This is a genomic window from Clostridium bornimense (genome assembly GCF_018917145.1).
GTDB classification, from domain to species: Bacteria; Bacillota; Clostridia; order Clostridiales; family Clostridiaceae; genus Clostridium_AN; species Clostridium_AN bornimense_A.
Genome location: NZ_JAHLOD010000006.1, coordinates 1 through 57,671 on the forward strand (window position 1 = coordinate 1; position 57,671 = coordinate 57,671).

The 57,671-nt window shown below is 28.4% G+C and carries 61 protein-coding genes and 2 riboswitches (1 of these 63 running past the window's edge); of the genes, 8 read left to right on the forward strand and 53 right to left on the reverse strand.

The genetic code is table 11. The features are described 5' to 3' along the window. Positions 1–150: 150 nt before the first annotated feature. From KQI30_RS03185 to KQI30_RS03195, 3 genes are all read right to left on the reverse strand, one after another. A complete protein-coding gene (locus KQI30_RS03185; RefSeq protein WP_216461737.1) occupies positions 151–366 on the reverse strand; it encodes a DUF350 domain-containing protein in 216 nt (71 codons plus the stop codon). Between the two features lie 23 nt (positions 367–389). Beyond that, positions 390–755 (reverse strand): hypothetical protein, encoded by a 366-nt coding sequence (locus tag KQI30_RS03190; RefSeq protein ID WP_216461738.1) that lies wholly within the window; start codon positions 753–755, stop codon positions 390–392. 84 nt (positions 756–839) lie between these two features. Next, complete coding sequence (locus KQI30_RS03195) at positions 840–1,802, reverse strand: asparagine synthetase A (RefSeq protein WP_216461740.1); 963 nt, start codon at positions 1,800–1,802, stop codon at positions 840–842. A 319-nt stretch (positions 1,803–2,121) separates the two neighbouring features. On the opposite strand from KQI30_RS03195, the gene KQI30_RS03200 reads away from it, so the two are divergent. Further along, a complete protein-coding gene (locus KQI30_RS03200) occupies positions 2,122–2,586 on the forward strand; it encodes an Lrp/AsnC ligand binding domain-containing protein (RefSeq protein WP_216461741.1) in 465 nt (154 codons plus the stop codon). Between the two features lie 66 nt (positions 2,587–2,652). Then, the gene (locus KQI30_RS03205; RefSeq protein WP_216461742.1) at positions 2,653–2,853 is read left to right on the forward strand and encodes a DUF378 domain-containing protein; all 201 of its coding nucleotides are present in this window, start codon (positions 2,653–2,655) and stop codon (positions 2,851–2,853) included. A gap of 24 nt (positions 2,854–2,877) precedes the next feature. On the opposite strand, the gene KQI30_RS03210 is transcribed toward KQI30_RS03205, so the two are convergent. The 7 genes from KQI30_RS03210 to trmB form a co-directional block, all read right to left on the reverse strand. Next, positions 2,878–4,611 carry a phosphoenolpyruvate carboxykinase gene (locus KQI30_RS03210; RefSeq protein WP_216461743.1) on the reverse strand — a complete coding sequence of 578 codons (1,734 nt, stop codon included), beginning with the start codon at positions 4,609–4,611 and terminating at the stop codon, positions 2,878–2,880. A 161-nt stretch (positions 4,612–4,772) separates the two neighbouring features. Then, positions 4,773–6,086, reverse strand: coding sequence for an argininosuccinate lyase (gene argH, locus KQI30_RS03215; protein ID WP_216461744.1), 1,314 nt, complete (start codon positions 6,084–6,086; stop codon positions 4,773–4,775). Positions 6,087–6,088: 2 nt separating this feature from the next. Continuing rightward, positions 6,089–7,285, reverse strand: coding sequence for an argininosuccinate synthase (locus KQI30_RS03220; RefSeq protein WP_216461745.1), 1,197 nt, complete (start codon positions 7,283–7,285; stop codon positions 6,089–6,091). Positions 7,286–7,571: 286 nt separating this feature from the next. Further along, positions 7,572–9,500, reverse strand: a complete 1,929-nt coding sequence (locus KQI30_RS03225) for an aconitate hydratase (RefSeq protein WP_216461747.1) — start codon at positions 9,498–9,500, stop codon at positions 7,572–7,574. Between the two features lie 188 nt (positions 9,501–9,688). Beyond that, positions 9,689–9,886, reverse strand: coding sequence for a ferredoxin (locus KQI30_RS03230; RefSeq protein WP_216461748.1), 198 nt, complete (start codon positions 9,884–9,886; stop codon positions 9,689–9,691). 86 nt (positions 9,887–9,972) lie between these two features. Continuing rightward, positions 9,973–10,707: a glucose 1-dehydrogenase gene (locus tag KQI30_RS03235; RefSeq protein WP_216461749.1), complete on the reverse strand. Its 735-nt coding sequence runs from the start codon at positions 10,705–10,707 to the stop codon at positions 9,973–9,975. A 51-nt stretch (positions 10,708–10,758) separates the two neighbouring features. After that, positions 10,759–11,409, reverse strand: a complete 651-nt coding sequence (gene trmB, locus KQI30_RS03240; protein WP_216461750.1) for a tRNA (guanosine(46)-N7)-methyltransferase TrmB — start codon at positions 11,407–11,409, stop codon at positions 10,759–10,761. 166 nt (positions 11,410–11,575) lie between these two features. On the opposite strand from trmB, the gene KQI30_RS03245 reads away from it, so the two are divergent. Further along, positions 11,576–11,842, forward strand: a complete 267-nt coding sequence (locus KQI30_RS03245; RefSeq protein WP_216461751.1) for an ATP cone domain-containing protein — start codon at positions 11,576–11,578, stop codon at positions 11,840–11,842. Positions 11,843–12,069: 227 nt separating this feature from the next. Here the strand turns inward: KQI30_RS03245 and KQI30_RS03250 are convergent, their stop codons facing one another. The 6 genes from KQI30_RS03250 to KQI30_RS03275 form a co-directional block, all read right to left on the reverse strand. Then, on the reverse strand, positions 12,070–12,918 hold the full coding sequence (locus KQI30_RS03250) for a 3-hydroxybutyryl-CoA dehydrogenase (protein WP_216461752.1): 849 nt from the start codon (positions 12,916–12,918) through the stop codon (positions 12,070–12,072). Positions 12,919–13,009: 91 nt separating this feature from the next. Beyond that, positions 13,010–14,020, reverse strand: coding sequence for an electron transfer flavoprotein subunit alpha/FixB family protein (locus KQI30_RS03255; protein ID WP_216461850.1), 1,011 nt, complete (start codon positions 14,018–14,020; stop codon positions 13,010–13,012). A 20-nt stretch (positions 14,021–14,040) separates the two neighbouring features. After that, positions 14,041–14,820 carry an electron transfer flavoprotein subunit beta/FixA family protein gene (locus tag KQI30_RS03260; RefSeq protein ID WP_216461754.1) on the reverse strand — a complete coding sequence of 260 codons (780 nt, stop codon included), beginning with the start codon at positions 14,818–14,820 and terminating at the stop codon, positions 14,041–14,043. Between the two features lie 15 nt (positions 14,821–14,835). Continuing rightward, positions 14,836–15,975 (reverse strand): acyl-CoA dehydrogenase, encoded by a 1,140-nt coding sequence (locus KQI30_RS03265; RefSeq protein ID WP_216461755.1) that lies wholly within the window; start codon positions 15,973–15,975, stop codon positions 14,836–14,838. Between the two features lie 18 nt (positions 15,976–15,993). After that, a complete protein-coding gene (locus KQI30_RS03270; RefSeq protein WP_216461756.1) occupies positions 15,994–16,779 on the reverse strand; it encodes a short-chain-enoyl-CoA hydratase in 786 nt (261 codons plus the stop codon). Between the two features lie 127 nt (positions 16,780–16,906). Continuing rightward, positions 16,907–17,533, reverse strand: a complete 627-nt coding sequence (locus KQI30_RS03275; protein WP_216461757.1) for a redox-sensing transcriptional repressor Rex — start codon at positions 17,531–17,533, stop codon at positions 16,907–16,909. Between the two features lie 163 nt (positions 17,534–17,696). Between KQI30_RS03275 and KQI30_RS03280 the strand changes: the two genes are divergently transcribed. Together KQI30_RS03280 and KQI30_RS03285 are read left to right on the forward strand one after the other, a co-directional pair. Beyond that, positions 17,697–19,613 (forward strand): ABC-F family ATP-binding cassette domain-containing protein, encoded by a 1,917-nt coding sequence (locus KQI30_RS03280; protein WP_216461758.1) that lies wholly within the window; start codon positions 17,697–17,699, stop codon positions 19,611–19,613. A gap of 13 nt (positions 19,614–19,626) precedes the next feature. Next, complete coding sequence (locus KQI30_RS03285) at positions 19,627–20,481, forward strand: polysaccharide deacetylase family protein (RefSeq protein WP_216461759.1); 855 nt, start codon at positions 19,627–19,629, stop codon at positions 20,479–20,481. A 180-nt stretch (positions 20,482–20,661) separates the two neighbouring features. On the opposite strand, the gene KQI30_RS03290 is transcribed toward KQI30_RS03285, so the two are convergent. Next, positions 20,662–22,017 (reverse strand): alanine/glycine:cation symporter family protein, encoded by a 1,356-nt coding sequence (locus KQI30_RS03290; RefSeq protein ID WP_216461760.1) that lies wholly within the window; start codon positions 22,015–22,017, stop codon positions 20,662–20,664. Positions 22,018–22,074: 57 nt separating this feature from the next. Then, positions 22,075–22,177: riboswitch (glycine riboswitch) on the reverse strand. Positions 22,178–22,454: 277 nt separating this feature from the next. Here KQI30_RS03290 and KQI30_RS03295 point away from each other — a divergent pair. Next, entirely contained in the window at positions 22,455–23,417 is a 963-nt protein-coding gene (locus KQI30_RS03295; protein WP_216461762.1) for a DHH family phosphoesterase, read from the forward strand. 33 nt (positions 23,418–23,450) lie between these two features. Here the strand turns inward: KQI30_RS03295 and KQI30_RS03300 are convergent, their stop codons facing one another. The 34 genes from KQI30_RS03300 to KQI30_RS03465 all read right to left on the reverse strand — a co-directional run bounded on the left by KQI30_RS03300 (position 23,451) and on the right by KQI30_RS03465 (position 52,727). After that, positions 23,451–24,356 (reverse strand): radical SAM protein, encoded by a 906-nt coding sequence (locus KQI30_RS03300; RefSeq protein ID WP_216461763.1) that lies wholly within the window; start codon positions 24,354–24,356, stop codon positions 23,451–23,453. Continuing rightward, positions 24,356–24,898 (reverse strand): nitroreductase family protein, encoded by a 543-nt coding sequence (locus KQI30_RS03305; protein ID WP_216461764.1) that lies wholly within the window; start codon positions 24,896–24,898, stop codon positions 24,356–24,358. Before KQI30_RS03305 ends, KQI30_RS03300 begins: the two co-directional genes overlap by 1 nt. A 107-nt stretch (positions 24,899–25,005) precedes the next feature. Then, positions 25,006–26,196, reverse strand: a complete 1,191-nt coding sequence (locus KQI30_RS03310; protein WP_216461765.1) for a pentapeptide repeat-containing protein — start codon at positions 26,194–26,196, stop codon at positions 25,006–25,008. Positions 26,197–26,281: 85 nt separating this feature from the next. After that, entirely contained in the window at positions 26,282–27,778 is a 1,497-nt protein-coding gene (locus tag KQI30_RS03315) for a cobyric acid synthase (protein ID WP_216461766.1), read from the reverse strand. Between the two features lie 3 nt (positions 27,779–27,781). Beyond that, positions 27,782–28,435, reverse strand: coding sequence for a diphthine--ammonia ligase (locus KQI30_RS03320; protein ID WP_216461767.1), 654 nt, complete (start codon positions 28,433–28,435; stop codon positions 27,782–27,784). Further along, positions 28,432–29,196 (reverse strand): ABC transporter ATP-binding protein, encoded by a 765-nt coding sequence (locus KQI30_RS03325; protein ID WP_216461768.1) that lies wholly within the window; start codon positions 29,194–29,196, stop codon positions 28,432–28,434. The genes KQI30_RS03320 and KQI30_RS03325 overlap by 4 nt, the downstream gene beginning before the upstream one ends. 8 nt (positions 29,197–29,204) lie before the next feature. Then, positions 29,205–30,206, reverse strand: coding sequence for a FecCD family ABC transporter permease (locus KQI30_RS03330; protein ID WP_253287365.1), 1,002 nt, complete (start codon positions 30,204–30,206; stop codon positions 29,205–29,207). A gap of 10 nt (positions 30,207–30,216) precedes the next feature. Beyond that, positions 30,217–31,125 (reverse strand): ABC transporter substrate-binding protein, encoded by a 909-nt coding sequence (locus KQI30_RS03335; RefSeq protein ID WP_216461771.1) that lies wholly within the window; start codon positions 31,123–31,125, stop codon positions 30,217–30,219. Positions 31,126–31,267: 142 nt separating this feature from the next. Continuing rightward, positions 31,268–31,441: riboswitch (cobalamin riboswitch) on the reverse strand. A gap of 49 nt (positions 31,442–31,490) precedes the next feature. Next, a complete protein-coding gene (locus tag KQI30_RS03340) occupies positions 31,491–32,510 on the reverse strand; it encodes a hypothetical protein (protein WP_216461773.1) in 1,020 nt (339 codons plus the stop codon). Further along, positions 32,503–33,579, reverse strand: coding sequence for a threonine-phosphate decarboxylase CobD (gene cobD / locus KQI30_RS03345; RefSeq protein ID WP_216461775.1), 1,077 nt, complete (start codon positions 33,577–33,579; stop codon positions 32,503–32,505). Before cobD ends, KQI30_RS03340 begins: the two co-directional genes overlap by 8 nt. Before the next feature lie 6 nt (positions 33,580–33,585). Continuing rightward, positions 33,586–34,527 carry an adenosylcobinamide-phosphate synthase CbiB gene (cbiB, locus tag KQI30_RS03350; RefSeq protein WP_216461777.1) on the reverse strand — a complete coding sequence of 314 codons (942 nt, stop codon included), beginning with the start codon at positions 34,525–34,527 and terminating at the stop codon, positions 33,586–33,588. Positions 34,528–34,530: 3 nt separating this feature from the next. Then, a complete protein-coding gene (locus tag KQI30_RS03355; protein ID WP_216461779.1) occupies positions 34,531–35,139 on the reverse strand; it encodes a histidine phosphatase family protein in 609 nt (202 codons plus the stop codon). Beyond that, on the reverse strand, positions 35,126–35,512 hold the full coding sequence (locus KQI30_RS03360; RefSeq protein ID WP_216461780.1) for a bifunctional adenosylcobinamide kinase/adenosylcobinamide-phosphate guanylyltransferase: 387 nt from the start codon (positions 35,510–35,512) through the stop codon (positions 35,126–35,128). Before KQI30_RS03360 ends, KQI30_RS03355 begins: the two co-directional genes overlap by 14 nt. Before the next feature lie 10 nt (positions 35,513–35,522). Further along, entirely contained in the window at positions 35,523–36,278 is a 756-nt protein-coding gene (locus KQI30_RS03365) for an adenosylcobinamide-GDP ribazoletransferase (protein ID WP_216461781.1), read from the reverse strand. Beyond that, a complete protein-coding gene (locus tag KQI30_RS03370; RefSeq protein WP_216461782.1) occupies positions 36,275–36,814 on the reverse strand; it encodes a bifunctional adenosylcobinamide kinase/adenosylcobinamide-phosphate guanylyltransferase in 540 nt (179 codons plus the stop codon). The genes KQI30_RS03365 and KQI30_RS03370 overlap by 4 nt, the downstream gene beginning before the upstream one ends. Continuing rightward, on the reverse strand, positions 36,811–37,341 hold the full coding sequence (locus tag KQI30_RS03375; protein WP_216461783.1) for a cob(I)yrinic acid a,c-diamide adenosyltransferase: 531 nt from the start codon (positions 37,339–37,341) through the stop codon (positions 36,811–36,813). Before KQI30_RS03375 ends, KQI30_RS03370 begins: the two co-directional genes overlap by 4 nt. A 17-nt stretch (positions 37,342–37,358) precedes the next feature. Next, positions 37,359–38,459 carry a nicotinate-nucleotide--dimethylbenzimidazole phosphoribosyltransferase gene (gene cobT / locus KQI30_RS03380; RefSeq protein ID WP_216461784.1) on the reverse strand — a complete coding sequence of 367 codons (1,101 nt, stop codon included), beginning with the start codon at positions 38,457–38,459 and terminating at the stop codon, positions 37,359–37,361. A 164-nt stretch (positions 38,460–38,623) separates the two neighbouring features. Next, entirely contained in the window at positions 38,624–39,232 is a 609-nt protein-coding gene (locus tag KQI30_RS03385) for a hypothetical protein (RefSeq protein WP_216461785.1), read from the reverse strand. 131 nt (positions 39,233–39,363) lie between these two features. After that, positions 39,364–40,668 carry an FHA domain-containing protein gene (locus KQI30_RS03390; protein WP_216461786.1) on the reverse strand — a complete coding sequence of 435 codons (1,305 nt, stop codon included), beginning with the start codon at positions 40,666–40,668 and terminating at the stop codon, positions 39,364–39,366. Between the two features lie 11 nt (positions 40,669–40,679). Then, the gene (locus KQI30_RS03395; protein WP_216461787.1) at positions 40,680–41,480 is read right to left on the reverse strand and encodes a PP2C family protein-serine/threonine phosphatase; all 801 of its coding nucleotides are present in this window, start codon (positions 41,478–41,480) and stop codon (positions 40,680–40,682) included. Positions 41,481–41,709: 229 nt separating this feature from the next. Beyond that, entirely contained in the window at positions 41,710–42,498 is a 789-nt protein-coding gene (locus KQI30_RS03400) for a hypothetical protein (protein WP_216461788.1), read from the reverse strand. Next, positions 42,482–42,778, reverse strand: a complete 297-nt coding sequence (locus KQI30_RS03405; RefSeq protein ID WP_216461789.1) for a WXG100 family type VII secretion target — start codon at positions 42,776–42,778, stop codon at positions 42,482–42,484. Before KQI30_RS03405 ends, KQI30_RS03400 begins: the two co-directional genes overlap by 17 nt. Positions 42,779–42,783: 5 nt before the next feature. Beyond that, positions 42,784–44,037 (reverse strand): tetratricopeptide repeat protein, encoded by a 1,254-nt coding sequence (locus KQI30_RS03410; protein WP_216461790.1) that lies wholly within the window; start codon positions 44,035–44,037, stop codon positions 42,784–42,786. Between the two features lie 41 nt (positions 44,038–44,078). Next, positions 44,079–44,366: a hypothetical protein gene (locus tag KQI30_RS03415; protein ID WP_216461791.1), complete on the reverse strand. Its 288-nt coding sequence runs from the start codon at positions 44,364–44,366 to the stop codon at positions 44,079–44,081. An 18-nt stretch (positions 44,367–44,384) separates the two neighbouring features. Then, the gene (locus tag KQI30_RS03420) at positions 44,385–44,681 is read right to left on the reverse strand and encodes a WXG100 family type VII secretion target (RefSeq protein ID WP_216461792.1); all 297 of its coding nucleotides are present in this window, start codon (positions 44,679–44,681) and stop codon (positions 44,385–44,387) included. A gap of 370 nt (positions 44,682–45,051) precedes the next feature. Continuing rightward, a complete protein-coding gene (gene hydF / locus KQI30_RS03425) occupies positions 45,052–46,239 on the reverse strand; it encodes a [FeFe] hydrogenase H-cluster maturation GTPase HydF (RefSeq protein WP_216461793.1) in 1,188 nt (395 codons plus the stop codon). A 12-nt stretch (positions 46,240–46,251) separates the two neighbouring features. Beyond that, positions 46,252–47,310: a [FeFe] hydrogenase H-cluster radical SAM maturase HydE gene (gene hydE, locus KQI30_RS03430; RefSeq protein ID WP_216461795.1), complete on the reverse strand. Its 1,059-nt coding sequence runs from the start codon at positions 47,308–47,310 to the stop codon at positions 46,252–46,254. Positions 47,311–47,392: 82 nt separating this feature from the next. Then, positions 47,393–47,953 (reverse strand): DUF3867 domain-containing protein, encoded by a 561-nt coding sequence (locus KQI30_RS03435; RefSeq protein WP_216461796.1) that lies wholly within the window; start codon positions 47,951–47,953, stop codon positions 47,393–47,395. A 164-nt stretch (positions 47,954–48,117) separates the two neighbouring features. After that, on the reverse strand, positions 48,118–48,672 hold the full coding sequence (locus tag KQI30_RS03440) for an ANTAR domain-containing response regulator (protein ID WP_216461797.1): 555 nt from the start codon (positions 48,670–48,672) through the stop codon (positions 48,118–48,120). 18 nt (positions 48,673–48,690) lie between these two features. Continuing rightward, positions 48,691–50,022, reverse strand: coding sequence for a type I glutamate--ammonia ligase (gene glnA / locus KQI30_RS03445; protein WP_216461798.1), 1,332 nt, complete (start codon positions 50,020–50,022; stop codon positions 48,691–48,693). Between the two features lie 130 nt (positions 50,023–50,152). After that, entirely contained in the window at positions 50,153–50,509 is a 357-nt protein-coding gene (locus tag KQI30_RS03450; RefSeq protein WP_216461799.1) for a P-II family nitrogen regulator, read from the reverse strand. A gap of 35 nt (positions 50,510–50,544) precedes the next feature. After that, positions 50,545–51,768: an ammonium transporter gene (locus tag KQI30_RS03455; protein WP_216461851.1), complete on the reverse strand. Its 1,224-nt coding sequence runs from the start codon at positions 51,766–51,768 to the stop codon at positions 50,545–50,547. Positions 51,769–52,006: 238 nt separating this feature from the next. Then, positions 52,007–52,363 carry a hypothetical protein gene (locus KQI30_RS03460; RefSeq protein WP_216461800.1) on the reverse strand — a complete coding sequence of 119 codons (357 nt, stop codon included), beginning with the start codon at positions 52,361–52,363 and terminating at the stop codon, positions 52,007–52,009. A 1-nt stretch (position 52,364) separates the two neighbouring features. Continuing rightward, a complete protein-coding gene (locus tag KQI30_RS03465) occupies positions 52,365–52,727 on the reverse strand; it encodes a YtxH domain-containing protein (RefSeq protein ID WP_216461801.1) in 363 nt (120 codons plus the stop codon). A 162-nt stretch (positions 52,728–52,889) separates the two neighbouring features. On the opposite strand from KQI30_RS03465, the gene KQI30_RS03470 reads away from it, so the two are divergent. Beyond that, positions 52,890–53,447, forward strand: coding sequence for a hypothetical protein (locus tag KQI30_RS03470; RefSeq protein WP_216461804.1), 558 nt, complete (start codon positions 52,890–52,892; stop codon positions 53,445–53,447). Between the two features lie 366 nt (positions 53,448–53,813). Here KQI30_RS03470 and KQI30_RS03475 read toward each other — a convergent pair whose 3' ends face one another. Then, entirely contained in the window at positions 53,814–55,532 is a 1,719-nt protein-coding gene (locus tag KQI30_RS03475) for an alpha-glycosidase (protein WP_216461806.1), read from the reverse strand. 130 nt (positions 55,533–55,662) lie between these two features. Between KQI30_RS03475 and KQI30_RS03480 the strand changes: the two genes are divergently transcribed. Next, positions 55,663–56,334, forward strand: coding sequence for a helix-turn-helix transcriptional regulator (locus tag KQI30_RS03480; protein WP_216461808.1), 672 nt, complete (start codon positions 55,663–55,665; stop codon positions 56,332–56,334). Between the two features lie 77 nt (positions 56,335–56,411). Here KQI30_RS03480 and KQI30_RS03485 read toward each other — a convergent pair whose 3' ends face one another. Next, positions 56,412–57,671: the 3' portion of an ATP-binding protein gene (locus KQI30_RS03485; protein ID WP_216461809.1), read on the reverse strand. 99 nt of this gene lie beyond the right edge of the window; the window shows 1,260 of its 1,359 coding nt (coding positions 100–1,359); its start codon lies off the right edge, out of view; it ends in the stop codon at positions 56,412–56,414.

Below are 57,671 nucleotides of genomic sequence, written 5' to 3' on the forward strand. Positions count from 1 at the left end.
GAAAATTTAATTTTACTCATATCCACTATTTCCTCCAAGATAATTTTAATTATACATAAAAAAGTACCTATAAACTAGACACTCTTTTTTTATGTGTCCATGTTATAGGTACCATTTTATATAATTAGTAACATGACAATTCTTTTATATTTACACCCCAACAACTCTCGCAATTATTAGAGCTATACCAATAAGTAACCCAGCAACAACAATTCCAACAGCTAAATTTCCCTTTTCTAATTCCTTGTTAAAGTCTGCTGGTACAACCCAATCAAGAACTTTATATCCTATAGCCATAAGTATAATTCCCAATATAGAAAATCCAAAGACAGCTATTAGATCATATATAAACTTTAACCAATCCATTATTTTTTCCCCTATTCAAAATTTTATTTTAATAATTGATTTTTCTTTTCTTCTTCACTCATATTTTTTACTCTATTAGGCTTAGCTTTAGGCTTAATAACTTTCTTTTCTTCTTCTTTTTCTTCAGCTATTAATTTATCTCCTAATATACCTAATCTATCAAAAAATAAAATTAATGAAATTATTCCTAAAGACATTACAAGTAGAAAAGCAAAACTTTTAAAATGCCATTTTAATATAATAGGTAATGCCACTAAAATAACACCAATAACTAGAAATACCCATTTGTTTACTTTTGATAACTTTTCATAAAAGAATATTCTAATAACATTTCTTCCTACTAAAGATAGTAAAATGATTGCTACTATTTGTAATATAGTTGAAAACATAAAAATTCCCCTTTCAAAATAAAAATAGTTCTAGCTTTACTAGAACTATTATAGCAAATAAAATTAACTTTTAAAATATATCTATTAGAATATATATGGTGTTTCCCCTGGTTTTCTATTAAAAATGGTAACATCATCTATACCGCCAAGTTGCAATACATATCTAGTTATTCTTTCCACTCCTAACCCTGCACCAGCAGTTTGAGGTAACAATCCTCTTTTAGCTACTTCAATATAATTTCTAAATAATTCTCTAGATTGTCCTATTTCATCCATTCTAACTAAAATTCTATCATATTCAAATTCTCTTTCTCCACCGCTTAATCCTTCAACAAAACCTCTTGGCCAAATTAAATCATAATTTAAATAAGTTCCTGGATTATTTAAATCTTCTTTATCATAAAATTCCCTCTTATGATTTATTAAAAAGAAAGGCTCTGTAGCTTTTTCTGATGCAATTCTTTCAAAATCCTCTCCATATTTTTCACATAAGTCTTCTGTTCTATATCTAGCAAAAGGCTTTGTAATATTTAAATGTTCCAAAGAACCTACCATACTTGTAATTTCCTTTGAACATTTCTCTTTTAAATCATAAAATACATATGAAACTAATCTTTCAATAAATGACAATACATCATCCATCTTGGCATTTTTAAATTCAAAATCTACTTGTGAAAATTCAAATAAATGTCTTGTATCATTTCTTTCTGGTCTCTCTAATCTTATATTAGGTGACACTATATATATTTTTTCTAGCCCCTCGTTCATTAAAATTAATTGCTTATGAAATATCATAGATTTCATAACATCAAATTTTTGACCACAATAATTTAATTCAGTTTCTTCAACATCATGATTTAATGTATCAGTTATCGGTGCCATCATTAAAGGCATTACTCTAGTTACATTTTCTTTAATCATAAATTCATCTATTGATCTTAGTATTTGTTGTTGTACTGATAATATTTCTTTTAAACATGGTCTTTTAACTTTCTTTATAACTTTTTCTAATGCTTCAATTTCTTCATTCTTAATAACATCTTTCATAAAATTACCCCCAAACATGTCTTAATAATATAATAATACCATTTTATGTTTTTTTCAATACTTTTAATAAATCGCGGCTTTTTTTGATATTTTATCATTATCACTTCATATTTATTAATATATATATGTTTTATTTGAAAATCTACATCATTAAATGAAATAAGATAAACAACTTCTAACATAAGTTTCTTATCAATGTAGATTGTTTTTTAGAACTTATATATTAAGATATTTTCATTGATTTTTCATAATATTTTTGATAAATTATTAATGGCTCGATATAATAATATTAGTTATCAGATATTTAGGAGTGATTAATATGAACTTAAATATAAATGGTCTTGATGAATTAGATCTACAAATTCTTGATATTTTAATAAAAGATTCTAGAACCCCTTTTCTAGAAATTGCAAGAAAATGTCATGTTAGTGGTGGAACTATCCATGTAAGAATGAAAAAAATGGAAGACATGGGTATAATCAAAGGTACAAAACTTATGATTGACAACTCAAAATTAGGTTATGATGTTACTTGTTTTATGGGTATTTATTTAGATAAAGCTGCTTCATATCCTAATGTTCTAGATGCTTTAAATAATATAAAAGAAATAGTAGAATTACATTATACTACTGGAGAATATTCTATATTTATGAAAGTTATTTGTAAAAATATATCTGACTTACAAGATCTTCTTCTTAATAAAATTCAAACTATTGAAGGTATCCAAAGAACAGATACACTTATATCATTATCTCAACCTATTGATAGAAATATAGAATTGTAAAATTAGTTATTATATTTTATGATTATTTGAGAATACTAATCATATAAAACTTTAGGAGGTTTTAATATGAAAGTATTAGATGCTATTGCACTTATTTTAGTTGTAATTGGTGCATTAAACTGGGGACTAATTGGTTTCTTTAATTACAACTTAGTTGGTTCTCTTTTTGGTTTTACATCTATGTTTACTAGAATTATATATGGTTTGGTTGGATTATCAGGAATATATGCTATTTCGTTTTTCGGCCGTGAAGAGTATAGAAATTAAAAAGAGTAGCAAATGCTACTCTTTTTAATTTAATGTTTTAATTGCTTCTAATAATTTTTCTGCAGCCTTTAATGGACCATTCTTTTCTTTTCCTTTTATACCAAGTCTTGTTCTTAGTTGTCCTACTTTTACTCCTGTTTCAAAGAAGTTAGAAAAATATTTATCTAATAAAACTTCAGTTTCTTCTTGTTTTTGAACCGGTCCAAACGGATTTGCAAAGAATGATTTTACTAATCCCTTTTCAGTAGTAGTTCCTTTTGCCATTCTTGCTCCATCTCTAAATGTTGGCAAAGCTTCTTCTTTGCTATTAAAATACTCAAGCTCTTCTCCATCATTATAATTATTAGCATATAAGAACATATCTATCTTATACCCCTTAGTAATTTCTTCATAAGTAGCCACCGGCATAACAAGACGAGCATTTATTTTATCTGGATTCATAAATATACTTCTATCCATTTCTTTAAAAGCATATCCAGGATCCAAATCATCTAATCTAACAAAGGCACCAGTTTCTGTACCGTATCCCATTGCCTTTCCATCTTTAATTTTAACTACACCCATATCATCAAATATTATTGTCATTTCGCTTATATAATCTTCACTTAATGATCTAAATGCTTCTAAAGATTCAGATTTACCTGCTCCACTATCTCCCATTATAATAACATTAGACTCAGTTCCATTTTTTAATTTTAAATTAACCATTGCTCCATGAATAGGTAAATATCCTTCTTCGATCATTTTTACATTATGAAGTGTCAATGTCATCTTCTTCATATAACCAAAGTAATCTATATTCTCATTATATGAAACATATCCAAGCATAATATCATTTTCTTTATCATGATAAAATACTGTTTTATCTCCTACTTCATCTTTAGCTCCAAATACATATACTATATCTGGCTTCTTACCTTTAACTTCCTCTGGATCTGCCATCTCAAAAAGATTACACATTGTAACTCCATGAGCCATAAAATCTCTATGGAAATATACATAAGCTAATAGTTCACCAACTTTTGCTCTGTAACAAAACCAATGTTCTTTTGTAAGCTTACAGTAATTTAGTGGATTTTCATAAACTTCTTTAAAAATTCCATCTCTTGTATTTCTCTTAGGATAAATTATAAATGGAGAGTCAATAACAATTGCATCAATGAATGCTATATCTTTAAGCACACTATATTCTTCTGGAAGATTCCATTTAAAATTACTTGTTATAAGCCCAACATTTCCACCTGCTGGTAATTGTCTGTATACCTTAGGTTTAACTCCAACAATGTTTTTTTCAATTTTTCTATAAGTACTAAGTACTAATGCTGAGAATTCAGTATTAGCTTCAATGAAGGATACATTTTCTAATCCTTCATTTATCTTAGAATGTTGTACTATTGTATATCTTTCCAACCTTCTCCAATATCCATATAAGCCCTCTACTAATTTAACACATAACTCTCTTGATTCTACTAGATCTTCAAACTCCTTATTTAACTTTGCAATTTCCTCAGCACTCATTACAACAAGAAGCTTTAACATCCCTGTAATCTTATCTTGAAGTACCTTAATATCTTCAGTATTAAATCCTTCTACTAAAAATGTATATAAAGTATCTTTCTTCTTCTCAATAGATGTTAAATAGCTTACTAACACCCTTTCAAAGCCTTCACTCTCTAATAATTGAGCTGGTGTCTTACAATACTTAGCAGTGAAATTTATCATAGCCTTTTCTCTACTAATTGAAAATTCCTTCTTCACTATAAGCCCCCCTATTTTTAATATTTTCTACCATAACTAATCTCTATTATATCACATTTATGAAATTTGTATAGTGTCAATATTGCAAAATTCAATTAATTTTCATAATTTTAAGTTATAATTTGCATCAAATAAATTAAAAAGATGGCAAATTTGCCACCTTACATATTTTTCTTTATCCCTTTTTTAATTGAGTTTTCATAATTTATAAATTCATAAATATCTTGTGAAAATAAGTTAGAAAACTTTTTAATTTCATCTAATGATAAATCTTCTATAGCCTTAGAAGATTCTTCACAATAAAGCACTATTTCACCAACAACTTTATGCGCATCTCTAAAAGCCATACCTTTGTTTACCAAATAGTCAGCTACTTCAGTAGCATTTAAAAATCCAGCTTTCACAGCTTTTTTCATAGATTCTTTTTTAACTTTCATTGTTGCAATAATTCTTTCCATAACAATAAGACATTTTGAAACTGTATCTATACTATCAAAGAATACTTCTTTATCCTCTTGCATATCCTTATTATAAGCTAATGGCAAAGACTTCATTGTTGTTAATAAAGATACATGTGATCCATAAACTCTGCCACTCTTACCTCTAATAAGTTCTGGGCCATCAGGATTTTTCTTTTGAGGCATAATAGAGCTACCAGTAGCAAATTCGTCATCAATTAATATGAAATCAAATTCCTTTGAACTCCATAATATAAGTTCTTCTGATAAACGTGATAAATGCATCATTATTATAGAAAAATCTCCGCTAAGTTCAAGCAAATAATCTCTATCTGAAACACCATCTAAAAAGTTATCTACAGGCTTTTTAAACCCTAACTCTTTTGCAGTAAATTCTCTATCTATGTTATAGGTAGTACCTGCTAAAGCACAACATCCAAGTGGCGATTCATCCAATATGTCTATAGCATTTTCAATTCTCTTTATATCTCTAGTAAACATTGAAACATAAGCTTTCATATGATGAGTAAATGTTACAGCTTGTGCCCTTTGAAGATGAGTATATCCAGGCATTATATATGGATTTTTTTCTCCTACTTTATTTAGTGTATTTACCAACTTACTTAAATATTCCTTAATAGCAATAGCAGATTTTTTTGTATATAATCTCATATCTAAAGCTACTTGATCATTTCTACTTCTAGATGTATGAAGCTTTTTTGCTACATTACCAATTCTCTCAATTAAGTTTATTTCTACAAAAGAATGAATATCTTCATAGCTTCCTTCAATTAATACTTTTCCTTCCTCTATGTCACTAAGTAAATCTTCTAAGCCTTTTTTAATGGCATCTCCCTCTTCTTCTGATATTATATTACACTTCTTAAGCATTGTGACATGAGCTATACTTCCTGTAATGTCTTCATAATAAAGTCTCTTATCAAAAGGAAGGGATGAATTAAAATCCTCCATAAGCTTACTTTCACCCTTTTTAAAACGTCCACCCCAAAGTTTCATAATTATTTTTTACCTTTCATAGCTGAAATTTTTGTTGGAAGAGAGAATAATTTAATAAATCCTTCAGCATCTTTATGATCATATAAATCAGAAGCTCCAAAAGAAGAAATTGTGTCATCATATAATGCATGATCAGTAAATATACCTGCTGGTTTAATATTACCTTTGTATAATTTTACCTTAACAGTTCCAGTAACATTTTTTTGAGTTTCATTTATAAATGCATCTAATGCATGTTTTAAATCTGTAAACCATTTTCCTTCATAAATCATTTCTGCATATTTTATAGATACTAATTCTTTATAATGCATTGCATCTTTTTCTAAAGTTGCACTTTCTAATATAGAGTGAGCTTTATAAAGAATAGTTCCTCCTGGTGTTTCATATACACCTCTAGATTTCATACCAACTAATCTGTTTTCTATAAGATCTTCTACTCCTATACCATTTTCTCCACCTAATTTATTTAATTTCATCATTAATTCAACAGGAGGAAGTTCAACTCCATCTATCTTCTTTGGAATACCTTGTTCAAAATATATTTCTACATAAGTTGGCTCATCTTTTGCTTCCATTGGTGAAATACTCTTCATGTATATTTCATCCTTATGTTCATTTTTTAAATCTTCTATATCTCCACCTTCGTGAGAAATATGCCATAAGTTTTCATCTCTTGAATATATCTTAGCCTTAGTTACTGATATCTCAATATTATGAGCATTGGCATAATCAATAGCATCTTCTCTTGACTTTATATCCCAAATTCTCCATGGTGCTATTATTTTCATAAATGGATCAAAAGCCCAAATTGATGATTCAAAACGTACTTGGTCATTACCTTTTCCTGTACAACCATGACAAATAGCTGATGCATTTTCCTTTTTAGCTACCTCTACTAATCTCTTAGCCATTATAGGTCTTGCAAGGGAAGTTCCAAGCATATATTTACCTTCATATTTCGCTTCGGCTTTAACTGCCATGTATAAACTTTCAGTTACGAATTCTTCTCTTAAATCTTCTATATACACCTTACTAGCTCCTGATGCATATGCTTTTTTCTCTATAGCTTCCATATCATCATTTTGTCCTACATTTAGGCAAACTGCTATTACATCATAATCATAATTTTCTTTAAGCCATGCGATAATAATTGATGTATCTAATCCACCTGAATATGCTAATACTACTTTTTCTTTCATTTTTAATCCCCCTATCAATAATATATATTTAAAATAAATATCTTTTATCCTTTTCTATATATTGATTATACATCGTTTTTTATATTTATGCAATATTTATGTATAAATATTTATAGAATTCACTTTTTACCATTGTTGCTAAAAAGGAACTATTTAAATACATCAGAGCCTTCCCCATAAAATAATAGAAGGTATCGAATTAACAAATTCTCATTTATTAATAGGATACCTTCTTCTCATCATTATAGTTTTTACGTCTTGTTCACTACTAAAATACTAATATTTATTATTTATTATTTTTTTCTCTTATCATATTTAATAAACCACCGGCCATAAGCATATCTTTTTGTCTATCAGTTACAGTTAGAGATAAGCTATATGTTAAAGACTTTGTCTTATTAGAAACAATAACTTTTCCTTCTTTAACTGATTCAATAGCATTATTAATAACTAATGTATCATTTAAATCTATAGTATCATAGTCACTTGCATTATCGAAAGTTAATGGTAATATACCATTATTCACTAAGTTATCTCTATGAATTCTAGCAAAAGATTTAGCCATAACAGCTTTTATTCCTAAGTAAACTGGTGCTAAAGCTGCATGTTCTCTTGATGAACCTTGTCCATAGTTTTCTCCTGCAACAATAAATCCACCGCCTTGTTCTTTACATCTCTTAGGGAATTCTTCATCACAAGGAGTTAAGCAATATTCACTTAAATATGGAATATTTGATCTATATGGTAAAAGCTTTGCATTTGAAGGCATTATATGATCTGTAGTTATATTGTCTTCTACCTTTATCAATACATTTTTTTCAATAACATCCACTAGAGCATCATTCTTAGGGAATGGTTTTATATTTGGTCCTCTAACAACTTCAACATCTGAAGATTTTTCTGCTGGTTCCATAATCATATTATCATTAATTAAGAATTCTTTTGGCATTTCAACATCTAAATCTAAATCAAAATCGCATGGATTTGAAATTACTCCTTCAATAGCAGATACTGCTGCAATTTCTGGACTTACTAAATATACTTTAGCAGATTTAGTACCACTTCTTCCTTCAAAATTTCTGTTAAATGTTCTAAGTGAAACAGCATCAGTACATGGTGATTGTCCCATACCAATACAAGGACCACATGCAGATTCTAATATTCTAGCTCCAGCAGCTACCATATCTGCTAATGCACCATTTTTAGCAAGCATAGTTAATACTTGTCTTGATCCTGGTGCTATAACTAATGATACATTCTCCGCTACTGTTTTACCTTTTAATATTTTAGCAACTTTCATCATATCAGCATAAGATGAATTTGTACAACTTCCTATAGCAACTTGATTTACTTTAATTCCCTTAACTTCATTAACTGATACTACTTTATCTGGCATATGTGGTTTTGCTACAAGTGGAGTTAATTCACTTAAATTAACCTCAATTTCTTTTCCATAAACAGCATCTTCATCTGGAATAATTTCTGTAAAGTCAGCTTCCCTTCCTTGTGCTTTTAGGAATTCTCTTGTAGTATCATCACTTGGGAACACTGAAGTAGTTGCTCCAAGTTCTGCCCCCATATTTGTTATAGTAGCTCTTTCAGGAACAGTTAAATATTTAACCCCTTCTCCTGTATATTCTATAATCTTATTAACTCCACCTTTTACAGTTAATTGTCTTAACACTTCTAGTATTACATCTTTAGCTGCAACACCTTTGTTTAACTTACCTTTTAAATTAACTTTTACTATTTCAGGCATTGTTAAATAATATTCTCCACCGCCCATTGCAACAGCTACATCTAATCCACCTGCTCCAATAGCCAACATTCCAATTCCACCACCAGTTGGTGTATGTGAATCTGATCCTAATAGTGTATATCCTGGAACACCGATTCTTTCTAATTGAACTTGGTGACATATACCATTACCTGGTTTTGAGAAGTATATTCCATGTTTTTTTGTTACAGTTTGTATATATGCATGGTCATCTGCATTTTCAGGACCACTTTGCAACATATTATGATCTATATATGCAATTGACTTTTTAGTTTTTACTCTATCTACTCCTAAAGCTTCAAATTGTAAATAAGCCATAGTTCCTGTTGAATCTTGAGTTAAAGTTTGATCAATTCTTATTGCAATTTCTTTTCCTGTTTTCATTTCACCTTTAACTAAATGAGCTTTTATTATTTTTTCTGCCACAGTTAACCCCATGTTTTTTATTGCCCCCTCTGTAATAAAATTATTTCTTACATAATATATTACATTTTGTTGAATATTTTTGCAAGTTATGTGTATACTGCATTTTGAAAATACTATCAATTTTATAAAACTTTTCATAAAAAATTTAATAAAAAACTGTTGCACTCTTAGTTCAACAGTTTTTTATATTATGTTTCCTATTAATCACCTTTAATATCAATAGCCTCAACTGGACAACTATCTCTAGCTTCCATTGCTTCATCAATTAAAGATTCATCTATTTCTTCATCGATGGCTTCTGCTTTACCTTCTTCATCATCTAAATTATACACATCAGGACACATTGATGCACATAATCCGCATCCAATACAAGTATCTTTATTTACAATAGCTTTCATTTCGTACCTCCATACCTTTTAAACATTTTATATTATACTATCTATATTATTATGTTTAAAAATTTATTTTATACATAAAATTATGTTTATATTTTTCCACCAGTTACGTTTATTATTTCTCCAGTAATAAATGAACTATCATCACTACATAAAAATAATGCAACTTTAGCTATCTCTTTTGCTGTTCCCAATCTTCCAAGTGAACACATTTCTTCTATCTCTTTTATTTCTTCCTCAGTAAAACCCTTATTCATATCTGTATCAATAGCTCCTGGTGCAATAGCATTAACTCTTACTCCCATAGATGATACTTCTTTTGATAATGCTCTTGTAAATGCATTTATGGCACCTTTAGAAGCGGAATAAAGTGTCTCACAAGAAGACCCCTGTTCCCCCCACATAGATGATATATTAAGAATAACACCTTTATCATACATCATTGATTTCAAAACTTCCCTACATAAGAGATAAACTGACTTAAAATTAACATCCATTATGTTGTTAAAATCGCTTATAGTAGTATCAACTAACATATTAAAAGAAGATATTCCAGCATTATTTACTAATATATCAATCTTACCGTATTTTTTTATTATTGAATCTATCATTGAAACAACAAATTCCTCATTAGAGACATCACCAATAAACCTATCTACAATACCATACTGCTGTAATTCACTGAAAGTTATATTACCATATTCTGTGCTATTTTTATAATTTATAATAACTGTAGCACCATTTTTTATGAACTCTTTTGAGATTTCTTTTCCTATCCCCCTAGATGCTCCTGTGATTAATGCTACTTTCCCATCAAGTTTCACTTCTATCTCACCTCTATCTAAAATTAACTCAGCATTTAAGCTGAGTTAATTTTATATAATCGCTTTTAAACACTTTATCTTAATGCCCATATCAGAAAACATTTTTTCATGTTCTGTTTCTACATTTCCTTCAAAATCGCTATTGTGTAAATCATATGTTATATATTTAATATCCATATCACATTCTTTAAAATATTCTAATGATTCTTCAAATAAATTATCATCATCAGTCTTAAACCATATCTCCGTTCCTGGTTTTGAGAAATTTTTATACTGAGTTAATTGTCTTGTATGAGTCAGTCTTCTTTTCTTATGTCTCTCTTTTGGCCAAGGGTTACAGAAGTTAATATATATTCTACTTATTTCATCTTTATCAAAAATTTCATTAATAAGCGCAATCTCAAAGGCCATCAATTTTACATTATCTAATCTAGCACCATTATTCTCATACTCTTTTTCAATATTTCTCTTTGCTAAAACTAATACTTCATCTTTTATATCTATAGCAATATAGTTAATATTCTTATTTTTTGATCCATGAACTGATACAAAATTTCCTTTACCACATCCAAGCTCTAAATAAATAGGATTATTATTATTAAATAATTGTTGCCATTTTCCTTTATATTCTCTAGGGTTCGTTATAAAAAAATCACAACTTTCAAGCTCTGGTCTAGCCCATGGTTTTCTTCTAATTCTCATAATAATTCACTCCATCTTTTCTGTTTCAAAACTTATTATACATATATAATATCCTTTTATCAAATAGTAAAAAATAAATATAATAAATTCCCTATAAATATTATAATATTTCATCCGATATATTTTATATCAAGATATTAGTAAATATCGCATAGGGGTGACTATAATGAATGTAATAAAAAAGGATGGATCTCTACAAGATCTAAATATCGGAAAAATTGAAACTTCAATAATAAACGCTTCAAATGATATAAATTTCTCTTTAAATTCAGCTGACATTAAAGATATTAGTAACGAAATTGTCACTGTTTTGAATAAAATAAGAAAAGATAATACTTCAACATATGAATTAGTAGGTATAACTATAAAATCATTAATAAAATTAGGTTTTAGAGATATTGCTAAAAGCTATTTCTCACATAATTTAATATAAATCAATAAAAATCTAAATGAGGTATCGCTAACAAAGGAAAATTTGTTAGCGATACCTCTTTTTATATGACACTTTTGATAATTCACATTTCTCAATTCTCAATTTAGGTTAATTTTCCCCTGTGGGGAAAATATTATAAGTCCTGCAGACAACAGAGATAGAATTTGTATTTTTGTATTTAACATTAACTCTGCACTGTGAACTGACACCCGTGCACTGGATAAGTTCTATTTTGAATAATCGTAGAATCCTTTTCCAGTCTTTCTTCCAAGCCATCCAGCTCTTACATATTTTCTAAGTAATGCATTAGCTCTGTATTTAGAATCTCCAGTTTCTTTAAATAATACATCCATAATAGCAAGACATACATCTAATCCAATAAGATCTCCAAGTGCTAATGGTCCCATTGGATGATTAGCTCCAAGTTTCATAGCTGTATCAATATCTTCAACAGATGCTATTCCTTCTGAAAAAATTCCAACTGCTTCATTAATCATTGGAATTAAAATTCTATTTACAACAAATCCAGGTGCTTCAGCAACTTCAACACCTTGCTTTCCTATAGCTTCTGTAAGCTCCTTAACAGCATCAAAAGTTTCTTGTTCAGTAGCCATACCTCTTATTATTTCAACAAGCTTCATTACTGGAGCTGGGTTAAAGAAGTGCATTCCTATAACCTTTCCTGGTCTCTTAGTAGCTGCAGCAACTTCAGTAATTGAAAGTGAGGAAGTATTAGTAGCTAAAATAGTCTCAGCTTTACATACTTCATCAAGTTCAGCAAAAATTTGTTTCTTAACATTCATATTTTCAACAGCAGCTTCTATAACTAAATCGCAATCTGCTACATCATTTATATTAGTAGATCCTGTTATTCTAGTTAAAGCAGCAACCTTATCTTCTTCTGTCATTTTTCCCTTTGAAACTAATTTATCAAAAGTTTTACTTATTCCATTTAATCCTCTTTCAATAAATTCATCTTTTACATCCCTTAATACAACTTCATATCCTTTTACTGCAAACACTTGAGCAATTCCAGACCCCATAGTACCTGCACCAATTACACATACCTTCTTCATACTAATATCCCCTTTCTAGCTATATATTAATTTAGAAGAAAGAATCAACTGCAAATTAAATAAGTCACCTGTTCTTTCTTGTCTCTAATATCTAATCTTCTATTTTTTTAGCTTTTATTTGCTCAATAAGTTCTTTAACAACCTTCTTATAATCACCTACTAAAGCAAGATCAGCTAATTTCATCATAGGTGCTGATTCATCTTTATTAATAGCAATTATATATTCTGAATCAGCCATACCACTTGTATGTTGAATAGCTCCTGATATTCCTACTGCTATATAAATTGTAGGTTTAACAGTTTTACCAGTTTGTCCAACTTGAAGTTCTTTATCAATCCAACCTTTTTCAATTGCAGCTCTTGAACCAGCAATTTCTCCATCTAAAACATCTGCTAATTCTTTTAAAAGTTCAAATCCTTCAGCAGAACCTACACCTCTTCCTCCAGCTACAATAACTTTAGCCTCAGAAATATCTGCAACATTCTTTTCAACTTTAACTTTTTCTATAACCTTAGTTCTTATATCACTTTCTGTTAAAGCAACTTCTACATCTACAATTTCACCTTTTCTATCACTTTCAGGAAGCTTATCAAAAACTCCTGGTCTTACTGTAGCCATTTGTGGTCTATGATTTTCACAAACGATAGTAGCAATTAAGTTACCACCAAATGCAGGTCTAGTAGCTAAAAGATATCCTCCTTCAGCATCAACATCTAATCCTGTACAGTCAGCAGTTAATCCAGTTTTTAATCTACCAGCTATTCTTGGTCCTAAATCTCTTCCTATGAAAGAAGCTCCAACTAATAATACTTCTGGTTTCTTTTCATTTACTAAATCACAGATTACTTTAGTATATCCATCTGTTGTAAAGTCTTTTAATAATGGACTTTCACAAACTAAAACTTCGTCAGCACCATGCGCTACTAATTGATCTGCAAGAGATTTTATATTTTCACCAAGTAATACTGCTACTACTTTAGTGTCTAATTTTTTTGCAATTTCTGTACCTTTTCCCACAAGCTCTAATGATACTTTTTGAAGTACGCCGTCTCTTTGTTCAGCGAATACCCAAACGCCGCCCTTATATTCTGCTATATTCATCATTCAATACCTCCCATAATTTAGATGTAATGTTTCTCTACTAATTTTTCTACTGCATATGCTGCAGCTTCTTTTGCTGGTAAATTCTTAATCTCTCCAGCACCTTTAACTTCCTTAGTAGAACTCTTCTTAACTTTTGTAGGAGAACCCTTTAATCCTAATGAAGCCTTATCTACATCTATATCATCGGCACTCCATACCTTAACTTCCTTGCCAAATGTCTCAAAAATTAATTTTGCATTCATATATCTTGGCTCATTTAATTCTTTTATTGCAGTTAATAGTACTGGAGTCTTTACTTCGATGATTTCATAACCATCTTCTAAAGCTCTATTTACTATTAATTTATCTCCTTCAACCTTAACATCTTGAACATATGTTATTTGAGGAATTCCTAAGTGTTCTGCTATTTCAGGTCCAACTTGAGCTGTATCTCCATCAATAGCTTGTCTTCCACAGAATATAATATCATATTCAAGTTTTCTTAAAGCTCCTGCAAGTGCACTTGATGTAGCAAGAGTATCTGCACCTCCAAGTACTCTATCTGTAAGTAAAACAGCTTCATCTGCTCCCATAGCTATTGCTTCTCTTAATATTTCTTCTGCTTGTGGTAATCCCATAGTAACAACAGTAACATGAGCGCCTAAGCTATCTTTTAATGCTAATGCTTCTTCTAATGCATGTTTATCTTCTGGGTTCATTATTGATGCAACACCGTCTCTAATTAATGTTCCCTTAACTGGGTCTATTTTAACAGCTGTTGTATCTGGAACTTGCTTTATGCAAACTACTATCTTCATTTATATACCCCCTTATTATTTAAAAATGCTTCCAGCGATAACCATTTGTTGTACTTGAGAAGTACCTTCATATATTTCAGTTATCTTAGCATCTCTCATCATTCTTTCAACTGGATACTCTTTTGTATATCCATATCCACCAAACATTTGAACAGCTTTTGTTGTTACATCCATAGCTACATTTGCAGCTAAAAGCTTAGCTCTTGCAGCATCGACTGTATATGGAAGTCCTTGATCTTTTTTCCACGCTGCTAAATATACTAAATGTCTAGCTGATTCAATAGCTACATCCATATCAGCCATCATCCATTGTAATCCTTGGAATTTACTTAAATTCTTTCCGAATTGCTTTCTTTCTTTCATATATTCTTTAGCTTCATTAAAAGCACCTTCAGCTATTCCTAAAGCTTGAGCAGCAATACCAATTCTTCCTCCATCAAGAGTTTTCATTGCTATTCCAAATCCCTTACCTTCTTGTCCAACTAAATTTTCCTTTGGAACTATACAATCTTCAAAAATAAGTTCAGTAGTTGATGATGCTCTTATACCTAATTTATTCTCAACTTTTCCTATAGAAAAACCTTCAAATCCTTTTTCTATTATAAATGCAGATATTCCTTTAGTTCCTTTACTCTTATCAGTCATAGCAAATACTACAAAAGTATCAGCAACTCCACCATTTGTTATAAATATTTTTGATCCATTTAAAACATAATGATCTCCATCTAATACAGCTGTAGTTTGTTGACCTGCTGCATCAGTTCCAGCATTTGGCTCTGTTAATCCAAAAGCACCAATTTTTCTTCCAGAAGCTAAATCTGGTAAGTATTTAGCTTTTTGATCTTTATTTCCGTGTTGATTAATTAATGATGCACATAATGAAGTATGAGCTGATAAAATAACTCCTGTTGTACCACATACTTTTGATAATTCTTCAACAGCTAAAATATAAGATAATGTATCTCCACCTGCTCCTTCATATTCTGTAGCAAATGGGATACCCATCATATTTAATTTAGCCATTTTTTCAACAGTTTCCATAGGGAATCTTTCTGTTTCATCTATTTCCGCTGCTAATGGTTTTACTTCATTTTCAGCAAATTCCCTTACCATCTTTTGAATGAACTTTTGTTCCTTTGTCAATGCGAAATCCATATTGTCCCTTACCCCCTATTATTTATTTTTAAATCTATCTAATTTTCTTTTTTCTACAAATGCTGTCATGGCATCTGTTTGATCTTCTGTTGAGAAACATTCACCAAATGCTTCTGATTCAAACGCCAATGCTGTATCTATGTCTACTTGCATTCCTCTATTTATAGCCTCTTTGCATAACTTAACTGCTATTGGTGCATTGCCAGCTATCTTTTTAGCTAAAGCCTTTGCATCATTTAACAATTCTTCTGGCTCATGAATAGAATTTACAAGACCTATTCTTAAAGCTTCATCTGCTTTTATAACTTTTGCAGTATAGATTAACTCTTTAGCCATCCCCATGCCTACTAATCTAGACAATCTTTGAGTTCCTCCAAATCCTGGTGTAATGCCTAAACCAACCTCTGGTTGTCCAAATTTGGCCTTATTTGATGCGATTCTAATATCACATGCCATTGAAAGCTCGCATCCACCACCTAACGCAAAACCATTTACTGCCGCAATGACAGGCTTTGATAATGTCTCGATTTTTCTAAATACATTATTTCCAAGTTTCCCAAAATCTCTTCCTTGAAGAACTGTCATATCTTTCATTTCAGATATGTCTGCCCCAGCAACAAATGCTTTTTCACCTGCTCCTGTTAAAACAACAGCTAAAACATCATCATCATTTTCAATAGTTGTAAACACTAAGTCTAATTCTTTTAATGTTTCACTACTTAATGCGTTTAATGCTTTAGGTCTATTGACAGTTACAACAGCAATATTATCCTCTTTTTCAAGGATTACATTCTTTAATTCCATGACTAATCCTCCTACTTAAAATTTGTTAAACAAATAACAAATATAATTAAAAAAATTTACCCCAAAGTATATATAATACTTACATATTATATTATATCTTCCAATGATATAGATTTCAATACAATTTTTATCTCCTATTCATAAGATAGGATATTGTTAATAAACTTTCACTTAAATGTACATTTTCTATAATTATATTCTCTGGAACTACTAAATCCACCGGTGCAAAATTCCATATACCTTGGACTCCACCATCAATTAATACATTGGCAATTCTTTGAGCACTATTTTGTGGTACACATAAAATTGCTATATCTATCTTTGATTCTTTTAGAAACTGATCTAAATAATCAATATCCATTATCTCTATATCTCTTATTTTTAGTCCTATTAATTTAGGATTAATATCAAATATTCCTGTTAATTTAAATCCTAATTTTTCGAAATTCATATAATTAGCAACTGCTTGACCAATATTCCCTGCTCCAATAATTATAGTATTATACTCTCTATCTAATCCTAGAATTTCACATATTTTTTTATATAGATCCCTTACATTATATCCATATCCTTGTTGCCCAAAATCTCCAAAACAGTTCAAATCTTGTCTTATCTGCGATGCAGTAAAGCCAATCTTTTCTGAAAGTTCTTTAGAAGAGATTCTGTCAACATCATTTATCATCAATTCCTTTAGATACCTTTGATATTTTGGTAATCTCCTCACTACTGCCATAGAAATCTTCTTCTTATCCATGTCTTCACTCCCTAAAATAAATGATTTATATAAATTACTAGATTGTTAAATAATTATCTACATCTTTTAATTATACAATGTTAAAATATAAATTTACACTATAATTTAAAAACATCTACAAAAAAACTCTTTATAATAGTACAATATCTAAGAGGTGATTATTTTGTTTGTCATTAGTTGTAAAGACATCCATAAAAGTTATGGAATAGATGTAATACTTGAAAATATAACTTTTTCACTAAATGAAGGAGAAAAGTTAGGACTAATTGGTGCCAATGGCGCTGGTAAATCAACTTTGTTTAAAATAATTTCTGGTGAATTATCCTATGATTCCGGTGAATGTTTTATAGATAAAAATAAAAAAGTTGGATATCTATCTCAACATCTCTCGTTACATAGTGATAATACTATTTATAGTGAGTTACTCTCTGTCTTTGATGAGTTGCTATCAATAGAAAAACAACTTCTTGATTTAGAAGAAAAGTTAAAAGAGCCTTATGACGCTAATAATTCTGATTATCACGACAGACTTATTAGTAAATTCACTACCCTTACTGATTTATATTCAATAAAAGGTGGATATACTTATAAAGGAGATATTTCCAAAGTATTAAAAGGTCTTGGCTTTACCGAAGCTGATTTTGATAAAAACATATTTATATTAAGCGGAGGTCAAAAAACTCGTGTAGCTCTTTGTAAATTACTATTAACAAATCCAGATATTCTTCTTTTAGATGAGCCTACAAACCATTTAGATTTAGATGCTATTAATTGGCTTGAAACCTATTTAAAAGATTATAAAGGTACACTTATCATAATTTCACATGATAGATACTTCTTAGATGCTATAACAACTAAAACTATGGAAGTATTTAATGGTACATGTAGAATATACAATGGAAACTACACAAACTCTTTAGAAGAAAAGAAAAAAGCCTATGAAGCTGATTTAAAAGCTTATAATCTTCAACAAGAAGAAATAAAAAGGCAAGAAGAAATCATAAAAAAATACAGATCATTTAATAGAGAAAAGTCTATTAAAGCTGCAGAAAGTAGACAGAAATCCTTAGATAAAATTGAACGTATTAAAGCACCAGTAAAAGAAGGTCCTTCTGCTAGAATTACTTTCTTAACTTCTGTAAAAAGTGGTAACGATGTTCTTCATGTTGAAAACCTTAGTAAAAAATTCGAAACTAAAAACTTATTTTCAAACATTAGTTTTGACTTAAAAAAAGGATCTAAAACTGCAATCATTGGTGAAAATGGTCGTGGAAAAACTACATTATTTAATATAATAAGAGGTACTATTCCAAAAGATTCTGGTATCTCTGTACTAGGTAAGAATGTTAATATTGGATATTATGATCAAGAGCAAAAAAACTTATGTTTAGATAAAACTATTATAGATGAAGTTTGGGATGATTTCCCTGAACTTACTACAACTGAAATCCGTAGTGCTCTTGCAGCTTTCTTATTTAGAGGTGATGACGTCTTTAAAGAAATAAAATACTTAAGTGGTGGAGAAAGATGTAGAATTAATCTTCTAAAACTTATGCTATCTCAAAGTAACTTTTTACTATTAGACGAACCTACTAACCACCTAGACATTCCTTCAAGGGAAGCTCTAGAAGATGCTATTTTAGGATACGATGGTACTATATTAGTAATTTCCCATGATAGATACTTCTTAAATAAAGTAGTAGATAGAATTTATGAATTAGAAGAATTTCAAATGAAAGAATATCTAGGAAATTATTCGTACTACATTGAAAAGAAAACAAATCCAACAAGATTTGAACTTGAAGATACTTTTGATGGAAAAACCAAAACACAGATAGTAGCTGAAAAGAAGAAAAAACGTGAAGAAGAAAAAGCTGAGCGAGAAAAAAAGAAAACTTTAAAGAAAATTGAAGAAGAAATATCTAATGTTGAAGATATTTTAAAAGAACTAAATGAAAAATTATGTTTAGAAGAAATATATAGTAATCCAGAAAAATCTATTGAAATTAATAATGAAATCAAACTTAATGAAGAAAAGTTAGAATCTTTATATTCTAATTGGGAAGAATTATCTTTATAATTTTGGGGGATTTATGAAAAAATATATTTTTATTATCTTAACAGTAACATCATTACTACTTTGTATATTGCTTTTTACTTCATATATAAAATGTTCTAATTTAGATTCAACATTGTCATATGATAACTTAAGTGTAAAAAATGCAGTATCATCAAAAATTGAATTAAAAAAATCTTTAAATTATGTATCTAAACCTGTTGCTGATACTTATATACCTATATTAATGTATCACTCAATTTCAGATAGTAATCCATCTAATACATTGTTGGTTCCACCTTCTGAATTTGAAAATGAAATAGCTTGGCTACATGATAATGGCTTCACATCATTATCATTGGATGAATTATATTATTCACTAACTACAGGCAATGTTCCTGAAAAACCTGTAGTAATTACTTTTGATGATGGATATGATGATAATTATAATAGTGCATATCCAATATTAAAAAAATACGGATTTATAGGTAACTTCTTTGTTATTACTGATTATATGGATACAAAACCAGGATTTATGACTGTCGATATGTTAAAAGAAATGCATTCTAATGGAATGGTGATAGAAAGTCATACTTCAAACCATCAAGAACTAAAAAACCTTAGTGATGAAGATAAAAAAACATCTATAAAAAATGCACAAGACTTTCTTAAAGAAAAGCTTAATATAGATAGTAAATTCCTATGTTATCCTGTTGGTAGATATGATGAAGCTACTAAAAATGTTGCTTCATCACTTGGAGTCAAATTAGCAGTAACAACAGAACCAGGATTAGCTAACATGAATCAAGGATTAACCTCATTAAAAAGAGTTAGAATATCTCCAATGTCTTTAGACGCATTCAAAAGTAACTTTAAATCTTTTACAAATTAACAGCAAGAAAGATTCTAAGTGGAACAATTTTGTGTATAGAATAAGTTAGTTATATTTGATATATAACTATTACGAGGGGCTAATGAAGGCTGTGCCTTGTATCATAATAAAAGGAGGTATCGCTCTAACAACTTTTCATTTGTTAATGCGACACCTCCTTTATTCAATTAACAACTTTCTTTAACGCTTCTTGAAATACTTATCTGTTTCATAAGCAACTATTCCACTAAGAGCTATTAAAGCTATCAAATTTGGTATTGCCATAAGACCATTTACTATATCTGCTAAAACAAATATTAAATTTAATGGCAAAAATCCGCCTATAGCTATTAATATTATGTATATATATCTATAAGGTCTAATTCCTTCTATTCCAAAAATATATTCAATGCATCTTTCACCATAGTAATTCCATCCTAATATAGTCGTAAATGCAAAAAAAATCAATCCAATGTTAACAATATATTTTCCAAGATAAGCTATTGGTATTCCTAACTTAAAAGCTTCAGTAGTCAATTCTGCTCCTTCTAATGCAACATTATCCCAAACTCCAGTAACTATTAATGCAAGTCCTGTCATTGTACAAATTATTATTGTATCAAAAAAGGTACCTGTCATTGTTATTAGTCCTTGCTTTACCGGTGATTTAGTCTTTGCAGCAGCTGCGGCAATTGGTGCACTACCAAGCCCTGCTTCATTTGAAAAAACTCCTCTACCTATACCTCTTTGCATTGCAACTACCACTGTTATCCCAGTACTTCCACCTAATGCTGCCTTTGGATTAAATGCACTAGTTATAATAAGTAATATTGCTTCTGGAAGTTCTCTAATATTCAATATCAATAAAAATATTACTCCCACAATGTAGAATATAGCCATAAAAGGCACAATAGTTTCTGTTACCTTTGATATTCTTTTTACACCACCTAATGTGACAATTGCAACAACAACAGTAACAATGATAGCCGTTACTACTAGTGGCACATTAAACAATATTTTTGTTGACTTAGATATGGCATTTACTTGTGCAAATGTACCAATTCCAAAACATGCAACACACACTCCAAAAAAAGCAAAAATCTTTCCCAGCCACTTTACCCCTAAGCCTTTTTCAATATAATACATAGGTCCACCGGACATCTCTCCATTTTCATCTACTATCCTATATTTTATTGCTAAAACACCTTCTGCATATTTTGTAGCCATACCAAAGAATGCTGCAATCCACATCCAAAATAATGCCCCTGGTCCACCAAATTGTATTGCCGTAGCTACTCCTACAATATTACCAGTACCAATAGTTGAAGATAATGCTGTGCATAAAGCGGCAAATGAGGATATATCACCTTTAGCTTTATCATCATTTTTTTCATCATCTTTTCCAAAAACACATTTTAATGCTAACGGTAGCTTAAAAACCTGAAGTAATTTTAACTTCATAGTTAAATATATTCCTGTTCCCACCAATAATATAAGTAATGGCGGTCCCCATACTACCCTGTTAACTTTTTCAAAAACTTCTGTTAGTGTTTCCATATTTTCCTCCTCAATATACACTTTTGAGAAGATCGGAGTTTACTTATTCAATTTTTTCTCCTCTCCCCTGTCCTTTTACCTGAGAGTTTCAATAGATTTATAACCTATTTTGCTCCTTCGGTGCTCATATTTATCTATGAGTCTCTCCAAGGGCTCGTCCAATTACGGTCCATATCTTAACGATGCCTGAAAGTTTTTTCATCTTCGGCGGACTAATCCTCTCCCGCAATCTTCATCCGAACACTTTTTTCTTGTAAATTATATTATTATTTTTTATTATAATCAAGTATTTATATACCATTATATATAAAAATATTCAATATTATAATCCCTAATTTTCCTACTATTATTATCTTTTCCTATGTAATCATCACAATACCTTTTTAATTATATTATTTTTTGTTATAATTGTAATATATTTAAGGAGGTATACTTATATGTTTAGACTTTCTACATTGTTAGAATTTGATGAAATTGTTGTACAATGCCACGATAATCCAGATGCTGATACTATAGCCTCCGGTTACGGATTATATTGTTATTTTAAGTCCTACAATAAATCTGTAAAACTAATTTACTCTGGAAATATTATTACAAAACCAAATATTATTCTTATGATAGAATTATTAAAAATACCTCTAGAGCATGTTAATACATTAAAAAAAACTAATCTTTTAATTACTGTTGATTGCCAATATGGTCAAGCAAACGTTACAAAATTCTCCGCAGAAAACATTTGCATTATTGATCATCACGTAACAACCAATACTACTTCAGACTTTAGTTGTGTATATTCAAATTTAGCCAGTTGTTCTACCCTTATATGGACACTTTTAAATAACGAAAACTTTCCGCTTAATGATACTTCTATATCTACAGCGCTATATTATGGGTTGTTGACTGACTCAAACAACTTTTCAGAACTATATAACGAATATGACAGATCAATGAAAGATTCTCTTGTTTTTGATATTTATATTATTAAACAACTTATTAACTCAAATTTATCTTTAAATGACTTAACTATAGCTGGATTGGCATTACTAAATTGTAAAATGAATAAAAAAAATAGATTTGCAACCTTTAAGTCGGACCCTTGCGATCCGAATATACTTGGGTTTATAAGTGATTTAGCAATTCAAGTTGATACTATAGACACTTGCATTGTATATTTTGAAAATGATGATGGAATTAAATTTTCTATAAGAAGTTGTAATGATAAACCTAAGGCTACTGAACTGGCTGCATATCTTTCTAAAAATTATGGTTCTAGCGGAGGTCATGGTCATAAAGCTGGCGGTTTTATCAGTGCTGAATCTTTCTATAAAATACATAAGTCTATTAATATGTCTAATTACATAAACAATAAAACAGAAGAATTTTTTCTTTATATTAGTTAATAGCGAAACGGAGTATAAGAACACTATTTGTTCCTATACTCCTTCTCCATTAAATTCAGGTATATAACTTTCTATATTCGTTCCTTCATCTTGTACAAAAGCATTTTCTACTCCTAACTTTATTGCATAGTTAATAAGACTATCATAATGTCTTTTATCTAAATATTTGTTTATTTCCTCATATTTATTTGCATTATTTAATGGAATGTATTGATTCATTATACTTATATATATTTTATCTCCATATCGATTATATAAATAATCAATTATTTTTTTAGAGTCAAACAATAATCCTGGTAACATTAAATGTCTAACAATAACACCTCTTTTCATTATATTATTTTCATCAAATATTGGACTTCCTACTTGTGATACCATTTCATCAATAGCCTTAGTTGCAAAAAAACTATATCCTTTTGCATTAGAGTACCTAAGTGAAAACTTATCATTAAAATACTTAAAATCCGGTAGATATATATCAACATAACCATGTAGTAGCTTCAAAGTTTCTATTTTCTCATATCCACTTGTGTTATATACTACAGGAATATTTAGACCTTTCTCCTTTGCAAGATCTAACGCTGATATTATTTGAGGAATATATTGTGTAGCTGTTACAAGATTTATATTATTTGCACCTTTATCTTGCAACTCTAAAAATATATCGCTTAATCTTGATATTGAGACTTCCTTTCCTACACCTTCTTGACTTATAACATGATTCTGACAAAATACACATCCAAGGGTACAATTTGAAAAAAATACTGTTCCAGAACCATTTATTCCCGATATACATGGCTCTTCCCACTTGTGAAGTGCTGCTCTTGAAATTTTTACTTCACTTCCTGATTTACAGAACCCAACCTTTCCTTCAAGTCTATTAACACCACATTCTCTTGGGCATAATTTGCAATTCTCTAGTAATTTTATTTTATCCATTAATATTTATTAACTCCCATTATATCATTTATGTCTTTTCTTACCTTTTTTCTTGGATTTTCATCACCACTATATCCAATAGAAATTATTAAATCTATTTCCTTATTTTTAGGTATATTTAATGTCTTTCTAATCTCCTTTTCTTTAAACCATCCCATTATACAAGTACCTAATCCTATATATGTAGCATATAGACATATATTTTCTATTGCCATTCCCATATCCAATGATGTAAAATCCTTTTTCTTTACTATTTCCCCTATTTTAGATGTAAGATTTCTTTTCTCTCTTATTGCTACAATAAAAGCCGGTGTTTGTAGCACAAATTTATTCATACCAATAAGCTGATCATATACACATTTTCTAAGCTCATTAACTTTTGATTCTTCATCAACAATAACAAATTTCCATGGCTGTGCATTACAAGCAGATGGTGCTACTCTACCAGCTTCAATACACTGAATTAGTTTTTCTCTTTCGACCTTTTTATCTATATAATTTCTTGTACTTTCTCTTTTTAATAATAATTCATTAAAATCCATCCACATATTTCTCCTAATCACTTATTTCAATTATATTTATATATACATTATAATATAAAAATAAAGTACTTTCTCAACAAGCTGAAAAAATACTTTTTTCTATACTACTATCTAATTATTTTTCTTGTTATTGTTCCTATACCAATTCCCATCATTATAGCTCCTAATAACATTTCAATATCACCTAATATATATGTATTTTCTAATGGCTCTCCAGCATTGTATCCAGCACCAGTAAAAGCTCCTACACTAGAATCAAAAGCTATTTTAAAATCATTGAAAAACTTTATAAAAGAAAAGTTTTTTATGTTATTGATAGTATATTTAACTATATCTCCCTCTATATCTAATCCTAAAATTAGAAAAAGTAAAGCAAAAACTACAATTATAACTAAAGAAGAAATAGCTGCATTTTCTGGTCTTTCCCCATAACCACAGGAAAACCAATATATATATGATAATATCTTTGGCACTAACTTTAATGTTTTTCTTTGAACCGATTTACAAAGAAAATAATATTCACCAAAGTTATTATTTAAATTATTTTCCTTAAACTTATCTGCTAAAGTTTCATATACATGATAAATTCCTTCATATTCATCTCTATTATTTTCTCTTAACTTAATCTTATCAAAAAATGTTTTCTCATCAAAACTACTTTTTCCTTCATCTAAAAAATCTAAATCTTTTATATAAGTATTTATCGTTTTAAATCCTCTCATATTACTATCTTGAATTTTAATTCCATTTATTATAGTGTCCTTTATAATCACACTACTTAAATTATTATTTTCAAAACAAATATTAGATAACTCATTGCCATCAAATATAGCAAAGCCCAGATTACAATCTAAAAACTTACAATATAGTTTACTTTCTCTAAACTCTGTTGATAAATTATAGGTATAGTTTAATGATGGTACCTCTTCACTCTCTTTCTTTAAGAAACAACATCCTTCAAAAACTACACCACCACCGCTAAAATTACATTTATCAAATAGGCACCCTATAAAATTGCAGTTTTTAAACTTTACATTATAGAACTTGCATTCTATAAACTTACAACATATTATATCTATATTAGATATTTCTATAAATTCATCTTCTTTTTTCACTCCCTTTTCACCAATGAAATTATTGGTAATTGTATTAAAACTATATTTATTATCAGCTTGGAGCTTTCCTGCCTTATTTTTATCTTTATAGATTTCATCATATATTTTTTTATTATTTTCTCTTCTCTTATTTAATTGATCCTTCGCAACAAAAACCTCTTCTTTGAAATTAATATAGCTCATAATAATACCTCTTATCAATATTTTTTTATTATTATTTTCTACATCAGTAAGAAATTTATTCTAAAAAATAAAGCCTTATATATATCTAGGCTTCACTAATTATTTCTTCAATTTTATTCATATCTAAGTTTTCTTTCATAACTTCAACTAATTTATCAAATTGCAACTTTTTATAATTCTCATAATTTATGGTATCATTAATACTATTATCTAAATTAAAATGTTCCACTAAAGATTGTATAAACAATCTACGAAATTTATCATTATCAAATATTCCATGAAGATATGTCCCCATAACATTTCCTTCTCTATTTATCATTCCTAAAGTTTCTCCATTAGATCCTTCTATAAAAGTAAACTGTTTTTCACCTTCTGTTATACCATTATGTATTTCATATCCGATAACGTCACAGTTTAAGAGTTTACTAAATATACTAGAAGAATACATTATCTTTCCTTTTTTCTGAATTGTGGTTTTATCTTTTTCAAAAATGGTTCTTGAACTTAATAAATTAAATCCATTCTCTTCTTTAACATCACCTTCTACACCATATTCATCATACAATGTTTCACCCAGCATTTGGTATCCACCGCATATTCCGAAAATTATTGTACCTTTATCTTTTCTATTAATTATTTCATTATAAATACCATTATTCTTTATATATCTCAAATCTTCTATAGTAGTCTTCGTCCCTGGTAGAATAATAACATGAGGATCACCAATTTCATCTATCTCTGATATATATCTAACAGTTACATCATCATCAATATCTAAAGGATTAAAATCAGTAAAATTAGACATATGTGGCAATCTTATAATTGCAATATCTAAACTCCCCTTTTCTTCTTTATTCTTTATTCTTTCTGTTACACTATCTTCATCTTCTATATCTAAATCTACATAAGGCATTACACCTAATACAGGTATGTTTATTATATCTTCTAATTGCTTTTTGGCAGAAGCAAAATAGTCAACATTTCCTCTAAATTTATTTATTATTACACCTTTAACTTGCTTTCTTTCCTCTTCTTCAAGGAGCATAAGTGTTCCAACAACTGATGCAAAAACCCCACCTCTATCAATATCTGATACTAAAATTACTGGAGCATCAACCATTTTAGCCATTGACATATTTGCAATATCTGAATCCTTCAAATTTATTTCTGCACAACTTCCTGATCCTTCTAATACAATTAAGTCATAATCCTTAGCCAAAATATCATAGCTTTCTTTAACTTTAATTTTTAGCTCCTTATTTAACTCTTTATATTTATATGAATCCATAACTTTATAAACAATACCATTCAAAATAACTTGAGTTTTCAGATTTCCACAAGGCTTTAAAAGTAGCGGATTCATATAGGCAGAAGGCTTAATTTCACAAGCATCCGCTTGTACTACTTGTGCTCTTCCCATTTCTAATCCCTCTTCAGTCACATATGAATTCAATGATATATTCATTGCTTTAAATGGTGCTACTTTTATCCCTTTATTTCTAAAGTATCTACATATTCCTGTAGCTATTGTACTTTTTCCAACTGATGAAGCTGTTCCTAATAACATTAAGTTATTATTCATTCTTTACTTCTCACTCCTTATTGATATAGAAGAATCCCTTTCTCCTACATAAATATCACCACATATTATATCTATTTTATTATTAAATATAGGACCATCAAATACAAAAGTATGATACTCTCCATTTTCACCACAAGGATCTGCTCCTGCTTTTTTAATTTTTTCTACGATTTCTTTTATAAGTACCTTACCTAAAAACTTCTTATCTAAAGACTTATTTTCTACTTTTTTTATTACCGCCTTAAATCCTGCATCAATAAACTCATTTACTAACTTTTCTCTTTCTTCATTCCATAAAGGAAACATTGCTTCCATATTAGCCTTTTTACAACGTTCTTCTCCCCATCTTCTATGGCTTTCAATATCTATATCTCCAAAAACACAAATTTCTATTCCTTCCCTGCTACATTTTATTAATGTATCTTCAAAACTTTTTTCGTATTCATTACCACTGCATTTTATTTCAATAAGCTTAATATCTAAAGACTTACTTACTTTTAATAAAAGGTCTCTATTAATACCATGAAACCAGCTTTCATTTTCTTTCTCATCAACTGTTACAATTAATCCACAGGGAATATATCCTTTATTAATCATCCTAAATAATGCTAATGTGCTATCTTTTCCTGTACTGTAAGACACCACAAACTTCTTCATTTATTTTCCTCCCATTTCTTTAATGAATTTATCATAAAATCTTTTATATTCATATTATAAGCTTCATTTAATGCATTACCACTAAAGACCTTTTTTGTTTCACCGATATCAATAACTTCCCCATGATTTAAAACTAATACCTTATCACTAAAATTGTTAACCAAATTTAAATCATGTAACACACTAATTAAAATTTTATCATTATCTCTAGCCCATCTTTTTAAATACTCTAATATTTCTATTTGATATTTTAAATCTAAATGATTAGTTGGTTCATCTAACAATATTACTTCAGGATTTTGTGCAAATGTTCTTGCTAAAAATACCCTTTGTAATTGTCCACCTGAGAGATTATTTATGTAAGTATCTTTTATATCTAAAAGTCCTACCATCTTTAGACTTTCCTCTATTATATCTTTATCCTCTTTATTTAAAGTTAACCTTAAACTTTTCATATGGGCATATCTTCCAAGTGCCACTGTTTCAAAAATAGTATACGGAAAGTGTATTGTACTTATTTGACTCAATATTGCTATTCTCTTTGCAAGTTCACTTCTTGTAAATGTGCTAATATCAATATTATCAAGTGTTATTTTCCCTTTATAATCTAAAATGTTTCCAATGGACTTCAATAATGTACTTTTTCCTGATCCATTAGGTCCCACAATGCAAAGATTTTCTTTCCTTTTTGCAGTAAAACTAACGTTTCTTATAATCATATCTTTATCATAACCGCAATGTAGCGAAGTAACTTCTAACATATATACACCTACTTAGATTTTTTAAAATAAATATAAGCAAAAAACGGTGCTCCTATCAATGCTGTTATTGCACCTACTGGTAGTTCTGATGGTACTACCACTGTTCTTGCAATTAAATCTGTTATTACCATAAACGATCCTCCTAAAAGTAACGCCATCGGTATTACGTAAATATGTTTTGACCCTATTATCTTCCTAACTAAATGAGGTATTATAAGGTCAACAAATCCAATAACACCACTTAACGCTACTGATGTCCCTGTTAAAATAGCTACTAAAAATAATAATTTCTTTTTCACTTTTTCTGTCTCAACACCAATAGATTTAGCTTGCTCTTCTCCAAAAGATAAAATGTCCATTTCTTTAGCATATAGAATAACACCAATAAAACCAATTATGAAAAATATAATACCACCTTTTACATATGACCATCCTTTTAATGAAAAAGATCCCATTTGCCAAAGACTTATACTTTCTATCTTTTCCCTACACAATGCTGTTATTGTAGTCAATATAGCATTTGAAAATAATGAAAACACCATTCCAGCAAGAATTAAAGTATTATTTCCCATTGTTTTATCCACTCTTGATGAAAATATCACCACAGCAAAAACTGTAATAAGCCCACATATAAAACCTACCACCGGTAACATCATTACTCCTAATATAGGAAATGTAATTCCAGTAACTATTACTATTCCTACACCTAATGATGCTCCAGATGATATTCCTAGGGTATATGGTGATGCCAATGAATTCTTTAAAATTGATTGAATAACTACTCCACTTACCGATAAAGCTGCTCCTACAAGAAATGCTAATAAAACTCTAGGTAATCTTAGTTTCCATATTATCGACACATATCTTTCTTCTATTTCATTTAGTAAAGGTATATTAAAAATCTTATTTAATATTATTGATATAACATCTTGTATATTAATATTGGAACTTCCAATGGAAGTTCCAATACAAATTACTATTAGCGATACAAATAAAGTTATCAATAACATTTTCTTATTTCTACTCATATTTTTCAGGATAAATGGCTTTTGCCATTTCCTTTAATGCTTTTATTACATTTTGAGAAGGTCTAGATGATGCATTATTATTGATTAAGTAAACATCATTATTTTTTACTGCATTTACTTCTTGCCATCCTTCTCTACTTTTAATTGCATCTACAGCTTCATCTGATTCATTAGTAAGAATAACATCTGGATTATCTTTGATTACAATTTCTTCACTTGGAGATACCCATCCATCTTCGTTTGCTAAAATATTTTCAGCTCCTATTATTTCAATCATTTCATTTAAAAATGTGTTTTTACCAAAGCTAAATAAACTTGGCGCAGAACCTATTTCAAAATATACCTTTTTCTTGTCAGTTATAGTTTTACCAATATCAGCAATTTTTGAAATTTCTTTTTTCATATCTTCTACAATTTTATCACCTTTTTTTTCAGTACCAGTGATATCAGCAATAAAGTTTATATCTTCATAAATACCATCAATACTATTACTACTTGGGATATATACAACAGTAATACCAGCATCTTTTATTGCTGCAAATGGATCTTCATTTCCACTTTTATTATGACCTGAAGCTATTATTATATCTGGATTTAATGATATTATAGTTTCAGCATCTGGATTTCTAAAATCAAGCTTAGGTAAATCTTCTTTTATACCTTTTATATCTGAAGAATATTTATCTACAGCAACTAATTTATCTGCTAATCCTAATTCCACTAATGCTTCTGTATTTGATGGTGCTGTTGAAATAATTTTTTCTACTTTTGAAGGTAAAGTAAACTCAGTACCTTCCCTATCTTTCATAGTAACAGTTTTTTCACTTCCACATCCAACTAATGAAAGTGTTAACATTGCTATTAGCAACATTAATGATAGAATTTTTCTTGTTTTTTTCATGTTCATTCTCCTTACGTCATTTTTGAAGGATTTATATGTACTTTTATACAATTTTTCCGCAAAAAAATAAAAATAACCCAAGGGTTATTTTTCTAACTACAGCCGAAAAATAGTATATATTATTATCCCACCCTCAGAGGACAATAATTCATCACAGAATGCAGGTCTCCCGACTTTACTTCATCCTACTTTCCTACCTTCCCGCGTTAGCAGTGGTTATAATCAAGATTTCGTCAGTTTCACGGTTACTGGGATAGCTAAAGAATCTCACTTCATTCCCTATTAAGTTTCTAACACATTCTATGTCAATTTTTCTTATTGATTATATTATTTTAATCAAATATTGTCAATGTGTGATTTAATTTTTACTTAATCTTGAAGTGAAGAAATTTTACATGTCCATCAAAATGTTTTCCTGTATATGAATTTGTAATATGATCACTACCTATTACTATATCGAAGGTATTATCAAGTATACTTAATAGCGGTTCTATCACAATTTTATTTATTTTATTAAAAAACATAATTTTTTCATCATATTTTTTGCGATGAGCAGCTTCATCACATCCATTTATATGTAACAATATAAAATCTTTTTCCTCCAAAAGTTTTAAAGTGACTTCCAATTTACTTTCTAGATTGGTATCTATATCTCCTGTTAACTCATCTACAATTGGAACTTCCATCTCTAAAACATTCCCTATTCCTTTAACTAAGTCTATACCAGAAACAACGGCACCTTTTAATCCATACTTTTCATAAAAACTAGGTAAAGTAGTTTTTTTTGATGCTCCCCAAAGCCAAAGCATAAGATCTTTATATCCTAAACTTTTAAATAGCTTTTTAGAGTGCTCCATTATATCCGTTATAACATTTCTATTTTCAGCACTCTTAATAATCTCACCTATAGAAAAATGTGGTGGTGGTAATTGAATTTCTTTTATATACTGATATGATTCATTTAAAAAGATTAGATTTTTATATGAACTACAGTGTCTAATATCAATAATGGTATCTGTAACTTTATCAATAAGAAATTTTCCAAGTTCTTTATCTACGCCGCCAGTAAAATCTATTAACCTATCATTACATATCTTTACTATATTACATCGCAATATAGTTTTATTTTCCAAATTAGTATATCCTCTAGCTAAAGCTTCAAAAAAAGCTCTTTCATAAATACTATACTTCTTCGCCGAATATCCTAGAATGTTTAGTATACAAATTAAACTTTCAGTTTTAAATCCATCAACTCCTGTCTTTATAATTTTTTCATCAATACTAATTGATCTATCTTTAATATTGTCCTTTATTGAGTCTACTAAATATTCATGGCTATTTTCCTCTAATCCATCTATAATTACTAATATTCTCTTTTTATTCATCTAATACTTCTTTTAACTTTTTAACTAGAATCTTATTTTCACTATTACTTTTCACTGCAATTCTATAATATCTTTTATCTAACCCATAATAGTTTTCACAACTTCTAATTAATATATTCCTCTCTAATAACACTTTTCTTAAATCAATATTAGATTCTATTTTAAAAAAGATATAATTTACAGATGGCTTATATACTTTTATACCATTATATAACTTTATTTCTTTATAAAGATTTTCCTTCTCATTTTCCATATATTCTTTTGTTTTAGTAATATAACTTTTATCTAAAAGAGATGCTATACTTCCCTCTACCGCTACTATATTTATATTCCACGGTACAGATACTTTATTAATTTTTTTCATCAATTTTTCATTTGAAGTAATACCATAACCAACTCTAATTCCTGGCAAAGCAAAAAATTTTGTTAACGACTTTATTATTACTAATGAATCAAAATCACAAATATTATTTTTTAAAGTATATCTATCTTCATTAAAAACAAAGTCTAAAAATGACTCATCTATAATAACAACAGCATTAACGGATTTAGCTTTTTCAATTACTTTTATAATAAACTCTTTTTTTGTTAATGTTCCAGTGGGATTATTGGGATTACATATAAATATTAAATCAATATCCTCCGTAATATCTTCTATAAAGTCTTCATCAAAATTAAAATTATTTTTTTCCTTTAAAAGATGAATTTTTATTTCTCCATCTACACTTTTTACAGCTTGTTCATATTCTGAAAAACTTGGAGCTGGAATTAATGTCTTTTTAGGTTTTATAGCTCTAACTACATTAAAGATACACTCAGCAGCTCCATTTCCTAAGAAAATATTATTCAAATTTATATTTTCAAATTTTGATATTGATTCTTTTAATCTAAAATAAGTTATGTCAGGATAAACATTTATATTTTCAATAGCATTTATCATTGCTTCCTTACATTTTTCACTTATACCAAGTGGATTTATATTAGCTGAAAAATCAATAATGTTTTTCTTATCAAGATTATATCGTCTCGCAATTTCCTCAACATCTCCACCATGTGATCCTAAATACAAATTTCACTACCTCCTTATTATAAATGTAAATAATAAAACTATAACATAAGTTAATAATGTAACAGTATATATAATATTGTTTGTTTTATATACGTCTTCTACTTCAATATCCTTTATGTAATCTCCTATATACGGCTTATCTACTAATTTACCAAAATAATAGTTTGGTCCTCCAAGTCTAAGATTTAATGCTCCTGCTACAGCAGCTTCTGGATGAGCACTATTTGGACTAAGATGTTTATTTTTATCTCTTTTGTAAATCTTCATAGAATTTTTAGTATTTAATTTTAAAATAAAAGATGATATTACTATTAATATAGAAGTTAACCTAGCTGGGATATAATTAAAAACATCATCTGCTTTAGCAGAGAAAAATCCAAAATCCTTGTATTTTTCATTTTTATATCCAAACATAGAATCCATAGTGTTAACTGCTTTATACATAATTCCTAGTGGTGCTCCACCTAATCCTATATAAAATAAAGGTGCTACTACACCATCAGATAAATTTTCTGCTAATGTTTCTACAACAGCTCTTAAAATCTCATCTTTATTTAAATTACTTGTATCTCTTCCTACTATATATGAAAGTTGGTTCCTTGCTCCTACAATATCGTCCTTTAAGATAAACTTAACTACTTTTATTCCTTCGTCTATTAGTCCTTTAGATGAAAGGCAAAAATAAATCATAATTGATGAAATTAGAATTCCTAAATATTTATTTATTTTACCCGAAGCAACAACAATGGCAGTAGAAATTAAGAATGTAATAAAAATAACTATAAACCACATAATTGCCCCTGCCAGCTTCAAGTTACTACTAAAAATTTTGCGCAACTTATTTTCCAGGCTTTTAGCCATCATAGCAATAATTCGAACTGGATGAATAGGATTTTGTGGATCTCCTATAATAAAATCTAATAAAACACCTATCGTTAAACATATCATAAATTAAACCTCAAATATTCTTTCTACATCAATAATATTAACCTTTTCACTATATGTTATTACCATCTTATACCCTTCTCCACATCTAGGTTGCCACATATAAAAATTCTTAGAATCATCATAGAATAATTCTAGTATAGTTCCTATAGTTCCACCATGACAAATAAATACTGCATTTTCTATACCCTTACTTAAAATATCTTTTGATATATCATTAAATGTATCTTTTATTCTTTTTTTATACTCTTTTTTACTTTCCCCACCAGGACATAAAACTTCTCCTGTATCATCATTAATCCAAGATAAATAACTTTCATTAAGCTTCAATTCTTCATAAGATTTCATCTCAAATATTCCAAAATTATATTCTCTAAATCCCTCTATAATACTATACTTAACATTAGGATATATAATTTCCATCGTTTCATTTGTTCTTTTCATTGCTGTAGTAAAATAAATATCCCCTTTAGGATAATTACATACTTTTTTTAATTCTTTTAGTTCACTAATTCCTATATCACTTAATGAAAGATCTGTGCTACCACAATATTTTGATAATTGATTTGCCTTTGTTTTTCCATGTCTAATAAAGTATAAATTACAACTCTTCATTTTTAATTAATATAGGTATTCCACAAAAAACTCTATATATACATTTTGCTTCTTTACTTAACAATTGCAGACATCTACCTAATTCTTCTCTCCACATTCTTTCTTCTTCTTTTAATGGAACTATTCCTGATGATATATCATCACAAATTATTATCTTGTCCTCTAATCTTTCTTTGTTATGATTTATTTCATCAACAACATTATGTCCACTTCTTACTCTAAAATAAACATACTTCTGAAATTCACATATAACTTTTTTAGACAAATCAATTTTATTTTCATTACAAAAACAAATATCTTCTTTTAATATATTAAAATGCTCTTGTGCAAAGTTTAGCTTTCCGTTATAAGCTCCACCAATTATTAAAATCATTATCTCACCTCTATATAACTGATAAAAATAAAAGAGCAATAGACTCTATAAGTACCAAACCATGTCCCGCAATATCACCATTTATTCCACCAAGCTCCTTACAAGAATTATTTACTATTAAAACTGCTGTTATTATCATCAATACTACTAATAATAATCCTTTTGCACTTAACAAAATATAGCTCGCTACTGTAGCTAATAAAAGAAAACTTATTAATATTACAATATCTAATTTCCCTGTGCCTTTTTTGAAATATGTAGCAAATGAACTTTCCTTCATTGTAGGTTTTAGCAAAAGCATAATTGCAATTATACTTCTTGATACTACCGGTATAACTAGCAATATATGAAATATAATTTCCTTTTCTATAAATGCATAGGTTGCTGAAAAGTTTAAAATAAAAATAATTGCTAATGATATAACAGCGAAGGCACCAGTACTGGGATCTTTAAGTATTCTTATTTTTTCTTCTTTATCCCTTCTAGATAATAAAGCATCACATACATCCATGAATCCGTCTAAATGTAACATACCAGTTATTAAAAAGGGAAATATCATAAGAAACGCTGCTTTTACCATCATTGATATATTTGTATACGATAATAACTTATATATAATACTCCATAATACACCTATCACTAATCCTATTACAGGATAAGACTTCATAATATGTCTTGAACTCTCATCATCCCAATAAGTTTTTGGCATAGGGATAACTGTAAACATTCCTAATGCCATAAGTAATCCTTTTAAATATCTTTTCATTGATTCTCCTCTATGTTCTTATGCACTTGAATATTTCCAAAAATACACTCTACTACTTTATCTGATATTTTTGCTATCTCTATATTTATATTTCCTAATTCTCTTCTAAATTGTTCCGTATATTGATCATATATTATACTATCACTAAATACATAATCTGATATAATAACAACATTATCAAAAAACTGAGCTATCTTTTTTATACCCTTTACTATCTTTATACTTGAATTATCGTTCATTTCTTCTTCAAAAAACATCTCATTAGTTAATAAAGATGTAATACTATCTATTAAAATTGTGGAAGTATTACTCATATTACTAACTATTCTTTCAATATCCCTATATTGTTCAATTGTTTTAAATCCAAAACCTTCTCGTTGCTTTATATGCGCTCTAATTCTTTCTTCATCTTCTTTATCATATGGTTTCATTGTTGCAATATAATATAAATCATCCTTATTGCCCAACCTAATTGCTTCTCTTTCTCCATATGAAGATTTACCACTTTTTGATCCTCCTACCACAAAACAAATCATTTTTCTATTCCTACTCTAGCTGATATTCCTTTTTCAAAGGGATGTTTTATACACTTTATCTCAGATACATAATGAGCCAAATCTATCAACGAATCTTTAGGATTTCTACCTGTCATTACAACTTCTAATCCATATGGTTTATCGTTTAGAAAACTTATAACTTCCTCTAATTCTATAAACTCTAAGTTAATTGCTGCTATAATTTCATCTAATATAAGCAAATCATAATTTTCATCTATAGCTTTTTTCACAACTTTCTTAAATCTATCGCTATGTTCTTTTTTAACTACCGCCTTTTCCTCATAATTCATGTTCCATACAAACTTGTTAACTGGTACACCTTCAAATATATGAAAATATTCCTTTAACTTTTCTATAGAAGCTAATTCTCCTGTTCTTCCACTTTTTAAAAATTGAGTTAGCAGAACTTTCTTTTCTCTTCCTGCTGCTCTCATTCCAAGACCCATTGCTGCCGTTGTTTTTCCTTTTCCATCTCCACAATATATATGAATTAATCCTTGATCCATATTTTCAATTTTCTCCTTTATACAATATAATTCTCTTTTTCTTTTATCTCCTCTAAATAACTATCATCTATTTCTGCTTCAGAAAATGTAGCCATATTATTCATAATAGCACATGAATATTGTACTATAGAAAATGCTATTGGACATCCACTACCTTCACCAAGCCTCATATTTAAATCTAACATAGGTTCTAAGTTCATAGCTTTAATTGCAATATTATAACCAACTTCAAAAGACTTATGTGATGGTATAAAATACTCTTTTGCTAAATTGTTTAGCTTAAATGCTGCTAAAGCCGCTACAACAGATATAAAGCCATCTATTACTACTGGTATTTTATAAAAAGCTGCTCCCAAAAATACCCCTGTCATTGCCGCTATATCAAAACCACCAACTTTTGATAATACATCTATAATATCATTTTTATCAGGGCTATTTATACTTATTGCCGATTTTATAACATCTTTCTTTTTTTCAAAAGCTTCCTTTGTTAATCCAGCACCTTTGCCTACTACCTTCTCTACTTCATACCCTGTAATTACTGAAAGTACAGCACTACTTGTAGTTGTGTTTCCAATGCCCATTTCTCCTACACCTATTATATCGTAACCTTTTATTTTTGCCTCTTCCACCATATCTATGCCAACAGCTATTGCTTTTAGGCATTCCTCATATGTCATAGCTGGTCCTTTTACTATATTATTGGTAGATTTTCTTATTTTCTTATCTCTTACTGAAGCAATTTTTTTATCACTATTTATACCAACATCAACAACTATTAAATCAGCATTATTCTCCTTTGCTAATACTGCTACTCCTGTTAATCCTCTTGTAAAATTTATAGTCTGAGCTAAAGTTATGGTTTGAGGACCTGATGCCACGCCTTCTTCCACAACACCATTATCTGAGCACATAATTATTATAGCTTTTTTATTAATTTTATTCTTTACATTCCCTGTAATGCCAGCTAGCTGCATTGCAATACCTTCTAATCTTCCAAGGCTTCCTAGCGGCTTTGCAAGTGAATTTAATCTTTCTTCAGCTTCTTTCATCTTATCACTATCTAGTTTTTCTATTCCTTTAATTACATTGTTAATTTTACTTAAATTGTCATTCATAATATACCCTTACTTATTCTAATAATTATTTTTATCTTTAACACTCTATATTTTAGCATCATATTTTTTTTCTTCAACTTTTTATAAAAGATAAAACGAATAAAAGGGACTATCGCTAACAAATTTTTATTCGTAAATGCGATAGCCCCATTTTCTCAACTGCATCAATCATTGCAGCTACATTTTTCTGAATGATTATGTAATTTTTCTATTATCTTATCATATTGTTCTTGAGTTATAACTCCTTTTTTCACCAAATCCTCTAGTGCCTTTCTTCCTTTCAATGTCTTTTTTATTTCTTTACATTGCTTTTTATCTATAACTCCATCTTTTACTAATTGATTCAATGATAACTCTACTTTTGCTTTCATATTTTCTTTAAGATACTTCTTTAAATCTTTTCCCTTTTCTTTAGATAAAATTTTGCACTCAACTAAGTCATCACATAAATCTTTCTTTTTATTTACTTCAATTTTTTTATCACATTTTCCATTTATATATTTAATAATCTTGTCATATTCTTCTGTAGTTATTATTTTATCCTTCATTGCGCCTTCCAAAGCAGATTTTATATCACCTTTATGTCTTTCTTTATCATCATTACAATGATTTCTTGAGTTGTCCTTATCTACAACTTCATTAGACTTTTCAGTAATTGATATAGATTTTTCATTATTTATTTCCTCCGCTAAAGCAACAACAGAAGCTGATGATACTATAAAACCAGTAACTATACCTGTTAAAATCTTAGCCTTTAATGAATTTCTTTTCACGTTATTTCCTCCTCTTTATCATAAACAGTTCTTAACGTTTCTATTTTTCCCTAAAAGCTAATATTTATGTGCATACCAAATATAAATAACCTATAGTACAATATAAAATTTTCAATGTATTTTCTATATTATTATCTTATTTCAAATTTTCCATCAACATTAGCTAACTTTATACTATCTCCGTCATTAATACGATACTTCTTATTACTTTTTAATCTTACACCATTTAAAAATGTTCCATTTTTAGACTTTAAGTCAACTATATAATAATTATCTCCATCTTTAATTATTTCACAATGAATTTTCCCTATAGCTTTACTTTCTGTAATTAAATCAACTTCACCTATCATTCGTCCAATTTTAAAACTTCTTTTATTTACTACTACTCTTTCACTTATACCACCTTGATTTAATGTTATATAGCCACACTTAAATTTTTGTGATGAATTATTATTTAGTAAAACAGTATTGTTACTTATATCAACTTCTCTAATTTCATCTTTACCTTTTGCTTTTACCACCATCGGATCTCCTTTTACCCCAAATGATGTTATTATAATTAGCATATCCACAAATATTAAAATGTAAACCAAGAATTGTATATATGTTTTATCAAAAAAATCTGTTATATAAATTAATGACATAATTAATGACATAACTATTTGAGACATAATAATATTCTTTATATTGATTCTTTTTTCTTCCACTTTTTCTTCTTCGTTAACTGTATCATCTTCTAATTTTTTTGCAAATGTACTACTCTCCGATTTCTTATTATATAAAGTATTCATCTTTTCTCTAACAGCTAAATTTGTAATTGTTTTAGCATTACTAAATTTACTTGTAATATTCTCTTCAACATTATCTGATAACAAATCATATAAGTCACTTATTGTAGAATCTTTATCTCTCGCTAGCTGAATTAATTTGTCACATTTACCTGTATAATCTTCAAAATCAACATCTACATACTCAACATACAAAGATTTAATAATTTCTTTTAATTTATCTTCTACAATTTCTTTTTCTCCCGTATAATTTATTGGTATATAAATAATCACCACTTCTTTTGTATCAGGATCAATATACATATCTTCAAAATCAAGAAATTCAATACCATTTTCTAATATCAACTCTTCATAACTATACAGAACTTTTACTATATTTTTTGCTATTAAAATAAATTCACCTTTAGTTATGTTTTTTCCTTTTAAATAGCTATCTAGTGATACTTTATTTCCTATATCATAACGTAATTTTATTTTTTCATTAAATTGACTTATACTCATTTTTAATGAACTATTATATACATTGTTTTCTATCATATTTATTTCATAATTTACTAATTCATATGTTGGTCCAATTAATGCTACAAAAAATCCTCTATTGCCATCTTTCTCAATGTATTTTTCTATATCTATTAACTGATTGTCCATCTTCTAACCCCTTATCTTCTTATTAATTTCATAATCCTTTTTAATATGGGATTCACATCTTTTTCTACATCCAGAACTATTGCTGATATATTATCCCTTTCACCTCTACTTTTAACAAGATCTATTGTTTCTTTTAAAGAAATTCCCCTATCTTCATAATTAAACAAATCACAAATTTCAATATCTTGTAATCTATTACTAAATCCATCACTACATAATATAAACTTATCTCCATCTTTTATAGAACCTATTTTGTTATATATTTCTATATCAGGTCTTATTCCTATACATTGAAGCAAAATATTTTTTTCTTTACTAACTTTGGACTCTTCTAAAGTCATTTCTCCTTTTTTTACTTTTAACGCAACTAAAGAATGATCCTCTGTCAATTGTTCCAAACCTTTTTTATATTTATAAATTCTTGAATCTCCTACATGTGCTATATAATATTTTCCTTTTACTATTAATAAAATTGATGCAGTAGATCCTAAATTTATATTATTTTCCTCACCATATATAGATATTTCATTATTGCAATAATATAAAATATCATTAATAGAATTAATTATTTCTGTATCATTAAGTGATGGTAATACTTTTATCTTATTGTTCCACCAGTGTTCGAATATACTCTTACATATGCCACTAGCTTTATCTCCCTTTTTTAATCCACCTAATCCATCAAAAATTGCAAAAATGCCATGATTTCCTTTAGGTCCTATTGCTAGCTTCACAATAATACTATCTTCATTTACTTTTTTAATTACTCCAACATCTGAAATAGCTCTAGCAGCTATTTTATATTTCTTCATTACATACTCCTTAGTCTTTCTATATAAAACTTTCTTTAATATCCATTTTTATAATTTACTTCTTATAAATATATTTTATGTATTTTTTCAACATTTTTCAAGCTTTTTCCTCTTTATTCGATAGTTCTATATAAAAAAACGAAACAAAAGATAGTAATCCTTGTGTTTCGATGCCTTTAACTATTCATTTTTTCTATAAAAGTACAATTTTATAATTCTTTTATTAAGTCTAATTCACTTTCTTTTCACAAAGAATATAAATACCTTCAAAAGTCTTTAAGATATATGCATCTCCTAAATCTATAACTTTACAAACTCTACTTTTTATACTTTCTATATCTCCTTCTTTTATCATAGACTTAATTTCTCTTGTTATTTTCATTTTATTTCTATATAAATTTAGTTTAGAAATCTCATTTTCAAAAATACTATCTTGATCCACCATATTTAGTATCTCTGACGGTTTATCACACTTACTTATGCTACAACTTCCATTACTGATTAATCCCAAAAAAGATGCAACTGAAGTTAATGATTTTAATGCTCTTCTTTCATCTCCCTTAATCCAATATAATAGTCCCTCAATTCCTTGTGACATATTAAAATCTCTTACATTAACTTCTTCATTATGATCTTCTACATACAATAACTTATCACTGCTATTCTTTTGAATATCTATCACATTATTTATATATATCTTACTTTTCTTTCGTATATCATTTGCTAACTGATTATCAACATCTGAAATATCCTGTATGTATTTTTTAAAATCTATAATGAAACTTCTTACTTTCTCCTCTTCTAAATTTAAACTGACTATTTTATTCTCTAAGCATTGATTTAAGTCTTCTATATCACCATAATTATCTTTTACATTTTTTAATATATATATTGCATTGTTGATACTTTTCTTTTCTTTCACTATATTATCTAATACAAACTCTAAATTTTTAGCTAGATTTCCACATTCACTATAGTTAATCTCTATTTTTCCCATACGATTACAGCCTATTGCCAATGGCTTCCCCCTGACTTTCTATATTTTCCATCTTATCAGCAACTTCTGTAAGAATATCTCTTAAAAAATCTATCTTTTGTATATGTTCACTCAATCCTTTTTCCCAATCTAAGTTCAACACATCGGAAAAGCTTTCCTTTGTCTTTACTTGCCAACTTTCTCCTCTCAACTCCTTTAAACTGTTATTTATTACTACTCGTGTATTTTCTAAAGTATCAATACTTTCTTTATACAAAGCCTCAACTTCTCTAAGCTTACAAGGATCTACTGAAAAATCCACTTATATCACCTCTCCAATATGCTATTTACAACCTCAATTATTTTTTTATCTTTTATTATTTCTCTTTTGTCCTTCATATCTTTTGCTAATATATTTAACTCTTTTACTTCTTCTACTGTAGTTATCTTCATGAGCCCTTCACTATAAGCGATTGCTTCATCATATTGTTCTAACTCTATCATTACCATTATCCTCAAAATCATTATTCTTATCTCGTACGGATTACTAATTAATAGTAATTTATACTTTTCATCAAGTTTCTCAAAGTATTTAGTACTTCTGTCATTATCTTGTTCCTTTATTGCATATCCTAATATATATATACCAAACCATACAAATTCATTATCACTATTCTTAACTTCATTTAAAAATTCTAGAAATCTCTCTGCCATAGTATAATTTTTCAACTTAATACTATACAATCCCACAAAATATAGTACTTCTGGATTTTCTTCATTGTATACACCATCTTCAATAAGTATTTTAATTGCTTCATCATAATCTTCGTTTAGCGCCATAATCTTTGCTTTAACTATAGAAAAGTCACTATAATATATATTATCTTTAGGTATCTTTTTTATAATTTCAATAGACTTATCATATTGTTTCATATACATATAATACTTAGTATAATCAAGAATAATAATAGTATCTTCACCCAATACTGCCAATGCACGTCTTAAAATATTCAGAGCCTCTTCATCTCTCTTCATATTCATTAAAAACGTAAATAGAAGATGATATCCATCATATTCATCTCCATTATACTTAATCATTTTTCTTAATTCTTCTTCGCATTCCTTATATCTATTAGTTTTTAGATATATTATATATTTTCTATACCTAGAACTAATAAAACTCTTATCTTTCCTTAAACTTCGATTATAATAATCAAGTGCATCTCCCAATTTATTTTGATCTTCATATATTAGCCCTTTATAATAGAATATATATTCACTATTATATCCTTTTTCAATGGCTAAACTTAAATATTTAAAACATGTATTTATATCTTTTTTCTTTTGATATAAAGTTGCTATTTTAAAATAAACTACTGGGTCCAATTCACCTTTTTTTATTAATGATTTTAAGATGTATAAACTTTCATCATACTTTTTCATATATTCATATACATTAGATATCTTTAAAAACACCTCTTTAGTGGGCTGATATTCACTTATTTCTTGCAAGGTTTCCAATGCTAAATCATATTTATTAAATTGAATAAACAAATCTACTATTTCCATTTTTTCATCCATAATAACCACCATTACCTATACTTTTTATTTCTTCAATTTTATTACTTAGGCATCTTGTTAACACTACCACTATTTATTTCAAATTCATTATTTAATATATTTTCTAACACTCTTTGTACTTTCTCTAAATCATTACTTAAATCAGTATTAATTTTATCAATACCTTTCTCTAAGCGACTTATATTAGAAAAATCCATTCCATTTAATAAATTTTCTTTAGCCTTTTCTTTATATTGATGCACCTCTCTATTAAAACTTAACGCATTATCAATATGATGCTTGCTTTCACTTATAGATTCTTTGAAACAAATATTATCTATAGTGCTCACTATAATAACTCACCACCTTTACTCTCTTACCATACTACTATCACTGCTATAATTATTATTTAAAAATTCACTTCTAATATTATTTAAATTATTAATCAAAATATATAATCCATCTATATAATCATTAAAAGACTTTCTAATTAGCTCACTATTTTCAAAATATGCATCGCTACTTTTTCCTTTCCATGACATTCTTAAAGTTTCATCACCTTCATTAAGCTTAGTTCTTACCCCTTCCATCTCTAAAATAACATTGTTAATAGAAGCAATAGCTTCTTCAAACTTATTAAAATTTGCTACTACTAGATTGCTCATCTTTTTCATCCTTTAACATATTTTTATATTTATAAATATATAAATTTTCAATTTAACTCTCTACATATGTTATATTAATTACAACGGTTTTTTCTAATAGATTTATGATTCTTATTTTAGAACTTTTTACCTTATAATTATACATCATATTACATTTTTCTTATGCTCTTTTATGTCGAAGATATACTTTTTATCATATATAAATTTTTTCACTCTTTGTTCTATATCTTAAAGTTCATTAAAAATAGTAGAGAAATACTAAATCATTTTTAATATAAATAAAAAATACCTATATGAATTAATGACCATATAGGTATTTAAATACTAATCTAAATATTCTAAAAAAATTGTATGTATTTTTAAATTTATTTTATTTAAAAATATCTATAGCTCTATCTAATATTCCTGTCAAATAGGCTAAAATTAATCCATAATTAGTTATAGGTATATTTTCTTTGTTGCACCTCTTAATTCTATTTAATATAGTTTTCCTATTTATCATACAACCACCACAATGTATTATAAGATCATATTCTTTTATCGTCTCTGGAAAATCATGAAAAATACTTATATCATAATGTAGTTTCTCTCCTACATACTTATCAAGTAATGTTGGTATTTTAACTCTACCTATGTCTTCATGAGATATATTATGAGTACAACTTTCACAGATTAAAATCTTTGAATTTTTATTAAGATTTTTTATTGCTTTTACTCCTTCCATATATGACTTTATATCCCCTTTTTGTTTTGCAAATAGTATTGAAAAACTTGTTAACTTCACTTCTTTCGGTATTATATTACTTACTTTTTTAAAAGCTTGAGAATCTGTAATAACCAAATCAACTTTTTTCAAATCTTGAATTGCCCCTTCTAATTCACTATCTCTTACAATATAACTCTTTATTCCATTATCTAATGCATCCCTTATACATTGTACCTGTGGCAATATAAGTCTTCCCTTTGGTGCTTCTGAATCAACTGGTACTACCATTATTATAGTTCCTCCTTCTGGAACTAATCCTCCTAATAAAGATACTTCTTCTTCACCCTCGCTTATCTTTGTTATAATATCATCTTTTAACTTATCTATTCCTTCTCCAGAATACGTAGATATTAATTTTGATTCTTTATATTTATCTATAATAGTATTTTTTTTATAACTATCAACGGTATCAATCTTATTTATCACTAATATATAAGGGATATCTAAATCATTAAACTTTCTTTTCATTTTGTCATACTGTATAAAATCCATATCATTTATATCCATGACATAAATGGCTATATCAGTTCTTTTTAAAATCTCTAAAGTTCTTTTCTCACGCATTTTCCCTAAGCTGCTATTATCTCCAAGTCCTGCTGTATCTATAAATAAAACAGATCCTACTGGAATCATTTCAGAAGCTTTTGACACTGGATCTGTAGTGGTACCCTCCTTTTCAGAAACCAATGAAATATTTTGACCCAGTATAGCATTTATCAGCGATGACTTTCCCGCATTAGTTTTTCCATAAATTACAATATGTTTTCTATTAGCATTTGGTGTTTTTTCCATTATTCTTCCCCCTTAACGCCTTATCCAATTCAAACTATCTCCTCGCCCTAAATCTATCTCAAAGCCTATACTATTTATTCTTTTTTCTATACAGCATCTACACTCTGCTGCCTCATCACCTGTACATATTTTATTATTATACAAAGAGTATTTATCTCTAACACTTATAGGTGATAGATTAGGCATAACTACATTAGCACCTGCTTTTATTCCCATCTCTCTCCCCTTATTACTTATAGTTCCTAATGCTGTAGTAGCTGGTAAAAGCACATCTGGTAGTAGTAATCTTATAATCGCTAACATAGTTATAACATCCTTTAATTCCCCTTGTTTCTCCAATTTAAACGGTGTATCTTTATGAGGTATAAAAGGACCTATTCCACACATATGTGGCCTTAACTCTTTTAAAAACAATAAATCCTCTACAAGATCTTCCTTTGTCTGACCTGGAAGTCCTATCATAAAGCCAGCTCCTATCTGATATCCAATCTCTTTTAAATTCCACAAACACTTAATTCTGTTATCATAATCTCCATCAGGATGTAACTTTTCGTACAACCTTCTAGATGCTGTCTCATGTCTTAACAAGTATCTATCTGCTCCGGCTTCATACATCTTTTTATAAGACTCATAACTTCTTTCTCCTATTGATAGAGTAATTGCATCATTAGGATATATAGTTTTAATAGCTCTTATTATTTCTATCATTTTCTCGTCATTAAAGTAAGGATCTTCTCCACCTTGTAGGAGATAAGTACTATACCCCAACTCCTTTCCAGTTTTAACACACTTAATTATTTCTTCTTTTGTTAATCTATATCTTTCTAAGTTTTTATTTGAAGCTCTAATTCCGCAATACCTACATTTTTTTTTGCAATAATTAGTAAATTCAATAAGTCCTCTTATATATACTTTATTCCCATAACGTTCTTTTCTTGTCCTATCAGCAGCTTCCACTAATATCTCTTTATCTTCATCTTTCATTTCATATAATAAATAAATAAGTTCATCTTTACTTAAGTTATTATATTTGTATAACTTTTTAATTTCTTCCCGTACCCCGCTTCTCATTTCCCCTCCAAATAAATATATAAATTAAAGAGGCTGTTGTACAAAATACTTTTATACTACAGACTCTTTTCAATATTAATTATTAATACTCATATGTTTTTACATTTTCAAATATAGATACATTAATTTTATTATCTGAATAAAGTTTTTTATATGAACATATAAATTCATTTAATTCATTATCATACAAATTTACTTTTCCTTCTGATTTTATTATCATTTCTGTATCCTTTAATAAAATATCTAAATTATTCTTTTCATTAGATATCTTATATGTAGTATATGTAGCATTACTTATTCCTGCTTTATATTTCTCTGTAAATCCTAAATTTTTTCTTGCCATCTCATAATCAAAGTCATTATCCAAAGATGGCAAATCAACTCCCATAGTTTTAAGTTGATTTCTTATATCTTCACTATCTATTCCATATCTTGATAACATTTCATTTTGAATATTTAAAAATTTCTCTTGTGATATATTATTATTTACCATATACTCATTAATCTTGCTATATAAGTCTGACATTGTAATAGATCCTTGTGATAAAGAATAATATAAATCATAAATATAGTTTTCAAATTGATTAACATCTTCATCTCTTGCTTTATTCTTTGCTTTATTAAAATCAATAATATCTGTCACTCTGAATTCTCCCCTTTCAATAAATACTTCTATGTATAGCTTACTAAATATCATAATCTTTATGCAATAGATTTATTATATATTTATAATTTATTAATTAAAAAGAGCTGCTACATTTTTCATGTAAACAGCTCCTTTACTATAAACTCTTTATACTCAAAACTTTAACTCTCTAAAATTTCATTAGCTACTACAACCATTTTTCTTCCTGTATCCATACTACACTTTTGTATATGTTTAAAAGCTTCTTGTTCTGTATATCCATTAATACTCATCAGTTTTCCTTTAGCTTTTTCAATCACTTTTCTATCTTCAATTGTATGTTCTAATTTTTCCACTTGTTCTTTAAGCTTTAATATTGTTCTTCTAGTTTGTAAAACTAAATCTACAGCATTCAATAATATAGTAGGTGTTATAGGGTTACTTATACAAAAAATATCCATATCTTCTTGTACATATGAACGATAAGGTTCATTTACAACAGCTAAAAAGCTACTAATCTCCATTAAAGAGTCATATATATCAATTATTGTCATGTCAGGTAATTTATAACCAAGTATGATTAAATCAGGACAATACTGATGGGCACACCTTATAAGTTCATTTCCCGAAATACATACAGCCAAAACATCATATCCACTATCGCTTAAGATTTTTTTAACCTTTTTGCTTGTTTCAACATTGCTTAATGCTACTATTACCCCTTTTTGAACACTCATAGCAACACCCCTGACATATTAATATTTCTTTAAATAATTATCAATTTCCCATTGGTGTACCATTGTTCTATAATTATCCCATTCAAATTCTTTAGCTTTTATATATTGATTAAATGTATGATTTCCTAAAACATTTTTAACAAGTTCATTTTCTTTCATACATTTCACAGCAGCTTCAAGACTTCCTGGTAAACTTTCAATACCTTTTTCTTTTCTTTCTTCTTCAGTCATTTCAAATATATTTTGCTCGATACTATCTGGTGGTACTAAACCATTTTTTATACCATCTAATCCAGCTGATAATAAACATGCAAGAACTAAATATGGGTTTGAACTTGGATCTGGACATCTAAGTTCTACTCTTGTACCAGCTCCTCTAGATGCAGGAACTCTTATAAGTGGGCTTCTATTTTTTCCTGACCATGCTATATAAACAGGAGCTTCATATCCTGGCACTAACCTCTTGTATGAATTAACTAAAGGATTAGTTATTGCTGCCATACCTTTGATATTTTTCATAATTCCAGCAATAAAACTATATGCTGTTTTACTTAACCCATTAGGATCATTTTCATCGACAAAAGCATTTTTGCCATCTTTGTTCAATGACATATTCACATGCATCCCTGAGCCGTTTATTCCAAATACAGGTTTTGGCATAAATGTAGCATGTAACCCATGTCTTTGAGCTATTGTCTTAACTACTAATTTAAAAGTCATTATATTATCAGCAGTAATTAAAGCATCATCATATTTAAAATCTATTTCATTTTGACCTTCTGCAACTTCATGATGAGATGCCTCAATATCAAATCCCATTTCCTCTAATACAAGTGTCATATCTCTTCTTGCATTTTCCCCCATATCAGTAGGCCCTAAATCAAAATAACCAGCTTCATCTTGTGGTTCTAAAGTTGGATTTCCATTTTCATCTGTCTTAAATAAGAAAAATTCACACTCTGGTCCTACATTCATTGTATAACCAAGCTCTTCTGCTTCTTTTAAAACCTTTTTAAGAATATTTCTAGGATCCCCTTCAAAAGGAGTTCCATCTGGTCTATAAATATCACAAATTAATCTTGCAACTTTACCTTGTTGTGGTCTCCATGGAAATATTTGAAAGCTATCTAAGTCTGGTCTTAAATACATATCAGATTCTTCAATTCTTACAAAGCCTTCAATGGATGATCCATCAAACATACATTGATTGTTTAAAGCTTTTTCTAATTGACTATTAGTTATTGCTATATTTTTTAATACTCCAAAAATATCTGTAAATTGCAATCTTATAAATTTAACACCATTTTCTTCAACTAATCTTAATATATCTTCTTTACTATATTTTGACATACTCACTAAGCCCCCTTAAATTATAATAAAAAGGCGTCAATATACATTTAACTATTGACTCCTCTTTTTATTTCTATATTACTATGATTATAACTAAAAACAATTTTTTATTCAATAACTCTTCAATTTATTATTTATCTTGTAGTGCTGCTATACCAGATTCACCGGTTCTGATCTTTATTACATTTGAAACATCATATATGAATATCTTACCATCACCGATTTTACCAGTTCTTAATACTTTTTGAGCTACTTCAACAACCTTTTCCACCGGTACTTCTGAAACAACAATTTCGATCTTCAATTTAGGTATTAATTTTGTTTCCATCGGTACACCTCTGTAGTATTGTGTATCACCTTTTTGTATACCACAACCTAATACTTGAGTTACTGTCATACCAGTAACACCTATCTTTCCTAATTCTTCTTTAAGCTCTTCAAAATTATTTTTTCTGGTAACTATATCAATTTTTGTTATCTTGTCCATATTATCCACCTCTTTGCAATTTCCTCACAATAAAATTATATATTAATATCAGAACTTACGAAATCTGCATAACTACTTTCAAGACCGTGTTCTTCAATATCAAGACCTCTTATTTCTTCTTCCCTACTAACTCTTAATCCTATTGTAGCTTTTATTGTTTTAAATAGAACAAGTGCTGTACAAATTGACCATGCTGCTACTGTAATAACTCCTAATAGTTGAACTAAAAAATACTTAAATCCACCACCATAGAATAATCCGCCTTTTGTTGCAAATAATCCTACAGCTAATGTTCCCCAAACACCACATAAGCAATGCACTCCAATAGCTCCAACTGGATCATCAACTTTTAATACTTTATCAACAAATTCAATACCAAATACTACTACAAAACCTGCAATAACACCTATTATAATTGCACCTGGAATTGATACTGCATCACAACCTGCTGTTATTCCAACTAATCCTGCAAGTACACCATTTAATGTCATACTTACATCAGGTTTTTTATAACGAACCCATGTAATAAACATTGTTGAAACAGCTGCTGCTGATGCTGCTAGGGCAGTAGTCATTATAACAAGAGCATTTAACTTTGTATTTGTAGCACTTAATGATGAACCTGGGTTAAAACCGAACCATCCCATAAATAAGATAAATACTCCTAGTGCTCCTAATGTTAAACTATGTCCTGGTATTGCATTTGGCTTTCCATCTTTTCCATATTTACCTATTCTAGGTCCTAGAATTGATGCTCCTATTAATGAACACCATCCACCAACGGAATGAACTGCTGTTGATCCTGCAAAATCATGGAATCCTAATTGTGCAAGCCATCCGCCTCCCCAGATCCAGTGACCTGATATTGGATAAATAACTGCACTAATTACAAAACTATAAATAAGATATGCACTAAACTTAGTTCTTTCAGCCATAGCACCTGATACTATAGTAGCTGATGTTGCACAGAACACAACTTGGAAAAACATAAATGCATTAGGTTCTATTCCATTTCCTACATCTCCTCCACCTAAAAACATTGATGTTCCTATAAGTCCATGAAATGAATGTCCAAACATAAGACCAAATCCAAGAATCCAATAAATTATTGATCCCAAAGCAAAATCCATAAGATTTTTCATTATTATATTTCCTGCATTTTTTGCTCTAGTAAAACCTGTTTCTACCATAGCAAAACCCGCTTGCATCCAAAATACTAATATACCTCCAAGTACAACCCATAAGGTATCTAATGTCATTTTTAAATCAAAGTCCACAAATAAAACCCCCTATAAATAAAATGTTATGAGTTCTTATTCCAATAATATCTCTGCAGAAAATATATATATAGAAAAATAAAAAAGGTCAAAAAAACTCTTTCGAATTTTTTTGACCTCATTGTCAACAAGTATTTTTTACTATATAAACATTATATTTACACTTTAATACATTGTCAATAGTTTTTTGTAATATAATTATATATACTAATAAACTTCACTACTTTTTGTCCTTATTAAAAAACATTTTACTAATTATACCTACTACTTCTTTAACAAAATCTATTTGTGAAGTAAAGTTTTCTTTAGCTACAATTAAATCTGCTGTAGTCTCTGTAACCGCAGCTGAAACATCTTTCAACTCTCCTGAAATTTCTACTACATTTTCAGTAATAGTTGGTAACCCTTCTAGAGTAGAATCTATGTTTTCTTTATTTTTATTGATGATAGCGCCAATGTTAGAAACTACTTTTATTAGTTTCACTGCAAGAATTATTAATAAAATTAATAATGCTATACCTAATAAAGATAATATTGTTCCAAATACAAAATAAACAGCTGAAAGGTCTATGTACATTCTATTCTACATCCTTTCTTTCTTCACTTTCTACATTATTTTCTTCTAAAAGTGTAGTTTCATTTTGTACTTCATCTTTTTTTGAGAAAGTTTTCTTTAAATTTTCTTTGCTACTATTAATCTTATCTCCAAAAGAACCTTTAGTTTCTTTCACTTTTTCACTTACACTATTTGCAACTTGTTTAGACTTTTCGCCTATAACTTTTCTAGTATCTTTTCCACTCTTTGGTGCAAATAATAAAGCACCAATTGCTCCAGCAGTTGCACCAAGAATAACTCCTGTAGTAGCTATCTTAGTGTTTTTAACTTTTTCTTTCTTAGCTTTTTCTTTTCTTTTTTGTTCTAATAAATCTGATAACTTCATTATACTTTCTTCCCCCTAAAAATCAGTTTTATATTAATTTTCGTATATTATATCATAGTTTGTCTACTTTTATAATATATTTTACTATTCTATTTTAATTTTTTTTATTTTTATAGTATAATTAGAACTAGTTAACAATATTTAAGGAGTATTACAAAACTTATGAATAATAGATACATATACTTAGTTTTTTCAAAAACAGGAACTTGGCTATCTAAAATAATACAATTTATAACACAAGATAAATATATACATGTATCATTAAGTTTAGATAGCTCCCTGAAAAAAATGTATTCTTTTGGAAGAACAAATCCTAATAACCCTTTTTGTGGAGGATTTGTAGTAGAAGATCTATATTCTGGCGTATATAAAAAATTTAAAAATAGTACATGCCTTATATATAGAATTCCTATAACAGAAAAACAATACCAATTGTTAGTTAACGAGCTTAATAATTTTATATTAAATAAAAATAAGTATCGCTATAACTTTATTGGATTATTTTTTGTTCTTATAAATAAATCTTTCACTCGTAAGAATTTTTACTTTTGCTCTCAATTTGTATCATCAATTCTTATGAAATCATCTATTTACTCTAGTAATAAAAAAGCTGAATTTCATAAACCACTTGATTTATTATCTATAGATAATAAAGAATTTATCTACGAAGGTCTTATAAGAAACTATGATTCTAGCACTAAATATATTAATGTTATATAGTTAAAAAAGGAGATGTCGCATTAACAAATGAAAAATTGTTAGCGATACCTCCTTTTATTATTACACAAGACAGGTTAATTTCAGTGCACAGTTGTTGTTTTTATAAATCATAGATTCTTAGTTCACGCTATATGAAGGTGCAACCTTCATTAGTTCCCCGTAATGGTTCTATATCAAATGTAAATATCTTAATGAAACTAATCTACTCTATACACAAAATTGTTCCACTTAGAATCTTATAAATTCCCAAAAAGAAATTTCATCCACACCTGTGACTTGTGCACTCATACTTGTACCATGCATTTCTATTTTGTGAAAAAACTGCCGCACTCTCTCTGACTTCATTGTGCGACAGCCCCTTTTTCTTTAGTTTACCTTTAATATTTTTACTTCCATTGATTTTAAAGTGACTTCTCCATCAATAATTAATGATTTATTATTTAATAAATCTTGCACTTTACCTATAAGAGGTAACTTAATTGTTTCTTCAGTTTTGTTGTTATTAAATATTGCAATACAGATATCATCATTATATCTTCTTGAGAAAGCAATAACATTATCCTCACAATAAATTTCTTTATAATCTCCATAAACTAAAACTTTATTTTCTTTTCTTAGTTTTATAAACTTCTTATAATAATCCAACATTTCTAAATTTTGCTCTTCTTTGTTCCATACCATGCATTTTCTATTTTGTGGATCATCACCACCATCCATACCTACTTCATCTCCATAATAAATGTATGGTATACCTAAGTATGTGAATTGGAATGCTACTGCTAATTTCATAGCTTCAATATCATTACCTGCTTCTGTAAGAAATCTCTTTGTATCATGACTATCTATAAGATTCCACATTTGTTTTGTAATAGAATCCATATAAAGCATTCTGTTTAATCCCAATATGTTAGAAAATTCATTAACATTAATGTATCTATGTCCAAAGAAATCTCCTACAGCATTTTTAAATGGATAATTCATAATACCATCTAATTGATCTCCTTTTAAGAATGAATTAGCTTCATGCATTATTTCTCCAATTATAACAGCATCACTATTTACACTCTTTATTCTCTTTTTAAAATCTCTCCAAAAATCATGACCTATTTCATCACAAACATCTAATCTCCATCCGTCAATTCCTATTTCCTTTATCCAATACTCCCCTACATTTAATAAGTATTCTCTTAATTCACTGTTATTTGTATTAAGCTTAGGCATGTTGGAGTGATTTGGTCCAAATGTATAATAGTTAATTTTTTCTTTGCTTACAGGAAAACTATCTATAAAGTACCAATCCTTATATTTTGATTCTTCTTGATTTTCTAAAACATCTTGGAATGCAAAGAAGTCATCTCCAGAATGATTAAATACTGCATCTAAAACTATCTTCATTCCCTTTTCATGACACTTTTCTACTAATTCTTTCGCTACTTCTACTGTTCCAAATTGTGGATCTATATTAAAGTAATCTGATGTATTATATTTATGAGCTGTATTTGATTTAAATATAGGAGTTAAATATACTAAATTTACACCTAAATCTTGTAGATAGTCTAGTTTATCTATAACACCTCTAAGATCGCCACCAAACATTGTATTCAATGTAACCTTTCCGCCCCATGGCAATACCCCTTCTGGATTTATGCTAGGATCTCCATTGCAAAATCTATCTGGAAATATTTGATAAGCTATTGCTTCTTGAAGCCATGGAACTTCTTCATATAAATCCTCTTTGGCTATATATGGATATATGTAGCTATATGCTTCTATATTATCACTTTTTGCTCCTCTTTCATTTAAATATGTTATATTGTTATCTTTATCAACTAATTTGAAATAATACATATATCTATTTCTTTTTACAGATATATTTGCTTGAAAGTAATCAAATAATCCAGCTTCTGCAACAATTTTCATTTCTTTAATTTCAAACGGTAATTTCTCCATATATTTATCTTTATAATAAACTTCACATTTTTTAACTTCACCTTTAGCTGTTCTAACTCTTAATGTTAAAGTATCCATATCCTTAGCATAAGCATATGGTGCTTCTGTTGAATGATAAATTGCATATTTGTTCATGTTTAATCCCCCCAAATATTCTTTACACTTGTATTATAACAAATTAATTTGATTTTACTTGTATATAAATTATATAATATGTATATATTGAATATAATTTGAAATTTCTAAACTAACGGAGGAAATTGCCATGTATGAACATTTTAAGTCAGATGTCAGAATTTTTAGTAATGAAATATTATTTCTAATTGATTTAAAAGCTAAACCGCAAATTCTTGAAATAGCTATAGATAAACATAAGTCAGAGATTGCAGACCAACTTCCAATTGAAAATAAACGCACAGATTTACTAATTTGGAATGCTATATATACTAAAGAAATAATAAAACACGGGATATCAACTAAATATCTTCATCCCATTTATAATAACTTTTACGATCTTATACCAAAATTAAATACCTTAGAAGCCTTGCAAAAATTAGAACTTGACATGATCTCTACATATCTTGACTTACTAATAAATGATATAGAAGTTACAGATAACTTTGTAATTAATAGGATACTAAAACATCTACATCTAAATATAGAAAGTCAGATTTCATTAAAAAAGCTTTCTAAAGACCTCAATTTATCAGAAGGCTATATATCTCAATGTTTTAAAAAACATATGGGAATTACCGTAATGAAATATGCTAAAAAAATAAGAATAGAACGTGCTAAAGTTCTACTCTTAAGTACTAATGAAAGCATTTTAGATATTGGACTAGCTTTAGGATTTCATGATCAAAGCCACTTTTATAAAACATTTAAATCTTTTACTGGTATGTCTCCTTCTGACTATAGAAATAAAAATTACGGATAAAAACAAAAACTTTAGTATGTGCCTTATTCATTTGCACATACTGAAGTTAATACTATCTTTACAATAAGCAAAAAATTCTATCCTTCTTCTCCAGCTCCAATTTCTCCTTCTAACCAATCTACAAATTGTCTTGCTGTTCTTGCTGATCTTCCATTATACCAAAGCTCCCACTTTTTAGCTTCCTTGAATAAATATTCTCTATCTACTTCAATACCTCTAGCTTTAACTAACCCTTCAACTATTTCAAAGAACTTATTTTGATCTGGTGACATAAAAGATATTGTAATTCCAAATCTATCTGAAAGAGAAAGTTTTTCTTGAATAGTATCATTTGCATATATCTCTTCATTACTGTTACTTGATCCAAGTCCTGCTCTATCTGCAAAAGTTTCCTTTACTAAATGTCGTCTATTAGTAGTGGCATATATTATCATATTATCTGGTCTATTTTCTACACCACCATCTAATATTGTTTTCATTGCAGAATAACTATCCTCATTTTCTTCAAATACTAAATCATCAATAAATATTATAAATTTTTGAGGTTTATTTTTTAATAATCTAATTATCTTCGTAAAATCTCTTAAATTTTCTTTTTTAAGTTCCACAAGCCTTAATCCCATAGAATAATATTCATTTATTATTGCTTTAACTGTAGAAGATTTACCAGTACCCCTATCTCCATAAAGTAATATGTTGTTTGCTGAATATCCCTTTAAGAAATTTAAAGTATTCTTAATAATTTCTTCTTGTTGACTTTTATATCCTATTAACTCTGAAAGCCTAACTGGATCTGGTTTATCTATTCCTTTAAGGTTACCTACGTTATTAGAATTCTCCCATACAAATGCCCTATATGTTGCAAATTCACCACAACCATATTTTTTATAAAAGTCAATAAGATTATCTAAAGTATTGTTCCAATCTCTACTATCAAATATACTTTTCTTAAATTTATCAATATATGAAGGTGAATTTTTATATCCATCCTCCATATTATTATTCCAATCCATTAAACTCTCTATAATTATTGATTCAGTTTCATCTAAATTATAACTACTTATTATAATTTCTTTAATTTCTCTAGAATTAACTTCAGATATCTCTTTGATATAACTTAATTCTTTATTAGCTACATCCTTTATATAAGAGATCTTATCTGTATCTCTTTCTTCCACTGTTTTACTTAATAAGTTTTCCTTTGAAATTAACTTATCTATAAAATACCTTTTAAGAGACCCCCCATTATTGTTAATAAGTTCATAAGTAAAGTCATTATAACTATCCAATATTATATCTATGTCTTCTTTATTATCTAAAAGATCCATTATTCTATA

What these genes read in the sequence shown, in the direction of transcription:
- KQI30_RS03185 (WP_216461737.1), bottom strand. Translation starts at nt 366, where the DNA reads ATGGATTGGTTAAAGTTTATATATGATCTAATAGCTGTCTTTGGATTT.
- KQI30_RS03190 (WP_216461738.1), bottom strand. Translation starts at nt 755, where the DNA reads ATGTTTTCAACTATATTACAAATAGTAGCAATCATTTTACTATCTTTA.
- KQI30_RS03195 (WP_216461740.1), bottom strand. Translation starts at nt 1,802, where the DNA reads ATGAAAGATGTTATTAAGAATGAAGAAATTGAAGCATTAGAAAAAGTT.
- KQI30_RS03200 (WP_216461741.1), top strand. Translation starts at nt 2,122, where the DNA reads ATGAACTTAAATATAAATGGTCTTGATGAATTAGATCTACAAATTCTT.
- KQI30_RS03205 (WP_216461742.1), top strand. Translation starts at nt 2,653, where the DNA reads ATGAAAGTATTAGATGCTATTGCACTTATTTTAGTTGTAATTGGTGCA.
- argH (WP_216461744.1), bottom strand. Translation starts at nt 6,086, where the DNA reads ATGAAACTTTGGGGTGGACGTTTTAAAAAGGGTGAAAGTAAGCTTATG.
- KQI30_RS03220 (WP_216461745.1), bottom strand. Translation starts at nt 7,285, where the DNA reads ATGAAAGAAAAAGTAGTATTAGCATATTCAGGTGGATTAGATACATCA.
- KQI30_RS03225 (WP_216461747.1), bottom strand. Translation starts at nt 9,500, where the DNA reads ATGGGGTTAACTGTGGCAGAAAAAATAATAAAAGCTCATTTAGTTAAA.
- KQI30_RS03230 (WP_216461748.1), bottom strand. Translation starts at nt 9,886, where the DNA reads ATGAAAGCTATTGTAAATAAAGATACTTGTATTGGATGCGGATTATGT.
- trmB (WP_216461750.1), bottom strand. Translation starts at nt 11,409, where the DNA reads ATGAGAATTAGAAGAAAACCATGGGCTAGACCAGAGCTTGAAAGTTGT.
- KQI30_RS03245 (WP_216461751.1), top strand. Translation starts at nt 11,576, where the DNA reads ATGAATGTAATAAAAAAGGATGGATCTCTACAAGATCTAAATATCGGA.
- KQI30_RS03250 (WP_216461752.1), bottom strand. Translation starts at nt 12,918, where the DNA reads ATGAAGAAGGTATGTGTAATTGGTGCAGGTACTATGGGGTCTGGAATT.
- KQI30_RS03255 (WP_216461850.1), bottom strand. Translation starts at nt 14,020, where the DNA reads ATGAATATAGCAGAATATAAGGGCGGCGTTTGGGTATTCGCTGAACAA.
- KQI30_RS03260 (WP_216461754.1), bottom strand. Translation starts at nt 14,820, where the DNA reads ATGAAGATAGTAGTTTGCATAAAGCAAGTTCCAGATACAACAGCTGTT.
- KQI30_RS03265 (WP_216461755.1), bottom strand. Translation starts at nt 15,975, where the DNA reads ATGGATTTCGCATTGACAAAGGAACAAAAGTTCATTCAAAAGATGGTA.
- KQI30_RS03270 (WP_216461756.1), bottom strand. Translation starts at nt 16,779, where the DNA reads ATGGAATTAAAGAATGTAATCCTTGAAAAAGAGGATAATATTGCTGTT.
- KQI30_RS03275 (WP_216461757.1), bottom strand. Translation starts at nt 17,533, where the DNA reads ATGGATAAGAAGAAGATTTCTATGGCAGTAGTGAGGAGATTACCAAAA.
- KQI30_RS03285 (WP_216461759.1), top strand. Translation starts at nt 19,627, where the DNA reads ATGAAAAAATATATTTTTATTATCTTAACAGTAACATCATTACTACTT.
- KQI30_RS03290 (WP_216461760.1), bottom strand. Translation starts at nt 22,017, where the DNA reads ATGGAAACACTAACAGAAGTTTTTGAAAAAGTTAACAGGGTAGTATGG.
- KQI30_RS03295 (WP_216461762.1), top strand. Translation starts at nt 22,455, where the DNA reads ATGTTTAGACTTTCTACATTGTTAGAATTTGATGAAATTGTTGTACAA.
- KQI30_RS03300 (WP_216461763.1), bottom strand. Translation starts at nt 24,356, where the DNA reads ATGGATAAAATAAAATTACTAGAGAATTGCAAATTATGCCCAAGAGAA.
- KQI30_RS03305 (WP_216461764.1), bottom strand. Translation starts at nt 24,898, where the DNA reads ATGGATTTTAATGAATTATTATTAAAAAGAGAAAGTACAAGAAATTAT.
- KQI30_RS03310 (WP_216461765.1), bottom strand. Translation starts at nt 26,196, where the DNA reads ATGAGCTATATTAATTTCAAAGAAGAGGTTTTTGTTGCGAAGGATCAA.
- KQI30_RS03315 (WP_216461766.1), bottom strand. Translation starts at nt 27,778, where the DNA reads ATGAATAATAACTTAATGTTATTAGGAACAGCTTCATCAGTTGGAAAA.
- KQI30_RS03320 (WP_216461767.1), bottom strand. Translation starts at nt 28,435, where the DNA reads ATGAAGAAGTTTGTGGTGTCTTACAGTACAGGAAAAGATAGCACATTA.
- KQI30_RS03325 (WP_216461768.1), bottom strand. Translation starts at nt 29,196, where the DNA reads ATGTTAGAAGTTACTTCGCTACATTGCGGTTATGATAAAGATATGATT.
- KQI30_RS03330 (WP_253287365.1), bottom strand. Translation starts at nt 30,206, where the DNA reads ATGTTATTGATAACTTTATTTGTATCGCTAATAGTAATTTGTATTGGA.
- KQI30_RS03335 (WP_216461771.1), bottom strand. Translation starts at nt 31,125, where the DNA reads ATGAAAAAAACAAGAAAAATTCTATCATTAATGTTGCTAATAGCAATG.
- KQI30_RS03340 (WP_216461773.1), bottom strand. Translation starts at nt 32,510, where the DNA reads ATGAATAAAAAGAGAATATTAGTAATTATAGATGGATTAGAGGAAAAT.
- cbiB (WP_216461777.1), bottom strand. Translation starts at nt 34,527, where the DNA reads ATGATATGTTTAACGATAGGTGTTTTATTAGATTTTATTATAGGAGAT.
- KQI30_RS03355 (WP_216461779.1), bottom strand. Translation starts at nt 35,139, where the DNA reads ATGAAGAGTTGTAATTTATACTTTATTAGACATGGAAAAACAAAGGCA.
- KQI30_RS03360 (WP_216461780.1), bottom strand. Translation starts at nt 35,512, where the DNA reads ATGATTTTAATAATTGGTGGAGCTTATAACGGAAAGCTAAACTTTGCA.
- KQI30_RS03365 (WP_216461781.1), bottom strand. Translation starts at nt 36,278, where the DNA reads ATGAAAAGATATTTAAAAGGATTACTTATGGCATTAGGAATGTTTACA.
- KQI30_RS03370 (WP_216461782.1), bottom strand. Translation starts at nt 36,814, where the DNA reads ATGATTTGTTTTGTGGTAGGAGGATCAAAAAGTGGTAAATCTTCATAT.
- KQI30_RS03375 (WP_216461783.1), bottom strand. Translation starts at nt 37,341, where the DNA reads ATGGATCAAGGATTAATTCATATATATTGTGGAGATGGAAAAGGAAAA.
- cobT (WP_216461784.1), bottom strand. Translation starts at nt 38,459, where the DNA reads ATGAATGACAATTTAAGTAAAATTAACAATGTAATTAAAGGAATAGAA.
- KQI30_RS03390 (WP_216461786.1), bottom strand. Translation starts at nt 40,668, where the DNA reads ATGGACAATCAGTTAATAGATATAGAAAAATACATTGAGAAAGATGGC.
- KQI30_RS03395 (WP_216461787.1), bottom strand. Translation starts at nt 41,480, where the DNA reads ATGAAGAAATATAAAATAGCTGCTAGAGCTATTTCAGATGTTGGAGTA.
- KQI30_RS03410 (WP_216461790.1), bottom strand. Translation starts at nt 44,037, where the DNA reads ATGGATGAAAAAATGGAAATAGTAGATTTGTTTATTCAATTTAATAAA.
- KQI30_RS03420 (WP_216461792.1), bottom strand. Translation starts at nt 44,681, where the DNA reads ATGAGCAATCTAGTAGTAGCAAATTTTAATAAGTTTGAAGAAGCTATT.
- hydF (WP_216461793.1), bottom strand. Translation starts at nt 46,239, where the DNA reads ATGGAAAAAACACCAAATGCTAATAGAAAACATATTGTAATTTATGGA.
- hydE (WP_216461795.1), bottom strand. Translation starts at nt 47,310, where the DNA reads ATGAGAAGCGGGGTACGGGAAGAAATTAAAAAGTTATACAAATATAAT.
- KQI30_RS03440 (WP_216461797.1), bottom strand. Translation starts at nt 48,672, where the DNA reads ATGAGTGTTCAAAAAGGGGTAATAGTAGCATTAAGCAATGTTGAAACA.
- glnA (WP_216461798.1), bottom strand. Translation starts at nt 50,022, where the DNA reads ATGTCAAAATATAGTAAAGAAGATATATTAAGATTAGTTGAAGAAAAT.
- KQI30_RS03450 (WP_216461799.1), bottom strand. Translation starts at nt 50,509, where the DNA reads ATGGACAAGATAACAAAAATTGATATAGTTACCAGAAAAAATAATTTT.
- KQI30_RS03455 (WP_216461851.1), bottom strand. Translation starts at nt 51,768, where the DNA reads ATGACATTAGATACCTTATGGGTTGTACTTGGAGGTATATTAGTATTT.
- KQI30_RS03460 (WP_216461800.1), bottom strand. Translation starts at nt 52,363, where the DNA reads ATGTACATAGACCTTTCAGCTGTTTATTTTGTATTTGGAACAATATTA.
- KQI30_RS03465 (WP_216461801.1), bottom strand. Translation starts at nt 52,727, where the DNA reads ATGAAGTTATCAGATTTATTAGAACAAAAAAGAAAAGAAAAAGCTAAG.
- KQI30_RS03470 (WP_216461804.1), top strand. Translation starts at nt 52,890, where the DNA reads ATGAATAATAGATACATATACTTAGTTTTTTCAAAAACAGGAACTTGG.
- KQI30_RS03475 (WP_216461806.1), bottom strand. Translation starts at nt 55,532, where the DNA reads ATGAACAAATATGCAATTTATCATTCAACAGAAGCACCATATGCTTAT.
- KQI30_RS03480 (WP_216461808.1), top strand. Translation starts at nt 55,663, where the DNA reads ATGTATGAACATTTTAAGTCAGATGTCAGAATTTTTAGTAATGAAATA.